Below are 54,540 nucleotides of genomic sequence, written 5' to 3'. Positions count from 1 at the left end.
GCATCAAACTGGCGTCCGCGAGCGGAAGTGGGCATCCCTGTAAAATACTGTTCACCCATCCAGTATATGCCGCGATAGGATGATCGCCAATGTGCTCCCACTACGAAGGGGTCTCGGACCCCAAACGTCTCGCTGAACACTTCGGCGTCATCCTGCCGGCCGGGGTGAAGTTCGACGTCTGGCCAGCCTACGAGTCCATCTTCATTCGCCGGCCGAAAGAGTGGGGCAGCGGTGACGATGCGGTGCCGCCGCGCGAGGCGCAGGCGGGTGCGTTCGGCCTGGTGCCGCACTGGACCAGGGCTGTCGACGTCAAGACGGCGCTGGTCGCGGCGCGCCGCACCTACAACGCGCGGCCGGAAACCGCGCGAGACAAGCCAAGTTTTCGGGACTCATGGCGCAGGGCTCACCACTGTGTGATCCCGGCTGAAGCCATCTACGAACCGGACTGGCGCAGTGGTAAGGCAGTCCCGACGCGCATCGGCCGTGCCGATGGCGGACCGATGGGCATTGCCGGCCTGTGGACTGGGTGGAATTCGCCGGACGGAACGGTGCTGCGCAGCTTCACGATGCTGACCGTGAATGCCGATGACCATGCGCTGATGTCCAACTATCACCGACCCGACGACGAGAAGCGCATGGTCGTGATCCTGCACGAGCACCAGTTCGACACCTGGCTGGACGCGTCGGCAGAGCGCTCGATGGAGTTCATGCAGCAGTTCCCCGCCGACTTGCTCGTCGCGGCTGCGGCGCCTCGGCCCACCCGTCCCAGAGGGGCGTGATGCCGGCCGCCAGAACCTTGCGAGCCATCTCGGCCGCTGGCATGTTTGCAATGCTTGCCATGGTGAGCACGCCGACGCGTGCCGACGTGTACGAATGCCTTGTCGTCGGTGTCGCCGACGGCGACACGCTCACTGCACGCTGCGGATCGCCCGGGCTGTACGAGCAGGTCCGCGTGCGACTTTCAGGCATCGATGCGCCGGAAAAAGGCCAGCCCTTCGGCACCAGAGCGCGCATGGCACTGGGCGCCCTTGTCTTCGGACGGATAGCACGTCTGGAATGCCCGAAATCGGACCGCTACGGCCGCAAAGTGTGCTCGGTGTGGGTGGCCGCCAGTCTCGGCACCGACAGGCCCGCCTACGCTCGATGCGGGCCTGGCAATGGTGAGGCTGGGCATGGCCTGGTGGTACCGGGCCTACGCACGTGAGCAGCGGCCGGAGGCACGGGGTCAGTATGAATCCGCGGAGCATGAAGCGCGGGCCAAGAGGGTAGGGCTGTGGCATGACCCCGATCCAATGACGCCCTGGGACTGGCGGGTAGCAAATCGCCGAGGCGGCGGACACCAGATAGACGGTCCCACGCCAGTGCTGCAGCCCAACACGCGGATGATCCTGCGCTCGAACAGCGCGGTTGACGCCGAATGGTGCCGCCGGATCCTGTGGCACGAGGGCTTCGTCTTTGAGGCCATGAAGGGCCGCAGATCCGCAACGATGTACCTGCGGGTTCTTCTGGGGTACTGACCAGCATGCTAGCCCTGGACATCCGCTATCAAGCGCGTTCTCGACGCGCGCTGCCGGATGGCAACCTGCTGATCATCGCCCCACGAATAGCGACTGCGCCAAGCCCAAGCTGTGCCACTAAGCCAAACAAAACGTACCTCACCCGCCCCACCCACGACTTGCGCAGTCCCGCGCTGACCTTCGAACTCGTAGGTCAATTCGTGACTCCCCGGATTGAGCCGAAGCCTAACCATAGTGTCCGGAAGAGTTTCGATGGCGCTGCCGCCGTCAGCAAATAGTCGAACGACGTTGTTGCCGTCCCCCCAGTTCTGCCGAACGACATACACAGTGAGGTAGCTGGGGTTCGGCTTGAACTCCTTGGCTTCGGCATCCCGCATCAAGCTTGGCACGGGCGCTGAGGTGCACAGACCCTTTCTGTAACGGTCCACTTTGCTGCGATAGCAGTAGATGGACTGAGCGGTCAAATCCGGTGGTGGGAGGGACGCGCACCCCGACATGAAGACGGCAGCGCCAACAAGCCTACCCATGGGCGCAAGCGTGTGGAATTTCACTTCTGATCCTTCCCGAGCGGCATGTAGACGCAGACGGCCGTGGTACGAGTTCCTGTTGACCACCCATCGATGAGGACTTCGCAGCCACCCACCGAACTTTGTCGTGGCTCCGCATTCGGATCGACGGCCACTGATGGGCGATGAGTGTGTTTTGAGTCTGGAAGTCCAAAGCAGTGTTCTGCGAACAGTCTGATTACATTTTTGTCATCTTTGCCAAACGCGAGAGTTGACCGATGGACAGTCTGGTGCCAAGTGGTCGGAAGCTGGACGGCCATTGGTTCGGTCTGGCTGGAAAACAGCGCCGCCACCGTGCCCGCCCGGCACCGATGGCCATTGCAGCTCGACTCGGCGTGGTCAGACCTCGCCGCCCGGGATGCTGCCGCTCCGGACCGCCCGTACGGCTTCGGCGTGCACTTCGGCGCGCGTGCGCTGGCTGCCGACTGCGGGAGCGATGCCTGCATCCACGCCTTCACCCGTGAGGATCGGGCCGGACGCCATCAATGCCTGGCGCACTTGTTCACGTGTCAGTAGGCTGCCGCTTGCGGTCGGCTTCTGCGTGTCGCCGACTTCGCCGAAGACAGGCAGGCGCCCCTGATCGCGCGCCTGGAAGTACTCAGCGCGTACTTGCTCGCGCGTCATGGTTTGGGCGTGGGCCTGACTTGAAAACCCCAAGGCGGCGAAAGTCGTGATCAAGATGGCGTTGAGGCGGTTCATGGTGTTTCCTTTGGTAGTGATCCGCGCAACGGTGCGCGGTGTGACCAATTCTGGGAAACGAATATTCAGGAAGCCGCACAACTGGATGACGTTTGCGTCATGTCGGCCAGCCAAAGGCCGATGCAGGTGCGGCCGGCCTGTGACTGCGCCAGCGTCCCCCCGCCGTGCAGTCGCGCGATGGCCGCGACGATGGCGAGACCCAGGCCGTGGTGGCGATCTGCCTGCGCGCGTGCGGTGTCGGCACGAAAGAACCGATCAAAGATGCGTGGCAGGTGGTCCGGCGCGATCGTGCTTCCAGAGTTCTCTACCGTGATCTGCGTGGTGCACGGTTCGAGAGTCCGGATCCGCAACACCACCTCTGTCCCCGCGCGTGCATGCCGCGTCGCATTGCCCAACAAGTTCGAGACGGCGCGTTGCAGCAGCCCCGCGTCAACCCTCACTGCTGCGTCGCCCTCAATCCGCAGTGTCAGGCGCGCATCTGCGAGTGCCGCTTCATGGAATTCGGCGACATCCGCGACAAGCGCGGCCAAGCTGGGCACTGCGGTCCGGCGCGCGCCCGATCCTCGTTCCGCACGGGACAAAAACAGCATGTCAGCCACGATGTGGGCAAGCCGGTCCAACTCTTCCAGCTGCGAGCCCAACAACTCTTGAAGCTCATCCTTGCTCGCGGCCTGACGCAATGCCAGTTGGCTGCCGCTGATGAGGGTGGCGAGCGGGGTGTTGAGTTCGTGCGCCACGTCGGCATTGAAGGCCTCCATCTGCGTATAGGAAGCAGCCAGCCGGTCCAGCAGGGCGTTGAACTGGACGATCAGCGGCTGTAGCTCCGCTGGTTGAGCTCGTCCGTCCAGGCGGTGCGCCAGTGAGTCTGCGGAGAGTGTGTAAGGTGTTAGCTGTGACGTTTGTGCGACCAGTTGGTGCAGTGGCGCTAAGCTTCGACGAACCAGCAACCGGCCCCCCAGTGCGATGGCTGCTGTGCCTGCCAGTGCAGCCGCAAGAAGGAGCCAGGCGACGCGTTGCAGCAGGGCTTGGTCTGCACTGGGGTCCAACTGCAAAGTCACTTGCACCGGCGCCGGAATGTCTGTTACCGACATCTGGAAATGGTGAACTGGTGCAGTGGCCACTACGGCCTGCGGCAAAAGACGCGAGAAGACGACCTGACCCGCCCCATCGACCAGTCGCAAGCCCAAATCGCCGTGTCCGGCCAACATGTCCTGCAGAAGATGCGGTACATCTTCGGGACGGTGTGCGCCGCGGGTCTGCGCCAACAGATCGCGCACCGCGGTTTCCTTCTGGGCCAGCGTCTCGTCGCGGCGTTGATCCAATGTCCAATCAAAGCCGAAGTACAAAGCCCCGCAGACCAAGCCCAGTCCGATCATCGATTGCAGGGCAAGCCAGAGCGAAAGCCTGGCGCCTAGACCACGCGCGCTCACGCTTGGGCCCTGGTTTCCAGCACGTAGCCCATGCCACGCACCGTGTGCAGCAGCGGTCGCTCGAAGGGCTGGTCCAGCTTGCCCCGCAGGCGCCGCACGGCAACCTCGACCACGTTGGTCTCGCTGTCGAAGTTCATGCCCCAAACCTGCGATGCCAGTTCCGTGCGGGACAGCACCGCGCCCTGGCGACGCAGCAGCAGCGTGAGCAGGCTGAATTCCTTGTTCGTCAAGTCCAGCCGCTGGCCGGCGCGCGTCACGCGGCGACGGATCAGGTCGACCTCCAGATCGGCCAGGCGCAGAACCGTTGCTTCTGCCTGGTCCGGCGAAGCGCGTCGCAACAGCCCCTGGATGCGTGCCACCAGTTCGGGAAACGCGAAGGGCTTGACCAGATAGTCGTCGGCCCCGCTGCGCAGGCCGCGCACCCGGTCTTCCACTTCGCCACGCGCGGTCAGCATCAGCACCGGCGTCTGCTGGCCCTGGCGCAGCGCGGCCAGCACGGCCAAGCCGTCCAGCCCAGGCAGCATGCCGTCCAGCACGATCAGGTCGTAGCGGTGCAGCGAGGCAGCCTCCAGCCCGGTCACGCCGTCGTGCGCCACGTCCACGGCAAAACCTTCTTCGCGTAAACCCTTTTGCAGGTACTGGGCGAGCTTGACCTCGTCCTCCACGATCAACAATTGCATGGCCGGATTGTGGTGTGCACCCTGGCTCCAGCCCGATGACAAATTTGTCATCGGGCTTTCGCACGGGGGATGGATTCGGACCGCTACACTCGCCCCGCTGTTGCGTTGCAGCAAACCCAATCTTCCATGCGCCGCTTTCTCTCCATCGTGCTGATGCTCGTGCTGTCGCTGCAGGCCACCTGGTCTGCAGCGGCGAGCGTGTGCCGACATGATGTGGCGGTCGAGGCGCCGCACTTCGGCCACCACGCGCATGCCGATGAAGCGGCGCCGACCCATGCGGTGCAGTCGGACGATGCCGCTGGCGTGCAGATTCCGCACCTCGATTGCGTGGGCTGCCATGGCGGCCTGTGCGCCGTCCTGCTGCATGCCCCCGTGTCCAGTACGGCAGAAAGCCAACCTGACGCAGCAGTCACGCCCTATCGACGCACCATCACCGACGGCCTTCCCGAACGGCTGATCCGGCCGCCGCATTCCTTCCTCGCCTGACTTCGGCCGTTCGCGGCCTTCGTCGGCCCCCGTCGGGGCCAGTTTCGCGGACCTGCTTCCGCGTTCACGAGGATGTGCATGCATTGGATTTTTTCGAGCAGACCGGCGCCCCGCTGGCTGCATACCGCCGCGTGGGCCTGCGCCGCGCTGCCGGCGTTCGCGATCGCGCAGCCGGTCGCGCCGGCCCCCGCCACCACGCTGAGCGACGCCTTCGCCCAGATCTGGGCGCTCCAGCCCGAGCAGGCCGCCGCCGCCACACGGCGCGAAGCCAGCCAGGCCCGGCGTGAGGCCGCGCAGCGCTGGACGCCCGAGCCGCCGGCGCTGGAGGCCGGCCTCAAGTCCGACCGGCTGACCGGCAACGACGGTGCGCGCGAGATCGAGGCCGGCGTCTCGGTGCCGCTGTGGCTGCCGGGCGAGCGCGGGCTGACCCAGGCCCACGCCGACGCGGAGGGCCAGGCGCAGGAGACGCGGCTGCGCGCCACCCAGTGGCGCCTGGCCGGCCAGTTGCGCGAGGTCTGGTGGGGCTTGCAGGCGGCGTTGCTGGAGCAGCAGGCCGCCCGTGGCCGCGCCGACAGCGCTGCGCAACTCGCGCGCGACGTGGCGCGCCGCGTGGCGGCAGGCGACCTGTCGCGTGCCGACCAGAACCTGGCCGACGGCGCCGTGGCCACGGCCCAGGCCGAGGTGGCCGAAGCCGGTGCCGCCGTGGTCCAGGCGCGCCAGGCCCTGGCCAGCCTGGGCGTGGTGGCGCCCGAAGCCGCGGCCACGGCCGAGCCGCTGCCCGCACCGGGCGCCGACCTATCGCCCGCCGCCGACCACCCCGCGCTGGCCGAGCTGGACGACCGTGCCCGCGTGGCGCGCCAGGCGCAAGACCTGGCCGCCGTGCAGAAGCGCGCCAACCCCGAACTGACGCTGCTGGCTGGCCGCGAGCGCGGTGCGCGGGGCGAGTCCTATGGCCACAGCCTGACCTTCGGCATCCGCGTTCCGCTGGGCTCGTCCTCGGGCTACCGCGTCAAGGTGGCCACCGCCAGCGCCGAGCGCATCGAGGTCGAACAGGCCCGCGTGCTGGAGGCCAACCGCCTGGCGGCCGACATCGCCGGCGCCCGCGCCCGCATGGCCGCCGCCGAGGCCGTGGCCACGGCCGCTGCGCGCCGCCTGGCGCTGGCGCAGCAGACGCGCGGCTTCTTCGACAAGTCGTTCCGCCTGGGCGAGAGCGATCTGCCGACCCGCTTGCGCGTGGAGCTGGAGGCCGCCGAGGCCGAGCGCCAGAGCGCGCGTGCCCGCGTCGGCATGCAGCACGCCATCTCCACCCTGCGTCAGGCCCTGGGCCTATTGCCGCAATGAACTCTTCTCACGAAAGCACCTCCATGCGATCCCTCTGCTTGACACCGCTGCTGCTGGCGCTGTGGCTGGCCGGCCCGGCCCTTGCCGGCGACGGCCACGACCACGGAGAAGCCCCTGCGACGGCGGCCGGCCCGGCCTCGCCGCGCTTCTCCGCCGCATCCGACCTGTTCGAGCTGGTCGGCGTGCTCGAAGGCCACCACCTGCGCGTCTGGCTGGACCACGCGCCCAGCAACGCGCCGGTGGAGAACGCCACGCTGCAGCTGGAGCTGGCCGGCAAGGCCGTCACGCTCAAACCCGTCGCGGCCGGTGCATTCGAGGCCGAACTGGCTGATGTGCCGGGCGAGGGCACGCATCCCGTCACCGCCACCGTCACCGCCGGTGCCGATTCCGACCTGCTGGCCGGCGAGCTGGACATCCATGGTGCTGCAGCACCCACAGAGGCGGCGCATGCGGCCGGCTGGCGTGCGTGGGCGCCGTGGGTGGGTGGCGGCTTGGCGCTGCTGTTGCTCCTGGTGGCCTTGCTCAAGCGCGGCCGTGCCGCACGCAACCAACCGGCCGGAGGTGCCGCATGAATGTCCGCATGAAGACCGCCGCAGCCTTGTTGCTGGCCGCGCTGTTCACCATCACCACGTCGTTAACCTGGGCCGGCGAAGGCCACGACCACGGTGAAGCCCCGGCCGGCGCCAACGCCAACGCGCCGCAGCGCCTGCCCGACGGCGGCGTGTTCCTGCCCAAGCCCGCGCAGCACCAAATCGGCGTGCGCACGCTGGTCGCCGATCAGAAGCAACTGCCGCGCGCTTTCACGCTGGCCGGCAAGGTGGTGATGGACCCGAACGCCGGTGGCCGCGTGCAGCCCACGCAGCCCGGCCGCCTGGAGCCCGGCCCGCGCGGCTTCCCCACGCCCGGCCAGGCCGTGCGCAAGGGCGAGGTGCTGGCCTATGTCGCGCCCGCTGCCGGCAACCTGGAGCGCGCCGGCCAGGCCTCGCAAGTGGCCGAGCTGCGCGCAGCGCGTGCATTGGCCGAGAAGCGCGTTGCCCGCCTGCGCGAGCTGGCCGACACCGTGCCGCGCAAGGAGATCGAGGCGGCCGAGAGCGAGCTGGCCAGCCTGGGCGAACGCGCCAGCGTGATGTCGGCCGGCCTGTCGGGCCGCGAGGCGCTGGTGGCCCCGGTCTCCGGCGTCATCGCCTCGGCCACGGCCGTGGCTGGTGCCGTGGTTGACGCGCGCGAGCTGCTGTTCGAGATCGTCGACCCCACGCGCTTGCGCATCGAGGCGCTGGCCTACGACCCAGCGCTGGTGGCCGACATCGCCGGCGGCGCCTTGGCCGTGGGCAAAGAGCGGGTGCCGCTGCGCTTCGTCGGCGCCGCGCGTTCGCTGCGCGAGCAGGCGCTGCCGCTGCAGTTCGCAGCTGAGGGGCCGGCGCTGCTCGGCCTGGCCGTGGGCCAGCCGGTGCAGGTGGTGGTGCAGACGAAGAGCCAGGTCGCCGGTGTGCCGGTGCCCGCTGCGGCGCTGATGCGCAATCCCTCGAACCAAAGCATCGTCTGGGTCAAGGTCGCGCCCGAGCGCTTCGAGCCCCGTGTGCTGACCACCGAGCCGCTGGATGGCGCCAACGTCGTCGCGACCACCGGCCTCAAAGCTGGCGAGCGCTTCGTGCACCAGGGCGCAAGCCTGGTCAACCAGATCCGGTAACGCACGATGTTCAAGTGGCTTTTGAACAGCAGCCTGGCGAACCGGCTGCTGGTGATCATCGCGGGCGTGGTGCTGGTCGCCTATGGCGCCTTCACGCTGTCCACCATGCCGGTGGATGTATTTCCCGACCTCAACAAGCCGACCGTCACCATCATGACGGAGGCCGGTGGCATGGCGGCCGAGGAGGTAGAGCAGCTCATCACCTTCCCGCTGGAAACCACCATGAACGGCCTGCCGGGCGTGGAGTCGGTGCGTTCCACGTCCAGCGCCGGGTTGTCCTTCCTCTACGTGACCTTCGACTGGTCGACCGAGATCTTCCGCGCGCGCCAGATGGTGTCGGAGCGGCTCTCGGCCATGGAGGAGGGCCTGCCCGGCGGCGTCATTCCGCGCATGGGGCCGATCAGCTCGATCATGGGCGAGATCATGCAGATCGCGATCCCGATCGACGCGAGCAAGCTGGGCGCGATGCCGGTGCGCGAGTACGCGGACTGGGTCTTGCGCCCGCGCCTGCTGGCGATCCCCGGCGTGGCCCAGGTCATCCCCATCGGCGGTGAGGTGCGGCAGTTCCAGGTGCAGCCCGACACGGCGAAGATGGCCTCGCTGGGCATCACGCACGAGCAGCTGGAGGGCGCGCTGAAAGGCTTCGCCTCCAACACCTCGGGCGGCTTCCTGGAGCTGAACGGGCGCGAGTACCTGATCCGCCACCTGGGCCGCACCTCGCGGCTGGACGACTTGCGCCAGCTCGCGCTGACCGCCAAGGACGGCCAGCCCATCGTGCTGCGCCAGATGGCGCAGGTCGAGTTCGCGCCCGCCATCAAGCGCGGCGACGCCGGCTTCGAGGGCCAGCCCGCCGTGATCCTGGGCGTGCAGAAGCAGCCGACGGCCGACACCATCGCGCTCACCCTGGCCATCGAGACCGCGTTGGCGGAGATGAAGACCGCACTGCCCGCCGGCATGCAGGAGCCGCAGGTCACCTTCCGCCAGGCCAGCTTCATCGAGGCATCGATCACCACGCTGCAAGGCAAGCTGATCGGCGCGTCGGTCTTCGTGGCGGTGATCCTGCTGTTGTTCCTCGGCAACCTGCGAACCACCATCATTGCCTTGGTGGCGATCCCGGTGTCCATCTTCGCGACGGCACTGGTGTTCCGCGGCTTCGGGCTGTCGATCAACACCATGACGCTGGGCGGCCTGGCGATCGCCATCGGGGGCCTGGTGGACGACGCCGTGGTCGGCATCGAGAACGTGATGCGCCGGTTGAAGGAGCAACGTGCCATGCACCCCGACAGCTGGAGCCCTTTGCACGTGGTGGGCGCGGCTACGATGGAGGTGCGATCGGCCATCCTGTACGCCACCATCATCATCGTGCTGGTGTTCGTGCCGCTGTTCGCGCTGCCGGGCATGGAGGGCAAGTTGTTCGTGCCGCTGGGCATCGCTTTCATCGTCTCCACCCTGGCCAGCCTGGTGGTGTCGGTCACGGTGACGCCGGTGCTCAGCCTTTACCTTCTGCCGCACATGAAGTCGCTGGACCATGGCGACACCAAGCTGTTGGCCTGGCTCAAGGCACGCTACCGCAACGGCCTGCAGCCGGTGCTGAACCACCCGCGCCAGGCGATTGCCGCCGGTGCGCTGGCCGTGGTGGCTGCTGCGGTGGCGGTGCCGTTCTTCTCCACCACCTTCCTGCCGCCGTTCAACGAAGGCACGCTCTTGATCGGCCTGCGCCTGAACCCCGGCGTGACGCTGGCCGAAAGCTCGGCGCTGGCATCGCAGGCCGAGAAGCTGGTGGCCCAGGTGCCCGAAGTCACGCACGTGGGCCGGCGCAGCGGCCGGGCCGAGCTGGACGAGCATGCCGAGGGCGTGCACGTGAGCGAGCTGGATGTGGGGCTCAAACCCCCCGGCGAGATCACGCGCACCATGGACGCGGTGCAGGCCGACATCCGCGCGCGGCTGCAGAACCTGCCGGCTGCGATTGCCATCGGCCAGCCCATCTCGCACCGCATCGACCACATGCTGTCGGGCGTGCGCTCGCAGATCGCCATCAAGATCTTCGGCGAAGACCTGGACACCTTGCGTGGCCAGGCCGATGCGCTGCGCGCCCGGCTCGCCGCCATCCCCGGCCTGGCCGACCTGGAGGTCGAGAAGCAGGTGCTGGCGCCGCAGATCAAGGTGTCCCTGGACTACGAGGCCGCCGCGCGCTACGGCGTGCCCGCCCCGCAGGTGCTGGCCGTGCTGCAAAGCCTGGTCGAGGGCGAGCGCGTGACGCAGATCGTCGAGGGCAACCGGCGCTTTGCGCTGGTGGTGCGGCTGCCGGAGGAAGCGCGCTCGGTCGAAGGCCTGGCGCAGATCCTGGTGGAGACGCCGACCGGCCGCGTGCCGCTGTCGCTGCTGGCGCGCATCGAAGACGGCGATGGCCCCAACCAGATCAGCCGCGACGATGGCAAGCGCCGCATTGTGCTCTCGGCCAACGCGCAGGGCAGGGCGCTGTCCGACGTGGTGGCCGACATCCGCGCGGCCGTGGCGGCGCACCCGCTGCCCGAGGGGTATTTCGTCACCCTGGGCGGCCAGTTCCAGGCGCAGGAAGAGGCGTCGCGCCTGGTCGGCCTGCTGTCCATCGTCTCGCTGATCTTGATGTTCGTGGTGCTGTTCAGCCGCTACCAGAGCACGCGGCTGGCGCTCTTGATCATGGCCAACATCCCGCTGGCGCTGGTGGGCGCGGTGCTGGGCTTGTGGCTGTCGGGCCAGCCGCTGTCGGTGGCGGCGCTGGTGGGCTTCATCACGCTGGCCGGCATCTCGGTGCGCAACGGCATCCTGAAGGTCAGCCACTACATCAACCTGATGCGATTCGAGGGCGAGAACTTCGACCACAAGATGATCATGCGCGGCTCCATCGAGCGGCTGAGCCCGGTGCTGATGACCGCGCTGGTGACGGCCTTCGCGCTGGCGCCGCTGCTGTTCGAGGCCGAGCGGCCCGGCACCGAGATCCTGCACCCGGTGGCGGTGGTGATCTTCTCGGGCCTGGTCAGCTCCACGCTGCTGGACACCTTCCTCACGCCCGCGATGTTCTGGCTGTTCGGCCGCAAGGATGCCGAACGTCTGGCCGCCAATGGCGCGAACGAGGCCCTGTAATTTTTTCTTGAAAGGCAAACCGAAATGAAAGCAACCGCTCTGTTGGCCGCTCTGGCCCTGTCCCTCGCCACCACCGGCGCCATCGCCGAAGACAAGCACGAGGCCAAGGCCTTGCACGGCGGCTTGGTGATGGAGGCGAACCACCTGGACTACGAACTCGTGGCCAAGGCCGACACCATTGCCCTCTACGTGCGCGACCACGGCAAGCCGGTGGACCTGAAGGGCGCCAGCGGCAAGCTGACGCTGCTGGCCGGCAGCGCCAAGACCGAGGCCGCGCTGGCCCCGGCCGGCGACAAGCTGGAGGCCAAGGGCGCCTTCCCGGCCGCCGCCGGCACCAAGGTGGTCGCCACCGTGCAGCTGGCCGGCAAGAAGGCGGCGAACCTGCGGTTCACGTTGAAATGAGCGCAGGCCACGCCCACACCGAGGGCGATGGGCACGACCACGGCGCCGCGCATGCGCACGGGGCCGGTGGCGAGCCCTCTCTTGAACTGGTCTTCTCTCTGGCCTGTGGTGTGGCGCTGCTGGCCGGCTGGGCCGTGGAGCGCTGGGGCCTGGCCGGCCCCATGGTCGCCCGCGCTTGCTATGTGTTCGCGTACGTGGCGGGCGGCTGGTTCACGCTGCGCGAGGCGTTCGACAACCTGAAGGCCAGGCGCTTCGAGATCGACACGCTGATGCTGGTCGCTGCCGTGGGCGCTGCGGCCATCGGCGCCTGGGCCGAGGGCGCGCTCTTGCTGTTCCTCTTCAGCCTGGGCCATGCGCTGGAGCACTACGCCATGGGCCGCGCGCGGCGTGCCATCGAGGCGCTGGCCGAGTTGGCCCCCGAACGCGCCACGGTGCGGCGCGCTGACACGACCGAAGACGTCGCTGTCGCCAGCCTGGTTGCGGGCGACATCGTCGTGGTCCGGCCCAACGAACGGCTACCGGCTGATGGCTTTGTCGTCGTCGGTCAGACCAGCGTGGACCAGGCCAGCGTGACCGGCGAGAGCGTGCCGGTGGACAAGGAGGCGGTGGCCGACGCGCAGGCAGCGCTGGCCGGCTTCGACAAGCTGGCGGCCCGGCACCGCGTGTTCGCCGGCACGGTCAACGGGTCTGGCGCCGTGGACGTGATGGTCGCGAGGCCCGCCGCTGAATCGACCATGGCGCGCATGGTCAAGCTGGTGATGGCGTCGCAGCAGCAGCGCTCGCCGGCGCAGCAGTTCACCGAGAAGTTCCAGCGCGTGTTCGTGCCCGCCGTCTTGGTGGGCGTGGCGCTGTTGCTGTGTGCCGGCCTGGTGCTGGACGAACCCTTCACCGCCACGTTCTACCGTGCCATGGCGGTGTTGGTGGCGGCCAGTCCCTGCGCGCTGGCGATCTCGGTGCCCAGTGCCGTGCTCAGCGCCGTGGCGCGGGCCGGCCGCAGTGGCGTGTTGGTCAAGGGCGGTGCGCCCTTGCAGCACTTGGCCAAGGTGACAGCCATGGCCTTCGACAAGACCGGCACGCTGACCGAGGGCAAGCCACGGCTGACCGATGCGGTGCCGGTCTCTGGCGTGACCGATACCGAGTTGCTGGCTTTGGCTTTGGCGGTGGAGCAAAGCAGTGACCACCCGTTGGCCGGCGCCGTGGTGCACGGCGCGCGCGAGCGACTGGGCGACCAGACGGTGCTGCCGCAGGTGCAAGGCCTGCGCAGCATCACCGGGATGGGCGTGACGGGCCAGGTCGACGGCAGGCCCGTGCACATCGGCAAGCCCGCCTTGTTTCAGCAAGACGGCGCGCCACCACCCGCCGAGCTGCTGCAAAGCAACGAGGCGCTGGTTGCGGCCGGTCGTACCACCATGCTGGTGCGCCACGGTGAGCGCTACCTCGGGGTGCTGGGTGTGATGGACACGCCGCGCGACTCGGCCCGGGGCGTGGTGGAAGCGCTGCGTGCACAGGGCATCACGCGGCTTCTGATGCTCTCGGGCGACAACCAGCGCGTGGCAGAGGCCGTGGCCGCGAGCGTGGGCCTGACCGAAGCGCGGGGCGACCTGATGCCCGCGGACAAGGTGCAGACGATTGCCGCGCTGCGGGCCGAGGGCGCCGTCGTCGTGATGGTGGGCGACGGCGTCAACGACGCCCCCGCGATGGCGCAGGCCAGCGTGGGCATCGCCATGGGCGGCGCAGGTTCGGATGTGGCACTGGAGACGGCCGATATGGCATTGATGGCCGACGACCTGACGCAACTGCCGTTCGCCGTGGCGCTGGCGCGGCGCACCGACCGCGTGATCCGGCAGAACCTGTGGGTCAGCCTGGGCGTGGTGGCGGTGCTGATTCCCTCCACGATCTTTGGCCTGCCCATCGGCTCGGCGATCGTGTTCCACGAGGGCTCCACGTTGCTGGTGGTCGCGAATGCGCTCAGGCTGTTGCGGTTTCGAGGGCCGGCGTAGTCAGGCGTTGCACGCGCTTCAATCCGTTTGTTGTGCGCTGAACCATCGAGCACGCTGCGTGTGGTGGCCTAAGACTGCGCGCTGCCGCCCTGCCGTCCATGCCCATCGCAGCTGGTGGATTGACCGTTCGAGCAATCAAGGGCAGCGCCCCCGGTATATCTGGCTGAGGGAGACGCTTGGGTTGTACCGGCATCGGCCCACAGCAATGCGCTCATGGAGCTCCGTTCCGCATCGGTGGGCCACGCCGGGTTCTCGCATGTGTCTCCCTGCGCGTTACCTGAGGTGCGTGCTGGCGCCAGACCAGCGCGCCCTTGCGCGTCGAAATGCACCAGGCTGTAGGTCTCGTTGACGACGACGTCCGGCATGTCGCCTTTCAGGCGCACATACCAGTCGGCCAGACGCAAGGTCTGCCCCGCCATGGCCTCCAGCGTGGCCTCGCCGCGCGCCATGGCCACGTACAAGGCGTGGGGGACCGGGTGGACACCGCTGCTGTCGTCGAGCAGGAAGACGTAGGAAGCATGCGCAGCGTCTTCAGGGCCGACGTTGCCAGTGCAGGCCTGCACGGTTCGACCTGATGCATCGGCCGCGCTGTACACCGGCGCGAAGCCACCACCCGGTGTGCGGAAGTTGGTGGTCTGCCCCTGGTACATCCGAGCGGCTACCCACTGCATCGCGCCATCGTAGGTGTAGGCGCGCAGGTCGAACTTCATTGCCTTGGTGGCCTGCTCGGGTGCTGCCCCGTCCGGGTCGTCGATCACCCGCTCGCCGGGCGCGACGATGGCCTGGGCCACATAGTCCCCTGCCAGGATGTCTTGCCAGACCCGCTTGGTCAGTTTGTCTCCCCGATAGGCCGCACGGCCGCCAAAGCCTGCGACGGGCTTGAAGAACAAGCTGCGGCGCGCATCCCACAAACGCTGTGCCTGCGCAGGCTCGACCAACTCGGTGCGCGGTACGTGCTCGAGCAGCGTGTGCTGCATGGCGTGGGGAACGCCCAGCGCTTGCAGCCGCGCAGCGTCGCTGAACAGCGCCAGGTTCCGCTTGTCGGCGTACAGCGCATGGGCCCGCGGGTGCGGTGTGAGCACCACGGCGCGCTGCAGGTACGCTTCACGCAGTGCGGCGCTGGAAGGCTCGTCAAGGTAGAAATCGGTCAAGCGGTTGTAGACCAGATCGATGGCCAGGTCGCCGTGCCACAACATGCCATCGCGCCACTCCAACGCAGCTGGATCGGCGATCACCGCGCGCAGGCCATGCCGCTCGAACAACTGCTGGAACAGCAGAAACTCGGGGTAGAGGTACTGGCCCTCGGGCGCCACGTCGACGATGGCGATGCTGGCGAGCGGCCGCGTGCTTGCAGACGCGCCCGTCGCTTGAGCCAACATCCATTCGTGCCGAAACATCGCGACGATCTGCCGTTCGAAGTCCACCACGCTGGCAAGCGTGGGCACCATCGAATGAACCGCTGCGCAGCAGGCATGCTGCGCGCGTGCCAGCACCGCGTTGAGCATCGCCCCGCCGGCGTTGGTGTTGATCTCGATCAGACCAAGATGTCCTTCGCTCAGATGAAAGTCGTAGCCGAAGAAGGCACCGAGCGGCCCGGGCGTGCCCAGCCGCGCGATCGCTGGCGCAGCGCCCAGCACCTGCTCCCGATAGGCCGGCAAGGCCACGACCGACTCAACGGCCTGCATCACCTGCACCATGCGTTGCAAGTGAGGCGTCGCCACGAACACGGGCAGTGCTGCGAATATGTACGGACAGCGCTGCCGAAGCAATGCTGAAAGGCCCGGCGTGCCCAGTTCTGAGTCAAGGGCATGCGCCAGGGCCTTCTCATCGAGGCTAAAGCAGAAGCACGCGCTGTTGAGCATGCCGATGGCGGTACGGGACGTCTCGGGCGACGGTGGTTGCAGTATGGTGGTCACGGCTGGTTGGTGATCGTGGGATGGGGAAGACAAGTTCGGCAACCGACCGTCGGGGGTGGGCACCGCATTGCAATTCGCGAGGGTATCAGCGGCAGGCTCTTCTGTCCGTTCGCGCACCTTCCAGGAGGGCGAGTAGTCAAAAAAAATGCACATCGTCATGTGCGGCAGCGTACAGACGTCTTGAGTCAGCAGCCACAGCATCTGTACTCAACAGCTTTCTTCCGTGCCTTGCGGCCTGCTTGATGTAGAGCAAGGTTCTTTTTGTCCAACTGCATAGCATGAGCCATCACTAGCTCGCACTCACCATGAAGTTCTTCGGCAACACTCACACCAAGCGCAGCAAGGCATTCCTGCTGCTGTTGGTGTGGCTGTTCGCGCAGGCTTCATCGTTCGCAAATGCCTGCTTGCTCGAGACACATGAACCGCACGCCACTGAGGCCAAGGTTTCGCTGGTTGCGAGCGGCCCAGCACCTGCCGAGCTACTCGGCAAGGTGCGCGTGGATCCTGGCCACCATGACGAGGCAGACGGCACCAAGGCCTCGTGCCTAAAGGCTTGTGACGACGGGACGCGCACCTTGCCTAAGACGTACCCGGGCGTTGACCACAACGACCCCGGTCCGGCACCGCTGGTCGCCACACTGTGGACCGGATCATCAAATGTCCTGCCGCCCCCCCGCCAGCCGGATGACCTCGCCCTACCCACCGTCGGGCCACCTTTGAGGGTTCGCTACTCGCGACTTGCGCTGTAGCCAGCTTGATGACGCTTGATCCGGAGCGACCGTGCTCCGCATCAGCGTCCATCTTCGTCCGGGCCTGGCCCGCACTCGCGTGCCGATAGCGCGACGAATCAGCGCAACGACTGCGCCCGGTGCTTTGCACCACACATCCCATCTCGGTCGACGCACGACCTGTCTTTTCTCCAATGAACCAGGAGTCCCCCATGAAGTTCGTTCGTCTCTTTTCTCTCGCCCTTGCCCTCTCAGCAGTCGGTGCTCCCAGCTGGGCCACGCAGCACGACCAGCACAAGGCACACCATCCAGCGGGGTCGGCCTCGGCTCCCGCTGCCAGGTCCATGCCCGGCAAGACCACGCCAGAGATGGCCAGGATGTCCAACCACATGAAAGCCATGCAGGAGATCCACAACAAGATGATGGCTGCCAAGACACCCGAAGAACGCAATGCATTGATGGGCGAGCACATGAAGACCATGCAGGAGGGCATGAGCATGATGAAGGGGATGGGTGGCATGGGTGGCATGGGTGGCCCCAAGAGCCCGCCGACCAGCATGGCCGAGCGCCAGACCATGATGGAGCAGCGCATGGACATGATGCAGACCATGATGGAGATGATGGCCGATCGTCTCCCGCAGACGCCGGCCAAGCCGTGAGGGAGATGCCATGACCGCCTCGCACGACAGCGCATTTTTCGGAGGCTTCAGATGACTCACGACCATGCCCATCCACCACAAACGGCTCAACGGCCCGACCAGCACAGTGCGGCGCCGTTCTGGCGCTCCCGATATGCACTCGGCCTGCTTGTATTCGGAGCTGTCGCCGCGTACTTTCTGCTGAGCGAGCACCGTGCCCATTTCTTTGGGGCACTGCCATTCTTGTTGCTGCTGGCCTGTCCGTTGATGCACATGTTCATGCATGGCGGGCATGGTGGACATGGGGGCGGGAACGGTCCCCAAGCAGGCGAGCGAGCTGGGGATTCATCCGAACCCAGTCCCGTGCCCAAGAAAGGAGCGCAGCCATGACCCACGATGCTTCGGGCTACGGCCTGTGGACGCTGGTCGTCCTCAATTCGGCTCTGTTCCTGATGTTCGCACTCAGCTTCTTCAAGCCACAGACCGGGCGCGACTGGCGCACCTTCGGGGCCTTCGCTGCCTTCATCGTCGCCCTCTTCGTCGAGATGTACGGCTTCCCGCTCAGCATCTACCTCATGTCGGGCTGGCTGCAGACGAAGTACCCGAACCTCGACTTGCTGTCCCACAACAGCGGGCACTTGTGGTCGACGTTGCTCGGCGAAAAGGGTGACCCGCACTTTGGCCCGCTGCACATCGCGAGTTATGTGTTCCTCGGCTTCGGCTTTTACTTGCTGTCCAGCGCCTGGAACGTGCTCTATCACGCGCAGCGCCGAAACGAACTGGCCAAGACTGGGCCGTATGCGCGGATTCGGCATCCGCAGTACGTGGCCTTCGTGCTCATCCTGCTCGGCTTCCTGCTGCAGTGGCCAACGCTGCTCACGTTGGTGATGTTCCCCATATTGCTGGTCATGTACGGGCGTCTCGCGATCACCGAAGAAGCAGAGATGCGCAAGCGTTTCGGTGGCGAGTTTGAAACGTATGCGGTCCACACGCCACGCTTCGTTCCCTCGTTCAAGACTGACGCGCCGCAGTCGTCGTAGAACCCTGATCCCTCGCCGTAAAGCCAAAGGAAAACTCACCATGCAAACCCTCAGTTTCGACGTCAGCGGCATGACCTGCGGCGGCTGCACTGGCAGCGTGCAGCGCACGCTGAGCAAGATCGATGGCGTCAGCCATGCCGATGTCACCTTGAGTCCGGGCGTCGCCTCGGTGGTGGCTGATCCCGAACGCGTCACGTCTGCCCAGATCGAAGCGGCGATCATCGGGCTCGGCTACCTGGCCAAGGCGCGCCCGGCGGCGCATAGCGGACTGGCGCCGTCATGAAAACCAGCACGATCGAAGTCGGCGAACTGGTTTCCACCCTGAGCGCAGCGGGTGTTCATCGGCAGCTTTCGACGCTGCCAGGCGTGCATCATGCCGACGTGAACTATGTGGCCGGCAGCGCGACCGTTCACTACGACGAAGCGCGGATCACCGTTGAAGCCATCCGGCAACGCGTCGTCGATTGCGGTTACCACTGCCGCGGTGAACTCGTCCCGGCCCACGTCTGCGATGCGGCGGACCACAAGGCGTTCGGGGATGCTCATGCAGGCCACGCCGGGCACGTGATGCCTGCCGCCCCGGGCAGGCTAAACACTGGAGTCGGCGCGATTGCCAAGGCGCCAAAGAAGCCGACGACACCCGTGCAGGATGCTCATGCAAGCCACGCCGATCACGTGGGCCATGCGCGGGAAGGCGGCTCCTCCTCCAACCAGAATGCCGACAACAAGGCCGACATGATGCATGACATGGGTCATGCGCCCGGCATGTCGATGCAGAGCATGGCCGACGACATGCGCAACCGTTTCCTGGTGGCCCTGGTGTTTGCCGTGCCGGTGTTCGTCTACTCGCCGATGGGCGAGATGTTCGGCAACTTTTCCGTGCCGTTCGGGATGGACCGCAAGCTCTTTCTCTTCTTCGCGGCCACCGGGGCCATTGCCTATCCGGTCTGGCCGTTTCTGGTCGCGGCCGTGCGCGCGGCGCGTAACAAGGTCGCCAACATGGCGACGCTGATCGTGCTGTCCGTCGGCACGGGCTACCTGTTCAGCGTGGGCGCCACGTTCTTCTACGAGAGCGAGGTGTTCTTCGAGGCCTCTGCGGTGCTGCTGGTCTTCATCCTGCTCGGTCACTGGCTGGAGATGCGTGCCCGCGCCGGCGCGTCGGACGCGATCCGCGCGCTGATGGATCTGGCACCGCCTATGGCCACCGTCGTGCGCGGCGGCGTTGAGACGCAGGTGCCCACGGCGCAGGTGCTGGCTGGCGAGACCGTCGTCATCAAGCCGGGCGACAAGATCCCGGTCGATGGTGAAGTCACCGAGGGCAGCTCGCAGGTCGACGAGTCCATGCTCACGGGTGAATCGATGCCAGTGAAGAAGGTGGTAGGCAACCCTGTCATCGGCGCCACGATCAACAAGAGCGGCAGCTTTCGGTACAAGGCCTCCAAGGTCGGCGCCGACACAGCGCTGGCGCAGATCGTCAAGCTGGTGCAGGAAGCGCAGAACTCCAAGGCGCCTGGGCAATTGCTGGCCGATAGAGCGTCGCAATGGTTGGTGCTGGCTGCCATCGCGGTCGGGCTGCTCACCTTCGCAGTCTGGTTCTGGGTGCTGGGCCAGCCGCTGCTGTTCGCGCTGACGCTGACGATCACGGTGTTCGTGATCGCCTGCCCTGACGCACTGGGCTTGGCAACGCCGATGGCCATCATGGTGGGTACGGGCCTGGGAGCGATGAACGGCATCCTGTTCAAGAACGCCTCGGCCCTGGAGAACGCCACCAAGTTGACTGTCGTCGTCTTCGATAAGACCGGCACGCTCACCGTCGGTCAGCCCGACGTGGTGGAGATGGTCGCCGCGTCCGGCATCACCGATGCGCAACTGCTCGCCGTCGCAGCCGGGGTGGAAAAGTTCTCCGAACACCCGCTGGCGCAAGCAGTGCTCAAGCATGCTGGCGCCGCACCGGTCGAGGTCGCCACGGGTTTCGCCAACATCGACGGGCAGGGAGCCCGTGCCACCATCGGCGCGGACGCCGTACTGCTGGGCAACCGCAAGCTGATGCAGGCGGAGAACGTCAGCCCGGCGTCGATGACGGCACTGGCGGCAGATGCCACGCGGCTCGAGGGTGCTGGGCGTACGGTGGTGCACGTGGCCCGCGCAGGCCAGCTCATCGGCCTGATTGCCATTGCCGACGCAGTGCGCCCCACCTCGAAGGCGACGATCGCCAAGCTGCAGGAACGCGGTGTCAAGGTCGCGATGATGACCGGCGACAACCAGGCCACCGCCGAGCGCATCGGCAAGGAGCTGGGCATCGACATCGTGCTGGCTGAAGTGCTGCCCGGCCAGAAGGCCGCGAAGATCAAGGAACTGCAGGACCAGGGCAACAAGGTCGGCATGGTTGGCGACGGCATCAACGATGCGCCGGCCCTGACCCAGGCCGACGTGGGCTTCGCCATCGGCGCCGGCACCGACGTGGCGATGGAAAGCGCCCAGGTGGTGCTGATGAAGAGCGACCCCTACGACGTGGTCGGTGCCATCGAACTGTCGCGCGCCACGTTACGCAAGATGCACCAGAACCTGTTGTGGGCGGTAGGCTACAACGTGATCGCCTTCCCGGTTGCTGCAGGCGTGTTCTACCCTTTTACGCTGTCGCCGGAGATCGCCGCACTGTCGATGTCGGGCAGCTCGGCAGTGGTGGCCATCAACGCCTTGATGCTCAAGCGCACAAAGCTTGCCGGCATCAAGCGCGCGGGATCGCCAGGCGGGCAACCGACCGCCGAGAAGCTTGCCGCAGGAGCGCCTGCATGAGCGATCCGATGCGCAATGCGGGGGTGACGGCACGGCCGTCTCCGCAGGCAGCCGGCAACAGCCACCGGGTTTCAGCGTGGATGCTCACGGCCTGCGGCGTCTGGCTCGTCGGTCTTGGTTTTTACTTCATCGTTCTGCGGCCGCCCCTGTTGCCAGAAGACCCGCGCTTCATGGGAACGACCCTCGAACAGATTCGGACCTCGGTGCCCGGACTCGAAGCTTGGCTGCAAAAAGTGTTTACCGTCATGGGCGGGTTCATGGCGGGGGCAGGTGTGCTCACGGTGTTCGTCGCAACCGTTGCCATGCCACTGCGGTTAAAGGGCGTGCCCTGGGCCGTCGGCTTTTCTGGCGTACTGACCGTCCTGCTGATGAGCGCTACCAACTTTGCGCTCCAGTCAGATTTCAGATGGCTCCTGTTGCTACCGGCTTTGGTCTGGTTCGCGGGGCTCGTCGTCTATCTCGCGAATCACGGAGCAACCTCCGTCGGTCACGACCGAGGCCACGGTGGAGTGGACTGAATGTGCTTCTCGGCTACCGCAAGTTTCTCCGCAGGTGCGCTTCTGCTCGGGATCGGTGCGCTGACGTTGAGGTCGGCGCTGGCGACGCGTCAGCGTCGCGCCCTGCCGTTCGCAGCGATCCCCACGTTGTTTGCGATGCAGCAGCTGATCGAAGGTGTGATCTGGCTGACCTTTCCACAAGAGGCCACGCGGCTGAACGCGGTGTTGACCCACGTGTACTCTTTTTTCTCGCATGTGCTATGGCCGGTCTACGTTCCCGTGGCTGTTGTGCTGATGGAGCCCGAGGGTTGGCGGCGCCGAGCGTTGGCCGCATTGGTTGCGGCCGGAGCCGCGCTCGGCGCGTATCTGCTGTACGTGCTGGTCGCGCTACCGGTCGTCTCAAAGCCGACAGGCCAGCACATCGAATACGTTTCACCGCACTTCTTCGCCGCAGCGACGATGACTTTGTACCTGCTGTCGACCACCGCGAGCCCGCTGTTTTCCTCGCACCGATGGGTCAAGGCCTTCGGGGCTCTGGCGATGTTGGCCTTCGGCGCCGCGTACTACTTCTACGCGCAGTGGTTCATCTCGGTGTGGTGCCTGTTCGCGGCGCTCCTGAGCACGGTGATCTATCTGCACTTTTCGCTTCGGCGCAGCCATGCCTTCGGTTCGCCGCGCGTTGCAAGCCGGCCCTCGACACGAATTTCCAATTGACCTCGATATCTGGAGAACTCCATGCGTAAACCAATGGCCATTCTGGTCGCCGTGACGGCCTTGAGCCTCAGCGGCTGCGGCTACAACACCTTTCAAACCACGGACGAGCAGGTCAAGGCGGGCTGGGCTGAGGTCGTCAACCAGTACCAGCGCCGTGCCGACCTGATCCCCAACCTCGTCAGCACCGTGAAGGGGGAGGCGAAGTTCGAGCAGGACACGCTGACCAAGGTCATCGAGGCCCGCTCGAAAGCGACATCCATCCAGGCCACCCCGGAGCTGATCAACGATCCCGCAGCGTTTCAAAAATTTCAACAGGCGCAAGGCGAGTTGACCGGTGCGCTGTCCAGGCTGATGGCGGTCTCGGAACAGTATCCGAACCTCAAGGCCAACCAGGGGTTTCGCGACCTGTCAGCGCAATTGGAGGGCACCGAGAACCGGATCACCGTGGCGCGCAACCGGTACATCAAGTCCGTACAGGACTACAACGTGACGGTGCGGTCCTTCCCGTCCAACCTGACGGCTAAGGTGTTCGGCTACAAGGAAAAACCGACCTTTGCGGGTGAGAACGAGAAAGACATCGCGAAGCCGCCCAGCGTCGGATTCGACACTGCGCCGTCCAAGCCCGCTGGCCCAGGTCCAGGAGCGTCCAAATGACGGCAGTCGGCGGCTTGGGCAGGGCTTTCGAGGTCGGCAGATCGCTACTGTCTGCAGGCTTGTTGGCTTGTGCGTTGGGGTGGTCCGCGCATAGCGCAGCGCTCCTGGCCGTGCCGCTACTCACAGGGCACGTGATCGACCAGACCGGCACGCTGACCGCGGAGCAGAAGGCCGCGTTGGAACAAACGCTCGCCGCGTTCGAGGCCCGTAAAGGCAGCCAGCTGGCCGTGCTGATGGTCGCCTCGTCAGCGCCGGAAGAGGTCGAACAATATGCGCTGCGCGTGGCCGAGCAATGGAAGCTCGGCCGCAAGAAGGTGGACGATGGCGCGATCCTCGTGGTCGCCAAGAACGATCGCGCGATGCGCATCGAGGTGGGTTATGGGCTGGAGGGAGCGCTCAACGACCTCACCAGCCAACGCATCATCAGCGAGACGATCCTCCCGCGATTCAAGAGCCAGGATTTCTACGGCGGCATCACGGCCGGTGTCGAACAAGTCATCCGCGTGATCGACGGCGAACCTTTGCCCGCGCCGAGCGTCCGGTCCAGCCAGGGCATTGGCGAGGTGCAGCAATACGCGCCCACACTGTTCGTTCTGGCGCTGGCGATCGGCGGCGTGCTGCGCGCCAAGCTGGGCAAAGTGCCCGGCTCGTTGGTCACTGGCGGTGTGGTCGCGGTGATCGCCTGGTTCGTGGTGGGCGCCCTTTCGATGGCATTGGTCGCGGGCGTGGTGGCGCTGCTCTTGACCCTGGTGGGGGGTGGCATGCTGGGCCACGGCATGGGTGGCTATTACGGCGGCGGTGGCCGTGGCGGTTATCGCGGTGGCGGTGGCGGCGGCTTCAGCGGTGGCGGTGGCGGCTTCGGTGGCGGCGGTGGGTCGGGAAGGTGGTAGCCATGAACATCAAACGCATCGCGCGCCACCTGCTGACGACCGACGGCCAGGTCAGTCGAAGCTTCGGCCCCGGCATCTTGACGAAGATCGAAGCGGCCATCCAGGTCAGCGAGGCCGAGCACGCCGGAGAGATCCGTTTCGTGGTCGAAGGGGGACTGGACGGAGCACTGTTGTTCAAGGGCCAGTCGGCCCGAGAGCGTGCGATCGATCTGTTCTCGCACCTGCGTCTCTGGGACACACAGCAGAGGACGGGCGTGCTGATTTACCTGTTGCTCGCGGACCGGGCCGTGGAGATCGTTGCGGACCGGGGGATCAACGCTCAGGTGGATTCGCAGGAATGGGCCACGGTCTGCCGCCAGATGGAGGCGGCCTTCAGGCAGTCGAACTTCGAGAGTGGGGTGGTGGCTGGCGTGCAGGCGGTGACGCGACAACTGAAGGCGCACTTCCCCTTGGACATTCGCGACAGAAATGAGCTGCCGGACAAGCCGGTGGTGCTGTAGGGCACCCGCGCCGAACCCCACATGATGTCTTGCAGTCAACGCGGGCGCCGTTGCGCCTGCCCAATGTCTTTTCCAGGAGTTCGCACATGATCACCAGCCACATCAAAAGCTTGCTTGTTGCCACCCAGTTCGCCGTGCTCGCCATTGCCGGGTCTGCATCTGCAACGACGGGCAAGGTCTACGTTGCCGATGAAGGGGCGAACACGGTCAGCGTCATCGACGCGGCAGGCTTCAAGCAGACTGGCAGCATCCCGGTCGGGCTGGGTCCGCACAACGTGCAGGTCTCCCCCGACGGCAAATGGGTGTGGGTTACCAACAATGGTGAGCCCGCCAAGGCGGCCGAGATGCCGGCCAAGTCAATGCCAAAGGCCGAGCACGGGGCGATGGCGGGTGCCGGCGCGGTGTGGGTCATCGATGCCAGCACCGATGCGGTCGTCGCCAAGGTGCCCGTGGGCAAGCATCCGGCCCATGTGGTGGTGGCAGACGATGGGCGAACCGCCTACATCACCAATGGCGGCGACAACACCGTCAGCGTCGTGGACACCGCGGCTCGGCGCGTCGTCGGGGTCATCGCTGTTGGTGCATCGCCCCACGGCCTTCGAATCACGCCTGATGGCAAACAGGTCTGGGTTGCCAATCTCAAGGACGGCACGGTGTCGGTCATCGATGCAGAGGGACAAAAGCCTGTCGCTCACATCGCGGCAGGGAAAGGCCCGGCGCAGGTAGGTTTCACGCCGGACGGCCGTTGGGGCTTTGTATCGTTGTCTGGCGAAAACAAGGTCGCGGTGATCGATCCGGTCAGCCGCAAGGTGATCCGCAAAATTGCAGTCGGACCTGTGCCGATCCAGGTGCACGCAACGCCTGACAGCAAGCTTGTACTGGTCGCCAACCAAGGCACGCCGAAGAAGCCGGGCACGACCGTCAGCGTGATCGACGTGGGGAGCATGAAGGTGGCCGGGACGATCACGACCGGCGCCGGGGCACATGGGGTGGCAGTGGATCAGGAAGGGCGGTACGCCTTCGTGACCAACACGTACACCAACACCGTGTCGGTCATCGACATTGCCAATCGCAAGATGGTCGCGACGGTGCCCGTCGGCAGAGGCCCGAACGGCATCAGCGTGGGACCATGAAGGCGGCGCGACCCCGCACAAGCGAGCTGGGACCTGTACAGCTGGGGTGGCTGGCGGGCTCGGTCTTCATCGTGTCCGCCGGCTATGGGGCACTGTTGCCAGTGTTGCCGGGGTGGCTGATGTCAGTGGTGCCGAATGCGAGCGCCGCTGAAGTCGCCCGACACGTGGGATTTCTCAGCAGTGTTTACGCGGCGGGCGTTCTGCTCGGGGCACCACTGTGGGGGATCGTCTCGGATCATCTGGGGCGCGACCGCATCCTGATCATCGGGTTTGTCGGGTACGTCACCAGTTCGCTGTTGCTGTTGGCCCCCTTGATCGCCGTTGAGTCGGGTCTCGCGGGCCTGTATGTCCAGCGGGGCGCCACGGGCTTCTTCGTCGCGGCCATCGTGCCTGTGGTGGCTGCGCTGGTGGCCGAACACACGCCCCCGGGCAAGCGGGCGCGGCGCTTCGCATGGTTGGGAGCCATGTCGCTCCTAGGATTCCTGTTCGGCCCCGCACTCAGCGCGGTGGCCAATGCAGTCGGGCCGTGGGTCGCTGGCGCACCGGTCTCCGCGGCGCTGTCGGCCCAGGTTGTCCTGGCGCTATCGGCTTTGCTTGGCGGGGTGATGATGGCGGGGCTGCTGACCAGCTTGCCGGCAGCACCTGTGCATGACGCACCGGCGCAAGCCGAAACGACGAGTCCCTTCCTGGGGCACCCGGTCGCGTTGCTGTGGCTGAGCGCGACGGTGATGTTCGTGCTGGCGGGCTTTGAGTTGGGCATCGTGCTGCAAGGTCAGCATCAGGCCGGCCAGTCTTCGCGACAGGCCGCGATCATGCTCGCCGAGTGCAGTCTCGTCATGTTGGGCATCAACGCACTGCTCTTCGTCACGTCGCTGCTCGAGAAGATTGCTGCACGCGTCTTGATCAGTGCGGGCCTTCTGTTCGCTGTCGCAGGGTTGGCCATCCTGGCTGCCAGTCAAGCAGATGCCTGGATGTACATCGGTGTCAGTTTGACCTCTGCAGGTACTGGTCTGGTGCTGCCAGTGATTGCTTATTCGGCCGCCAAGTCTTCACCGCGAAGGCTGGGCGTCGTGATGGGCGCCCTGACCGCAGCAGCCGGGCTCGGCCAGGCGCTGGGCTCTGCCGCAGGGGGCTGGCTTTTCGGCGTGGTTGACCATCTCAGCTACGGATTGCTGGCGCTGCCGTTGCTTGTTGTGTTAGGACTGCTGCTGGCCCGACCGGACCAGTGGTCATCGCCACCGACGCCGTCACTGATCGCCGACAGCGACGCGACTTCCATGTGGCGAACTGAGCGCCTCGGTATCAAAGCCAGACAAGTTGGCGATGCGGTCATTGGCATGCCGGAGTTCCACGTGGCGATTTTCGCGCTGCTGCTCAATTTCGCATGGGAGATCTTGCAAGCGCCCTTGTATGCCGGCATGGCCGACATGCCGCACGCGCAGGCGACACGGGCGTGCTTGCAGGCTTCCGTCGGCGACGCGGTGATCATGCTGCTTGTGTACGGCGTCGTCGCTGTTGCCGCGCGCTGCCGCAGCTGGATCGTGGCGGCGACTCGCTGGCAGCTGGCCTTGTTCATCGCGGTCGCCGTTTCGATCACCGCCGTCATCGAATGGCTGGCGACGCACGGCCATTGGATCGGGAGCTGGAGTTACATGCCGACGATGCCGCTGGTGCCCGGCACCCGCATCGGCCTGGTGCCTCTGCTGCAATGGGTGGTGGTGCCGCTGCTGACCGCGTGGTTCGTGCGGCGGCAACTCGCCCGTCGTCCGGAAACTGTCGCTCAGGAAGCGATCGCCTCGTGACCGGATAGCCCTTCGAGAATGGGGCAGTCTGGGCGGTGGTCACCTTGGCAGCAATCGGCCAAGTGCTTCAGAGAGTCGCGCATTTCAGCCATGGCCGCCATGCGGCGCTCCAGGTCAGCCACATGACGCAGGGCAATGCGTTTCACGTCGGCACTGGCGCGGCCGCTGTTCTGCCAAAGCTTCAACAACTCGGCGATCTCGGCCATGCTGAACCCCAGATCGCGCGCGCGGCGTATGAAGCGCAGCGTGTGCACTTCCTTGTCGCCGTAAAGACGGTACCCAGCCTCGGTGCGCGCCACCGTCGGCAGCAGACCGAGCGACTCGTAGTGCCGCACCATCTTGGCGGAGACACCCGAACGCGCAGCGGCCTCGCCGATGTTGAATTGCGCGGCGTTGTTCATCGCGGTGCTCCCTTCCAGCGCCGCAGCAGCAGCGCGTTGCCGACCACACTGACACTGCTGAAAGCCATCGCCGCACCCGCGATCACCGGGCTCAGCAAGCCGAACGCGGCCAACGGAATGCCCACCACGTTGTAGATGAAGGCCCAGAAAAGGTTCTGCCGGATCTTGGCGTAAGTGCGGCGCGAGATGTCGATGGCATCGGCCACCAACGCCGGGTCGCCGCGCATCAGCGTGATGCCCGCCGTGTGCATCGCAACGTCGGTTCCCGTGGACATGGCGATGCCGACGTCGGCAATGGCCAGCGCGGGCGCGTCGTTGATGCCGTCCCCGACCATCGCGACGCGTTCGCCACCGGCTTTCAGCTTCGCCACGATGTCGGCCTTGTGCTCGGGCAACACGTCGGCATGCACATCGGTGATGCCCAGCGCCTGCGCCACGCCTTTTGCGCTGCCCGCGTTGTCGCCCGTGATGAGCGCCGAGCGGATGCCCAACTGCTGCAATGCACGGACGGCCGCTGCCGCACTGGCCTTCGGGGCGTCGCCAAACGCCAGCAGGCCCAGCAGACGTGGTAGGGACGGTGGCAAGGCGGGTGTCTGTTCCGATGCGCTTGCTGGTGGACTGGATGGCAACCCGGAAGACGGCACCTCGGCCAGCCAAGACACCGTGCAGCCACGCGCCTGCCATTCGGCCGCCGCGTCGGCGAGCGTCGTCGTGTCCACCTTCAGCTCCTGCATGAAGCGGCTGCTGCCCAGCCGCAGCTCGCGCCCCTCCACGACGGCCGCGACACCACGGCCCGACACGGCGCGCACGGCTGTTGCGGGCGCCATGGCCAGCCCTTCGCTTCTTGCCGTGTTCAGCACGGCCGAAGCCAGCGGATGCTCGCTGCCGGCCTGCACCGCAGCGCTGGCAGACAGGAGCGCGGCCCGGTCGGTCCACGCGGCTGGCACCGCTGCCGTCAGCTCCGGCTTGCCGACGGTCAACGTGCCGGTCTTGTCGAAGGCCACCACCGTCACGCCATGCGCCACTTCCAGAGCCTCGGCATCCTTGATGAGGATGCCCACCTTGGCGGCGGCGCCGGTTCCCACCATGATGGCCGTCGGCGTGGCCAGGCCCAGTGCGCAGGGGCAGGCGATCACCAGGACCGCCACGGCGTTCAGGATGGCCGCTTCCCAGTCGCCCGTGGTCAAGCCCCAGCCCAGCACGGTGACCAGCGCGATGCCGATCACCACCGGCACGAAGACCGCGCTCACCCGATCCACGAGCCGCTGGATAGGCGCTTTCTTGGCCTGTGCCGATTCGACCAGGCGCACGATGCGCGCCAGCGTCGACTCAGCACCCACTGCCGTCGTTTCCACGATCAGGAGGCCTTCACCGTTCACCGCGCCGCCGGTGACCCTGTCGCCGCCGTGCTTGGCTACCGGCAGGCTCTCACCCGTGATCAGCGATTCATCGACGTCGCTGCTGCCCTCGACCACCTGGCCATCCACCGGCAGGCGCTCGCCAGGGCGGACAACCACGAGGTCGCCGACGCGCACCTGCGCCACGGGCACCTCGGTATCGGCGCCGTCCCTGCGCACGCGGGCGGTCTCGGGGCGCAAGGCATTCAGCGCCCGGATGGCTTCGGTGGTCTGGCGCTTGGCGCGCGTTTCCATCCATTTGCCCAGTAGCACCAGCGTGATCACCACGGCCGAGGCCTCGAAGTACAACTGCATGCTCTGGTTGCCATAGCGCAGCAGTTGCACCACGCTCAGACCGTAGCCGGCACTCGTGCCCAGGGCGACCAGCAAGTCCATGTTGCCGCTTCCCGCCTTGAGCGCCTTCCAGCCCGCACGGTAGAAGCGGGCGCCCAACCAGAATTGCACTGGCGTGGCCAGTGCGAGCTGGATCCAGCCGGGGAGCATCCAATGCTGGCCAAACAGCAGGCCGACCATCGGCAACACCAGCGGTGCCGAGAGGGCCGCAGCGACCGCCACGGGCCACCATTCCGACGTTCGCCCGGTGGCTGCGCCGGCCCCGGCGTCCCCCCCGGACTCGGCATGCCGTGGCCGCGCCACGTAGCCCGCGCGCTCCACTGCAGCAATGAGCGCTGCCTCGTCGATCTGGCGCGTGGCCAGCGTGACGGACGCCGACTCGGTGGCCAGGTTCACTTCGGCCCGCAACACGCCCGGAACGCGCAGCAGGGCCTTCTCGACACGCGACACACACGACGCGCAGGTCATCCCGTCGATGGCCAGCGTCACGCTGCTTTCGCCGACCGTGTAGCCCGCCTTCTCGACGGCAGCGCGAAGGTCCGCGAGGTCGAGGTCCGGGGCCGTCCGGACGCTGGCCGTCTCGGTCGCCAGATTCACACTGGCTTCGACCACGCCGGGCAGTTTCTGCAAGGCGCGCTCGACGCGTCCCACGCATGAAGCGCAGGTCATGCCTTCGATGGGCAGGCTCCAGTCGAGCAGAGCGCCTGGCTGAAGGGGTGCGATGGCAGAGTTCATGGTGGAGAGCCCGAGGTTGCGTATGGTGGCCAAGTTTCAGGCTTCCCATCATGGGAATGTCAAAACATGCCGCGCCAGAAACCCTTCATGGAACAGGGACTGCCACAAATCGCTTGACCCTACCACCGTGGCAAGGTCGAACATTCCTGCTTTCACCACCTGAAGGTCCACCATGCTCGAACTGACGCTCCCCACCATGACATGCGGCCATTGCGTCAGCGTCGTCACCAAGGCCATCAAGCAGACCGACCCGCAGGCTGTGGTCGAGATCGACCTCGCCCGCCACAGCGTGCGCGTCGAGACCACTGAAGACCGTGAGACGATCGAGGCGGCGATTGTCGAGGCGGGATACGTGCCAGGGTGACGACCAAAGACCATCGGCCAGGGTGCTTCCTTACATTGCGCTGTATCGCGCTCCTACGCGGTCGCGAGCGGCGAGATGTAGATTGAGGCGGGATAGTGCTGCGACTAGCTTCCGACGATGGGAGAGCACTTTTGCAGTTAAGTCAGCCAGGCCGCCATGGTGCACGTCGTACACAACCCGTTATTTGGAGAGCTTGATGAAACACAAGATGTGTACCCTAAAGGCCACGTGCCTTGTCCCGTTGATGGCCCTTTGGGTTGCAGCAGCTCAGGCCCAAACAGCTCCTGCAACGGCGCCGTCCGCTAGCATGCCCATGGGACAGATGCACAAGGGCGCGGCCGGTCCGCATGACATGAAGGCGTCCATGATGATGGGCATGGACGCCATGCAGAAGATGCCGATGACGGGTGATACCGACAAAGACTTCGCCATGATGATGAAGATCCACCACCAGCAAGCGTTGAACATGGCAGAGATGGAACTTGCCAGCGGAAAGTCGCCCGAAATGAAGGCCATGGCCAAGCAGATCATCGTCGCTCAGAAGAAAGAGATGGCGCAGTTCGACAAGTGGCTCGCCAAGCAAAAGTAGATTGGCGTAGGAGCACCAGATCGCGCTGTACGGCCAGAAACTGGTGCGGGTTGTGGCGAACACCGGATGACAAATTTGTCATCTGCCTTGCGCCGCTAGGTCAACCTTGGACTGATACAGTTGCGCTGATGTTGAGTTGTAGTGACCTCTTCGCCAGCCCTTCGCGATTTCCTTTTTGAAGTTCCGCTCGGTAAGTTGCCACCTGCTCTTCGCACTTGTCCCCTGTGAACCAACTCCGTTTTTGGCTGCTGATCCTTCTGTGCGCGCTCCTCCCATTGAGGGGCGTGATGGCGGCTGCTATGCTGTGCCCGCCTGGAGTTGACGGCGCGCCGAGTGCTCAGATGATGGTGGTCAAAGAGGCGCCAGCAGGCCTTGGGCACGGAGGGGCATCGACGCACGCACACGACCAGGCGACACCAGATGCACCCCATGCCGTGCACGATCACTCCGATTCCACATCGGCTCAAGATAAGTGCACCATGTGTGCAGCGTTCTGCTCGCTGACCCCGGCGCCTCTGGGACATTCCATCGTCGTAGCGTCTGCGAACATGGCGACGGAGCCTGCTCCATTCCTTCGCGTCCAACCCCCGAGCTTCGTTCCGGGTGGTCTTGAGCGCCCACCACGAACCATCTGACCCTGCGAGGCCTCCGATAGAGGCCTGATGGGGCTCGCGCGTGCACCGCGCGGGCACGTGCCGACCTGACCGTCGGCGTTCAAGATGTCTTCGAACCATGAAAAACTTTCTTCCGTGGCTGGCGCCTACCGTGGCGCTGAGCCTGCCGTTGGGCGTTCTTGCCCAACCAAGTTCTGACGCCCAAACGGCCACTCCTTCGCCACAGCTGTCCTACCAGTCCGCTTTCTCCGACTACAAGCCGTGGACGGACATCAAGGCGGGCGACTGGCGCCGGCTGAACGACGATGTGGGCAAGGCACCCGGCGGATCTGGCCACGGCAGTGGTGCCGCCCCCGCCTCGCATGTGCCAGGCCAGATGCCTGGTCACGCTATGCCGATGCACCAGGGCCATCAGGGCCATCCGATGCCAGGAGCCAAACCATGATGCGCCTCACCGTGGCAGCCAGCGCTGTCCTGGTCCTGGCAGGCTGCGCTTCCTACTCGCCCGACGGCGGCATGGGCCGCGTGTCCGATCTCACCAAGGAGAGGACCGGGCAGTCGGTCGCCCTGCAGCGAACCGATCAGGATTCGAGTGCAGCCAGGCTGCGCGTCGCAGACCTCCTGAAGCAGCCCTTGAGCGCAGACACCGCTGTCGAACTGGCGCTGCTCAACAACCGTGGGCTGCAGGCCAACCTCCAGCAGCTCGGCATCGCCGAGGCCAGTCTGGTGCAGGCGGGCCGGCTCCCCAATCCCTTGCTGAGTTTCGGACGGATGTCGGGTTCCGGTGTCGTCGAGATCGAGCGCGCGGTGATGTTCAACATCCTGAGCATCATCACCATGCCGAGAGCGACGCAGATGCAGCAGCGCAACTTCGAGCAGGCGCAATTCCAGGCCGCCTACGAAGCCGTTGGCGTCGCGTCGGAGACGCGTCGAGCTTACTTCGGCGCCGTGGCGGCACAGGAGCTGGTGCGCTACTACAGCCAGGTGAAGGAAGCAGCCGATGCTTCGAACGAGCTGGCCCGGCGCATGGTGTTGGCCGGCAATTTCAACAAGTTGGCGCAGATGCGCGAGCAGGCGTTCTATGCCGACGCGACGGCGAGCCTGGCCAGAGCGCAGCAGCAAGCCCAAGCCGAGCGCGAGCGATTGATCAGGCTGCTCGGCTTGTCGGGAGAGCAACTCGGCTTCAAGCTGCCTGACCGGCTGCCCGATCTGCCGAAAGCACCAACGCAGCCGGTGGATGCCGAGCGGACAGCTCTGGAAAAACGGCTGGACGTGTTGATGGCCAAGCGCGCGGCGGCCTCTACTGCAAGCGCCTATGGACTCACCAAGGCCACCCGCTTCATCAACGTGCTGGAGGTGGGCTACACCAACAAGAGCGAGAGCGGTAGCCCGCGGGCGAACGGGTTCGAGATCGAACTGGAGCTTCCCTTGTTCGACTTCGGATCGGTGCGGACCAACCGGGCCGAAGCGGTGTACATGCAGGCGGTGCATCGCACAGCGGAAGTGGCCGTCAATGCCCAGTCCGAGGTGCGCGAATCCTACGGAGCCTACCGCACGGCCTTCGACCTGGCCAGGCACTACCGCGACGAGGTCGTGCCGCTGCGCAAGCGCATCTCCGAAGAAAACCTGCTGCGCTACAACGGCATGCTGATCAGCGTTTTCGAGCTGCTGTCCGACTCGCGCGAACAGGTGCGTGGGGTTGCGGATTACGTGCAAGCCCTGCGCGACTTCTGGGTCGCCGAAACCAATCTGCAGAGCGCATTGACGGGCCGCTCACCGGGCGGCAGTGCGTTGGGTGCTGCGCCCGGCGGTGCCTCCGAAGCGGCCGCTGGCCATTGAAAGAAATCCACATGTCGAACCGCAGAAACTTCTTCAAGACGGCCGGTGCCGTCGCCCTGGGCGCCGCGGCTGTCAGCCGCGTCGGTGCCGCATCCCTGCCGGAGGCGATCTACCAGACGTCGCCGGCCATGCAACCCTTGCTGATGCCCAGCACGGGCCGGCCCTACAACCCGGTGGCCACGCTCAATGGGTGGAGTCTTCCCTGGCGCATGAACAATGGCGTGAAGGAATTTCATCTGGTGGCCGAACCGGTCGTGCGAGAGTTCGCACCGGGCATGAAGGCCAACCTGTGGGGCTACAACGGCTCCAGCCCAGGCCCGACCATCGAAGCGGTCGAAGGCGACCGCGTGCGCATCTTCGTCACCAACAAGCTGCCCGAGCACACCACGGTGCACTGGCACGGCATCATGCTGCCAAGCGGCATGGATGGCGTCGGCGGCCTCACGCAACCGCACATCCCCGTGGGCAAGACCTTCGTCTACGAGTTCACGCTGCTGCGCGCCGGCACGCACATGTACCACCCGCATGCGGACGAGATGACGCAGATGGCCATGGGCATGATGGGCATGTTCGTCATCCATCCCAAGGACCAGCGGCAGATGCGCGTGGACCGGGACTTCGTCTTCCTGCTTGCGTCCTACGACATCGAGCCCGGGGCCGCCACGCCGAAGACCGCCGAGATGACGAATTTCAACATGTGGACCTGGAACAGCCGCGTGTTCCCGGGCATCGACAGCCTGGTGTGCCGCACCGGCGACCGGGTGCGCGTGCGCGTTGGCAACCTGACGATGACCAACCACCCGATCCACATGCACGGGCCGCACTTCTATGTGACCGGCACGGACGGCGGCTGGGTGCCGCCCTCGGCCCGGTGGCCGGAGGTGACGACCGACATCGCGGTAGGCCAGATGCGGGCTTTCGAGTTCGATGCTGCCGCAGGCGATTGGGCAATCCACTGTCACAAGTCGCACCACACGATGAATGCCATGGGGCACGACGTGCCCAACATGATTGGCGTCGACCACAAGGGCGTGGCCGAGCGCATCACCAAGCTGGTACCCGACTACATGGTGATGGGCGACAAGGGCATGGCCGACATGGGCTCCATGGAAATGCCACTGCCCGACAACACCTTGCCCATGATGACGGGCACCGGGCCTTTCGGTCCCATTGAGATGGGGGGCATGTTCAGCGTCGTGAAGGTGCGCGATGACGTGAGGCCTGGCGACTACAAGGAGCCTGCACCTTACAAGCACCCGGCCGGCACCGTGTCCTATGAGTTCAACGGCGAAGTCCAACAACCTGCCCGCGCACCCTCGCCCGCAGCGGACGCCAACACGCTCAACGTGCGCAAGCCTTCCGGCGCGCACACCGGTCACTAATTAACTCCCACCTGAAAGGAATCACACCATGCCATTCGCAACCAAGAACCTTCTCGTCGTCATCGCAACCGTCGGCGCACTTTCTGCCACCTCGTTGTCGTTCGCCCACGGCGACGAAACACACAGCGCGCGCAAGTTCGATGCGTCCAAGGTCGAGGCGACGGCCTTTGGCCAGGAAGGCGATCCCAAGAAGGCAACGCGCACCATCACGGTCGACATGGCCGACACGATGCGATTCAGCCCGGCGGACATCACCGTCAAGCGCGGCGAGATCGTCAAGATCGTGCCCAGGAACAAGGGCCAGGTGCTGCACGAGATGGTGCTCGGCACCCCTGCGGAACTCAAGAAGCACGCCGAGCAGATGAAGAAGAACCCCGGCATGGAGCACGACGAGGCCTACATGGCCCACGTCAAGCCCGGCCAGAGCGGCGAGATCGTGTGGCAGTTCACCCAGGCGGGCGAGTTTCAATTCGCCTGCTTGCTGCCCGGGCATTTTGAAGCCGGCATGGTCGGCAAGGTGACCGTCAAGTGAAGCGCCGCAACGTCGTCCTTGCGCTGGCTGTGGGTGCGGCGGCGCATGGCCTGCCGGCCCTTGCCGCCACGTCCCTTCCGCCGATGGAGGTGTTCAAGAGCCCGACTTGCGGTTGCTGTGGCGCTTGGGTGGATCACCTGAAGGCGGCTGGCTTTGTAGTGAAGGTCACAGAGGTGCAGGACCCTTCGAACACGCGCCGCAAGTACGGCTTGCCGGACAAGTTCGGCAGTTGTCACACCGGCATCGTCAACGGATACGTGGTCGAAGGCCACGTACCTGCGGCCGAGGTCAAGCGCCTGCTTGCCATGAAGCCGCCCGCCATCGGGCTCACCGTACCGGACATGCCGGTCGGGTCGCCCGGGATGGAGATGGGGGATACCCGAGACCCCTACGTCGTTCTGCTGATCGACAAGCGTGGGCGCGAGACCGTCTTTGCCCGCTATCCGCAATCTTGAAGGAAACCACCATGAAGCTCTCTCACATCCTCGCCGCTGCCGTTCTCGCCACCACCCTTGGCGCACAGGCGCAAACCCAAACCGCACCAGCATCGGCAGCCGCTCCCCTGGTCGAGGGTGAGGTCCGGAAAATCGACAAGGAGCAGGGCAAGATCTCCCTGCGCCACGGGCCGATTCCGAACCTCGACATGGGCGCCATGAGCATGGTGTTTCGCGTCGCGGACCCCAAGATGCTCGACACAGTGAAGGACGGCGACAAGGTGAAGTTCACGGCTGACAAGATCAACGGTGCGTTCACGGTCATGTCCATCCAGACCACCAACTGAGGCCGAGGCTGAGCCACCGGCGCTAGACTGCGCACCTCCATGAACCGACGCTTGTTCCGCCGCCTGACCACCACGTTCTGCGTGGTGCTCTCGCTGCTGTTCGCGCAGCTGGCGTTGGCGAACTATGTGTGCCCGACCCAGCAGACTGCAGCCGCCATGGCCGAGAGGATGGCCGCAGGCGAGCCTTGCGAGGGCATGGACGCGGAGCAGCCGGCCCTGTGCGCGCAGTTTTCTGCTGGTGCGCCGCAGTCGCTGGACACCGTGAAGGTCCCGGCGGTGGCGGCGCCGCTGCTGCTGCAGCTGTTCGTGCTGCCATTCACGCTGCAGCCCGCAGACGCGCAGGCCATCCGCTGGACGGCCGCACCGTTGGCGCGGCCACCGCCGGCCGCCGTCTTCCTCGCCACGCTGCGACTCCGGGTTTGAATCTCTCCGTTGACTGACAGGCGCCGGTGCGGCACGACCGCATCCGGCATCGCTGCCATTCGTTCACGGAGTTTTCATGCCCATACTTTTTTTCATGCGCACAGCCGCCATGGCTGTCTCGTTGTTGCCCGCTTTTGCAGGGGCGGAATCTTTCACGCTCGACGAAGCCCTGCGCCAGGCCGTTCAACGGTCTGAAGCCGCCAGGGCCGCGCGCGCCGGCGTGCTCGGCGCCACCGAGGCCGCACGCGCCGCGGGCCAACTGCCCGACCCGGTGCTGCGCGCCGGCATCGACAACCTGCCCGTCTCCGGCGGCGACCGGTTCAGCACGCGCGATGTGATGACGATGAAGCGCATCGGCGTGGGCCAGGAATGGCTGTCTGCCGAGAAGCGCGCGGCGCGGCAAGCGGCCGCCGATGCGATGGTGGGCCTGGAGGCCGCCTCGCTGCGGACCACCGCAGCCGAGGTCCGCCTGCAGACCGGCCTGGCCTATCTGGATGCCTACTTTGCCGGACAGGCCATGCAGTGGACCGCGCTGAACGAGCGCCACGCCCGGGAGGACCTGGCGGCGGCGCGCGCACGCCAGTCGTCCGCAGCAGGCAGCGCCCACGAGGCGTTGGGATGGGCCGCGGCCTTGGGCATGGTCGAGGACGAATCAGCTGAGTTGCGCCAACAGCAGGCGGCTGCCCACGCGGCGCTGGAACGGTGGGTCGGCGCGCGCGTGGACGTGCTGGCGGCGCCGGCGGCCTTCGACGACGTGACGGAGGCACGCTATGTCGAGCGCCATCCGGCCGTAGTAGCCGCGCAGCGCGGGGTCGTGCTGGCCAGCGATGAAGCGGGTCTCGCCCGCGCGAACCGCAGCCCGAACTGGACCTGGGAGCTGAGCTACGGGCAGCGCGCCGGCTACCCGGACATGGTGTCGGTCGGCGTCAGCATCCCGCTCGCCATCGCCCCCGCCCAGCGGCAGGACCGCGATGTCGCATCGAAGCTCGCGCTGGCCGACAAGGCCGAAGCCAGCAGGGCGGAGGCCGAACGCATGGCCCGTGGCGAGTACCGCGCGCTCGCCAGCGATGCCGTGCGCCTGGCGGGCCGCGTCGACAGTTACCGCGCTGCGGTGCTGGCCCCGGCCCAGCAGCGCACGCAGCTGGTGATGGCGGCGTACCGCTCCAACCAGACTGCGCTGACGGCGCTGTTCGAGTCCCGGCATGCCGAGGTGCAGGCACAGCGCAAGCTACTGACGCTGCAGCGCGATCTGGCCAAGGCGCAGGCCCAACTCGCCCTGAAGCCCATCGTCGACGGGGTCGCACCATGAAGCGCGCAGCACGTATCGCCGCCATGGCGGCAGCCGCCATCTTGCTGGCGGCCGGTGGCTTCTTCGCCGGTCGATCCACCCAGCCTGCAGCGCCCAGCACCGGCATGGGGCCGGCGGCCGCAGCGTCGGCCGATGATCGCACGCCACTGTACTGGCATGACCCCATGGTGCCGGGGCCGCGCTTCGACAAGCCGGGCAAGTCCCCGTTCATGGACATGCAACTGGTGCCCGTCTACGCCGACGCGGCGGGCGATGCCGGCGTGAAGATCAGCCCTGGCGTGCAGCAGAACCTGGGAATGCGCACCGCCATGGTGAAACGCACCGAGGTGACCTCGTCCTTCGAAGCGGTCGGTGCAGTGCAGTTCGATGAACGCTTGAGCGTCGCCGTGCAGAGCCGCGTGTCGGGCTACGTGGAGCGGCTCGCCGTGCGCGCCCCGATGGAGCAGGTCCGCAAGGGCCAGGCGCTCGCCACCCTCTTCGCGCCCGAGTGGTTGGCGCCGCAGAACGAGCTGCTGGCGCTGCAGCGGGCGGGCGCCGCGCCGGATCTCGTCGCCGCGGCCCGCGACCGCATGCGTGCCATGTCGATTCCGGACGCGTTGGTGCAGCAGAGCGAGGCGACAGGCACCGCCCAGGCACGGTTCACCCTGAGCGCCCCCAGCAGCGGCGTAGTGGCAGAGTTGGGCGTGCGCGAGGGTGTGGCGGTGTCGCCCGGTATGACGCTGTTTCGCATCGCGGGCCTGGCGAAGGTCTGGGCGGTGGCAGAAGTGCCGGAGGCCCAGGCCGTGCGGCTCGTGCGCGGCCAGAAGGTGCGGGCCGCGCTGCAAGCCGACCCGTCGCAGGCGTTCGAGGGGCAGCTCAAGGAAATACTGCCCCAGATCAGCGCGAGCACCCGCACGCTGCAGGCGCGCTTCGAGGTAGACAACACGGCGGGCAGGCTGGTCCCGGGCATGCTGCTCAAACTGCAGGTGGCAGGTGCCACGGCCTCGCGCCTGGTCGTGCCGGCCGAAGCCGTCATCCGCACGGGTATGCGCGCCGTGGTCATCGTGCGGCAGGAGGGGGGCGCCTTCGCGCCGCGTGAGGTCACGCTCGGCGCCGATCTGGGCGAGCAGCTCGAAGTGCTGCAAGGCCTGCGCGAGGGTGACGAAGTGGTGACCAGCGGCCAGTTCCTCATCGACTCCGAGGCGCGGCTCAAGTCGGTGCTGGGCGCCATGGGTGCTGCGTCGCCCATGCCCGCAGCGGCTGCTGCGTCGGCGCCGGTCGGTGTCTACCGCGCCAGCGGCAAGGTGGAGAGTGCCGATGCCGGCGGCATCACCATCTCGCATGGCCCGGTGCCCGCGCTGCAATGGCCGGCGATGACCATGGGGTTCGGCAAGGCGGATGCGGGTGCTTTCGCGGGCATCAAGCCAGGCGACACCGTCGACTTCACATTCAAGGGGGGTGGCCCCATGGATTGGGAGCTGGTGAGCGTGCAGAAAGCCGGAGCTGCGAAGTGATTGCCGCACTCATCCGATGGTCCATCGGCAACCGCTTTCTTGTGCTGCTCGCGACCGTCGCGCTGGTAGCTGCGGGCCTGTGGTCCGTTGCGCGCACCCCGGTGGATGCACTTCCCGACCTCTCGGACACCCAGGTCATCGTGCGCACCACCTACCCCGGCAAGCCGCCGCAGGTGGTGGAAGACCTGGTCACCTACCCGCTGACCACGACGATGCTGAGCGTGCCAGGGGCCAAGACGGTGCGCGGCTACAGCTTCTTCGGCGACTCGTTCGTCTACATCCTGTTCGACGACAAGACCGATCCGTACTGGGCGCGCTCGCGCGTTGTCGAATACCTGAACCAGGTGCAGGGCAGGTTGCCGCCGGGGGCCACGGCGGCGCTCGGGCCCGATGCGACGGGTGTGGGCTGGGTCTACATGTACGCGCTGGTCGACCGCACCGGCAAGAACGACCTGGGGCAGCTGCGTGCGCTGAACGACTGGTTCCTGAAGTTCGAGTTGAAGACCGTGCCGGACGTGGCCGAGGTTGCCAGCGTGGGCGGCATGGTGCGCCAGTACCAGGTGGTGCTGGATGCGGACAGGATGCGCGCGCTCGGGGTGACGCAGCGCATGGTCGTCGAGGCTCTGAAGAATGCGAATCAAGCCTCGGGCGGCTCCGTCGTCGAGATGGCCGAGACCGAGTACATGGTGCGCTCGCAGGGCTTTCTGAAGTCGCTGGACGACTTCCGCTCCATCCCGCTGTCTGCCAGCGGCGCCACGCCCGTGCTGCTGCGTGATGTGGCCTTCGTGCAGCTGGGGCCGGAGATGCGGCGCGGCGTTGCCGAGCTGGACGGGGAGGGCGAGGTTGCCGGTGGTGTGGTGGTCATGCGCTCGGGCAAGAACGCGCGCTCGACCATCGAGGCCGTCAAGGCCAAACTGGCCGGGTTGAAGGCCAGCCTGCCGCCCGGCGTGGAGGTGGTGGAGACCTACGACCGGTCCAGGCTGATCGACCGGGCCGTGACCACGCTGCGCGAGAAGCTGGTGGAAGAGTTCGTCGTGGTGGCGCTGGTGTGCGCAGTGTTCCTGTTCCACCTGCGCTCCGCGCTGGTCGCGGTGGTGACGCTGCCGGTGGGGGTGCTGACCGCCTTCACCGTGATGCACTGGCAGGGCATCAGCGCCAACATCCTCAGCCTGGGTGGCATCGCCATCGCCCTGGGCGCCATGGTCGATGCCAGCGTCGTGCTGGTCGAGGCGGCGCACAAGCACCTGGAGCATTTCGAGGCCCTGCACGGCAGGCCGCCAAACGTGATCGAACGCTGGACGCTCATCACGCAGGCCTCGGTCGAAGTGGGGCCGGCGCTGTTCTTCTCGCTGTTGGTCATCACCTTGTCGTTCCTTCCCGTGTTCACGCTGGAGGCGCAGGAGGGCCGGCTGTTCGCTCCCCTGGCGTTCACCAAGACCTATGCCATGGCCGCAGCGGCCGGCTTGTCGGTCACATTGGTGCCAGTGCTGATGGGCTACCTCATCCGAGGGCACATTCCGAAGGAGAGCGCCAACCCGGTGAACCGGGGCCTCATGGCTCTGTACCGGCCGGCGCTCGAAGCGGTGCTGCGCTGGCCCAAGGCGACGCTGGTGGTAGCGACGCTGGTCCTGGCCGTGACGGTTATTCCGTTGTCGCGCCTGGGCGGCGAGTTCATGCCACCGCTGGACGAAGGCGACCTGCTGTACATGCCGTCGGCGCTGCCGGGCCTCTCGATCTCCAAGGCATCGGCATTGCTGCAACAAACCGACCGGTTGATCAAGACCGTGCCGGAGGTGGCACGCGTCTTCGGCAAGGCCGGCCGCGCCGACACGGCGACCGACCCGGCACCGCTAGAAATGTTTGAGACGACTGTGCAGTTCAAGCCGCGCGACCAATGGCGACCGGGCATGACGCCGGACAGGCTGGTCGAGGAGCTGGACCGTGTTGTCCAGGTGCCAGGCCTGTCCAACGTGTGGGTGCCGCCGATCCGCAACCGCATCGACATGCTGGCGACCGGCATCAAGAGCCCTGTCGGCATCAAGGTGGCGGGTGCGGACCTGGTCACCATCGACCGGCTCGCGGCGCAGATCGAATCAGCGGTCAAGGGCGTGCCCGGGGTCTCGTCCGCGCTGGCCGAGCGCCTCACCGGTGGGCGCTACATCGACGTGGATGTCGACCGCGCCGCGGCGGCCCGTTTGGGCCTGTCGGTGGCCGACGTGCAAGCCGTGGTGTCGACCGCCATCGGCGGAGACAACGTCGGCGAAGTCGTGGCCGGCCGCGAGCGCTTCCCCATCAGCGTGCGCTACCCGAGGGAGGTGCGCGACTCGCTCGAACGTCTGCGCCAGCTGCCGTTCGTGACCGAGAAGGGGGCCACGGTACTGTTGCAGGATGTCGCGCGCATTTCCATCCAGGATGGGCCGCCGATGCTGCGCAGCGAGAACGCCCGGCTGTCGGGCTGGGTCTATGTCGATGTGCGCGGGCGCGACCTGCGCTCGGTGGTGCACGGCATGCAGGCCGTCGTCGCCCGCGAGGTGGCGATGCCGGCGGGCTACGCGGTGTCGTGGTCCGGCCAGTTCGAATATCTGGAGCGCGCCACCGAGCGGATGCGCGTCGTCGTGCCGGCCACGCTGGTGCTCATCTTCGCGCTGCTGTACTTACTGTTCCGCTCGGCCGGCGATGCGCTGCTGGTAATGGCGGCCGTACCGTTCTCGCTGGTCGGCGGCTTCTGGCTGGTCTGGGCGCTGGGCCATGCGGTCTCCGTCGCGACGGCGGTGGGCTTCATCGCGCTGGCGGGTCTGGCGGCCGAGTTCGGCGTGGTGATGCTGGTTTATCTGAAGAACGCCCACGCGCACCGGTTGGCGGCCGGCGAGCGCGACGACGAGCAGACCTTGCTGGCTGCCATTCGCGAAGGTGCGGTGCTGCGTGTGCGGCCCAAGGCCATGACGGTCGCCGTGGTCATGGCCGGCTTGCTGCCCATCCTGCTGGGGAAGGGCACGGGGTCGGAGGTGATGACGCGGATCGCCGCGCCGATGGTAGGCGGCATGGTGAGCGCCCCCTTGCTGAGCATGCTGGTGGTGCCGGCGGCGTGGTATCTGGTACACCGGCGCCGTGTGCGGGCCATGGCGTGAGAGGGGTGACAGCTTGCATGGCTGGATCGGGCGCTGTGGCTAGCTGCCGTACCGGTGTAGCGCAGCGTGGCGCTGCCTGTGCGGGTGCTACCGGCGCACGCCAGCCACCGCCGCGTTGACCTGTTCGGCCAGCACGCGCGGATCGACCTCGCGCAGTGGTGCGCCATTGACGAAGAAGGTCGGCGTGGCGCGCACGCCGACCGCCTGCACATCGGCCATGTCCTTCTGCAGCAGCGCGTCGGCCGCCCCCGTGGCGACATGGGCGCGCGCGCGTTCGAGGTCCAGCCCGGCTGCGCGCGCGAACTCCCAGGCGCGGTCGGGGTCGGGGGTGCCGTGGTTCGCCCAGACGGGCTGGCCGTCCATCAGCGCCTGCAGGACCGGCTCGAAGCGGCCCTGCGCGCGCGCTGCCTCCAGGATGCGCACGCCGACGACCGAGGCTTGCTGGTGGAACGGCGTGTAGCGCACCACCAGGCGCACGTCGCGCGGGTGCGCGGCCAGGATCTGCTTGACGTAGGGGTGGAAGGCGCGGCAGGCCTCGCAGGCGGGGTCGAAAAACTCCACGATGGTGACCGGCGCGTTGGCCGGCCCCAGCACCGGCGAATGGGCGCGCACCATAACGCTCTGCTGAGCACCGGCCTGCTCGGCCGCCTGCTGGCGCGTGTGGCGTTGGTAGAGCAGCACGGCGGCGGCGAAGGCGATCAGCGCGACGATCGCGGTGATCAGGACGGTGGTGGTGCGTCGGGTCATGGGGTGGTCTTGGGGCGTGAAAAGAACAGCAGCACGGCGATGGCGGCGAAGGTGGCCAGTGACAGCACGGGCAGCGGCAGGGCGCCCAGGATGGTCATGTCGGCGCCGCTGCAGGGCACGCCCTGGCTGCACGGCGTGATGCGCTCGGGGATCAGCCCGGCGACCAGCAGGCTGTGAAAGCCCGCGACCGCCAGGCCGCCCAGCGCCAGCGGCAGGGCGTAGGCCCAGGCGGCCGCATCCTGGCGCAGGCAGGCCACGCCCAGCACGATGGCCAGCGGGAACATGAACGCGCGCTGGAACCAGCACAGGTTGCAGGGCACCTGCCCCATCACCTCGCCGACGAACAGCACGGCCAGCGTGGCGACGAGCGCCAGCAGCCAGGCGGCGAACAGGGGCCCCCAGCGGGCGCGGGAGGCAGAGGGGTGTGCTGCGGTCATGGTCAGTCTGGCGGGATGATCGGCAACGTTATCCCCAGCGGCGCACGCGCGATGCATAGGCGTCGAATTCGGCGCCGAAGCGCGCGCGCAGCGCGGCCTCCTCGGGCCTGATCTGGTAGCGGTTCAAGTACAGCACGAATAGCGGCAGCACCAGCAGCGCCGACAGCTTGGCCAGCACCACGGCCCAGCCCAGCAGGGCGAGCGCGAAACCCAGGTACATGGGGTTGCGCGTGCGGTGGTAGACGCCGCGCACCACCAGGCTGCTGGCGGTGGCCGGGTGCATCGGGTCCACCGTCGTGCGGGCACGGCGAAAGGCCAGCACGCCGGCCACGCACACCAGCGCGCCGGCCAGGGCCAGCAGAGTGCCGATTGCGATGCGCCAAGGGTCGGCCAGCGGCAGCTGCACAAAGGCCGGCAGCACCCACATGAGCGTGCAAGCGATCACGACGAGCGCGACCGGGGGCAACTTCAATGCCAGCCAGGGCTGGGTGGGGGGTGGTGGCTGGGGGGCGGAATGGGCCATGGTGTCGCGGTGCTTGTGTGGAGGCGCATGCGTGCGCCGGATGCGTGGAGCGCGACGATAAACCTTGAAGTGGCTGCAGAGTCAAACCGGTTCGGCGCCGCTCAGCCATGCCCATGCTGGTGGTGCGCATCCGGCACATGCGGGTGGGAGTGGGTGCGCGGCGTGTGGACGTGAGGGTGGCTGTGCGGGCCGGCGAGCATGGGCGTGTGGTTGTGGTCGTGGTCGTGGTGACCATCGTCGTGCCGGTGGGCGTGCTCGTGGTCCAGCGCCTCGTGCGTGTGCGGGTGGCCGTGCGTTTCTGCCAGGTGCAGCAGCACGCCGGCGACCATCAGCCCACCGCCCAGCAGCAGCACCCATGAGGCATCGCGCTCGCCCAGTGCGAACGCGGCGACGGCACCGATAAAGGGCGCGAACGCGAACACCGAGCCGGTGCGCGCGGCACCGAAGGCGCGTTGCGCCAGCAGGTACAGCCGCAGGCTCAGGCCGTAGCCGGTGGCGCCAAGGGCCAGCAGTGCCAGCGCGGCCGTGGCGCCGGGTTGGGGTTCGCCGAAGGTCCAGGCCAGCGCCCCGGTGGCGGCGCTGCCGAGCAGGGCCTTGGCCAGCACCACCTGGCCCGGATCGCGCTCGGCCAGCGGGCGCGAGAGCGTGTTGTCGGCGCCCCAGGCCAGCGTGGCCAGCAGCACCGCCAACAGCCCCCACAGCTGCGGCGCGCCGGCACGGCTCTGGTCGAGAACGACGGCCGCGCCACCGGCCAGCAGCAGCGCCATCGCCAGCCAGACACGCCGGTCCATGGTTTCGCCATACAGGGCACGTGCCAGCAGGGCGGTGCACACGGCCTCCAGCGTCAGCATCAGCGAGGCGCTGGTGCCGCTGGTGTGCTGCAGGCCCCAGGCCAGCGCCACCGGGCCGATGCCGGCGCCCAGCGCAGCCATGGCCGCCAGGCGGGGCAGGTCGGCACGGGCAAGCCGTGCCTCGCGCCCGTGCGGCTGGCGCGACCACAGGCCGACCAGCGCGGCACCGGCGTACAGCAATGCTGCGGCAGTCAGCGGACCCAGGCCGGCGCCCAGACGTTGCAGCAGCGGGGTGGACAAGCCAAACAACACGGCGGCCAACAACGCCAGCAGGCCGCCGCGCAGGGCGGGGTGGGTGGTCATGGCGGCAATTGTCGTGCGCCCTCGGCTCGCCACGCTGGCGGGGCCGCCGGGCCAGGGCGCCGCCCCGGACCATGTGCAGTGCGCAATGGCAGAGCGGCGCTGCGGTGCTTGCGCGCGTCAGCGCGCCATGGCCTTGGCGGGCAGTGGCAGGTTGCGCTGCATGAGTTCGAGCGTGCCATCGCGGCGCGCAGCCAGCACTTCGGCCTCGACCTCGGCCCGCGTCTTGCCGGGGCCGGCGTTCTTGCCGGCCATCGGCAGCGAGCGCTGCAGCAGGACCAACGAGCCGTCTTTGCTCGCACTGTCGAGCTCTGCCAAGACGGTCGCACGCGACTGCGTGGCCTGCACATGACCGGCGTGGTACACGGCGCCGACCTCGCCCCCCATGTCGTGGTACTCAGAGCCCGCCTGCGACAGCGTCGGGGCGGCGAGGGCGAGCGTGGCGGTGGCGATGAGGACGAAGCGGGAATTGCGCATGGGGGTCTCCAGTCGGATGGGGGATGTCTCGGCGGTGCGCCGAGGGCAAGCCTTTCGGCTGCGCCCACTGTAGGAACCGGGTACGCCGAGAAGCGATCAGTCGGATGACAACTTCGTCATGCACTGAATCTGAGGTGCGGCGCGGTCACGGTGTTGTACCCGCGATGGACGGGCCAACTGCAGGGTCTGGTTGTGATCCAACGGTGGGAGCCGAAGACGGCTGTCGTCACAGGCCCGCTTTGGCCAATTGCGGAGTGGTGACGGCCGGAAATTCGAATGCTTGTGCCGCAGCATTCAGTTGCAATGCAAAGCTTCGCTCATCGCGCTCATCGCGCTCATCGCGCTCATCGCGCTCATCGCGCGCATCGCGTCAGCGCTTACACCGTGGTCGGCCATTGCCTGCATCAGCGAAGCGCCGGCGCAATGTGTCGCCTCCGATCTGAAATCCCGGCTGGCCGTGGCCAGGTTCCCCAGCAGTGGCCAGAGGTCCGCCAGCTTGTGTTCGTTGAGGTTCATCACGTCGCCTTCGCGGTGCCACATCCCGTAGGCCGCCAGCAGCCGTGAACGCAAAACCTCGGGCCGTTGCTTCTCCTACAGCGATGGCCAGCCAAGCGCCAAGACAGCGAACGTCGAGGCTTTCAGGATGTCAACTGAGTTTGACGAGAGCGCTGCGCTGCGGTAGCTTTATCACGTGACCGCCGCAAGGCACACGAAGCGTCTCAGCTCTCGAACGACGCCCGGTTCCCTCCCAAGGGTGAACCCAGAGCATTTCCACCACTGCAACCCGGACGGGGCGATCAGCTACCCCGTCCAGGCCTCGCGGTCCTGAATGGGCGCGCCGATCTCCTGTCCTTTTGGAGAACGCGATGTCCCTCAGTTTCGATGACCCGTCGATAGCCTCCAGTTACCGTGACGTGCGCGCGCTGGCAGACGGTCTCGCCACACCAGTGCTGCAGACCAACAAGCGGATCATCCTGCGCTCGAACAGCGCGGTTGACGCCGAATGGTGCCGACGGATCCTGCGCCATGAAGGCTACCTGTGTGAGGCTAGGAAAGGGCGGAGATCGACAACGATCTACCTGCAGGTTCATCTGGGGTATTGACTACTACGGCGACCTTCGGGGCGCCATTTTTCTAGGGCACGCAGGTCAACCAGTGCGTCCCGTGTCAACTCCATTTGACCCGGGTTGCCGACGGCGCTAGATTGCGGCCCGTGAACAGCCGAAAGGCAACACAGAGGCGCTTCGGTTCTTGAAAAGCGCACGGTCCGGCTCCCAAGGCCAGACCTAGAACAGTCCTCTACCACTGCAACCCGGACGGGGTGATTTGCCACCCTGTCCAGACCTTGCGGTCTTGGCTTGGGCGCGCCGATCTCCTGTCCATTTTTTGGAGATCATCATGGCTACCCAGTCTCAAGAACAGCAATTTTTCAACCTCCATACCAGCGGTATCGGCTATCTCAGCCGCGTCCGTTGGGTCGACGCGAGCAGGAGAAATGGTGGACGACGCGCCGAACCGTTCCTGAGCTGCGCCATCAACGCGCTCCGGGGCAGTTCCGACGATGTGCAGTACACCTACTTCGACATGAAAGTAGTCGGCGAAGAAGCGATCCAGGTCATCGCAGATCTGGAGGCTGCGGCGAACAGCCAGAGCAAGGTGCTGGTCGCTTTCAAGGCGGCGGACATCTACGTCCATTCGTACGAACGCCGCAAGCGCGATCAGAGCGGACGCCAGACGGATCAGACTGAATTGGCGACCCTCATCAAGGGCCGACTGATCCAGATCACGATGGCGAAAGTGAATGGCGAACTGGTGTATCAGCGCGAGGAACTGCCGGAAGGCGGGGACAGCGTTGACGCTGGTGAAGATGGCGCGCAAGCCGCCTCTCTGCCGCAAGATGATCAGGCTCCCGCGCCTGCATCCCGTCAGGACGATGCCGAGCACCGGCCAGGTCCCCAGCAGCCAGCTGCTGTTCGTCCGCAAGGTCGGCAGCAGGACGGTGAGCAGGCTGACGCGCCTGAGCACCGCCGGAACTTTGTCGCGCAGCGGCAGCGCTCCCAGCAGCAACCTGCAGTGCGACCGCAAGGCCGCCCGCAACGCGATGACGCTCCTGCTGATGCGCGAACCTCCCGGTACGCGCGCAACTGACGTCATGCCATGAACCACCCCCGGGCTGCACCAGCAGTTCGGGGGCTGTTCATCCCCACACATTCCGACGGTGCGACATGCTCAGTTCATGCAATGCGGTCTGAAACTGAGCGATTGATGGTCGGCACTGTCCACACAGATCGAGCGAAATCCGGTATTCTTCATCCGTGTTTGTCCGGCTCGACCCGGCATTTTCAACAGGTATCCTTCGCACGTTCTCCGAGTGTTTGCTGGTATCACTTTCAAACCAGTAGCCGGTTCGCCGGTTCAAGCACGTCAGCCCTTGAAACGTGAACGCCGCAAGGTTGGGGCATAGGTAGCGGGCACCACTCCGCTGATGCACACTTCGATTTGGTGCCTTAGCTCTGACGAGTCGGAAACTCGTCAGTCCATCAGAGCCGATTGCGTCCGACCAGCTCCGGCTGGTTGGCGCAACTTATTCCGCAGCGACGGTCACGCCGGCGCCGCATTCTTCCCACGGGATCACGCATCCCGTCGCGGAACGTGCTCCCACCAACTTGGAGCACGACATGATCAAAATCGAGAACACCACGTTGCGGGTCCGCAAAATCCGCCAAAGCAGGAACGGCCCTTTCACGGTCGCCGATCTGAGCACCGACATTGGCGAGTTTCGGGTGAAGGACCAACTGCTCGATGCTTTCGATGAAGGCGAGTACCAGGCCACCGTCTGGATTTCAGAGATTTACCTGAAGCAGTACGTGGCCTACGGCCGCGGCGTGACAGAACTGCGCGCGCAGCTGCACGAAGTTCAGATCGAGGCAGCGGCCGAACTGGAGGGCGAACCTGAGCCCATCGAGCCGGACCCGATCGACGAGACCATCCCCGAGCGGGTGGGCTACAACCAGACGGCGCAGGCCGAGGAGCGGGAGAGCGCTGCAGCTGTCGATATCTCGGCCCTCAAGGCCAAGCTGAAGGGTGTAGGCCGTCGCAAATCGAAGGCCGTTGCATCTGTCGAATCGGCCGCGCCCGCGAACGCACTCGTCGACTTGTTCGGCGAGGAAGTGTGGTCCAGGATTCAGGGTCGTGAGCCCGTGAAGCTGGATTCCACCGTTGATCGTGCCCGGTTCCGCGAGCAGATCAGAACGCTCAGCACGCTCGACTACCAGTTCAACCCGATGGAGCAGACCTTCATGCCCGTCGACCTCGTCTCTTGAACGAGCATCCACAACCCGCGCGCGGGTTGTTCGATGCGGCCGGGCCGGCCGCATCGAACAGCCCGCAGCGCGGCTACCTCTCAGCCTGGGTGGCGGCAACCTGATGTGCCGCGGCCGTTGCGATCGAGGGTGCCAGGGCGAAAGCCAAGCCCCACCACACCTCCCGCGCCTTTCCTTGGCCACCTAGACCCCGCGCCGGTGGCCGGCATGCAGCCCTCGCGGGCCTGTAGCCAGGGGTAGCGTCAAATTGCCTTTCCAAACCGGGAACCCGATGGGTTCCCACGCGGCCTTGCCTGCAGGGCTGCGTGGGAAATCATCCACCATGCACGATGGTTTCAGGCGCGTTCAGCCTTGAGAGCGCGCCCGACCGGACCTCCGGTCGAGGCATTTTTCGTCAACCCGCGCGGGATCACAGATCCCGCAAGGGCCTGGGTGACCGCGCATCAAATGGAGTAGATTCATGAACATGCCCGCGTACACCGTGCACCACATCTACGAAGCGCTCACCGAGATCGGCGTCAAACCCGAATCCGCGCGCAACGTGGAACGCGAGTTCGAAGCAGCGCTTCGCGACTCGCACAGCCATGTCGAGTCATCTGTACTCGACAAGGTGATGACGAAGGCCGACGGTGCGAAGCTGGATACAGCCATCGTGCATGTCGAGCAGCGCCTGAAGTCTGACATCGCGCAGGTCGAACTGCGCATCAAGGCAGACATCGGGATGCTCAAGGCCGATATGCACAAAGCCATGGCGGACCAGACGCGCTGGTTTGTGGGCTCGCTCGTGGCGATCGCCGGCATCTCCATCGCAGCGCTGAAGCTGCTCTGATCGCAATAGCCCAGTAGCGCCAGGCCCGGCGATTGAGGGTGCGGGAGCCAGCCAGCTCCTGCACCACGCAGACACCCAACGTCATCACATCGCGCCAACGCGCGCGTCATCCACCCGGACGGGAACACACCCGTCGTGGTGTCTCCTGTCCATCACATAGGAGAACACCATGGAAGCCACAATCTTCTCTCACAAGGCGCGTTCCACGCCGTCACAACTGTTGAGCAGCCTGCTGCCCGGCGACCACCAACTGGTGGTGCGGGACACCGAAGGCCGCTACCAATCTGCCGGGCCCGACGCGATCCTGCATGCTGCTCAAGCGGTGCTTGAAAGCAAGGTACGCGGCACCGATGCCCTGGATCAAATCCGACTTGTGAAGGACTACATCCGCGTCAGGATCGGCCATCTGGAACATGAAGTCTTTGGCGTGATCCACCTCGACTTCCAACACCGCGTGCTCAAGGTCGAAGAGTTGTTTCGGGGCACGGTAACCCAGACGTCGGTGTACCCACGCGAGGTCGTGAAAGAGGCATTGCTCAGCAACAGCAGTTCAGTGATCCTGTACCACAACCATCCGAGCGGCTTGGTGGAGCCGTCAAGGGCTGACGAGCTGATCACCAGCACGTTGCGCGCGGCGCTGAACCTGGTTGACGTCCGGGTGCTAGATCACGTGATCGTGTCCCACCTCGAAACGCTGAGCTTTGCTGAGCGTGGCCTGATCTGAGGAGGCGGACATGGCACTGTTTCACATGCGCATGGCCGACGGATCGACGGTTGAGACCACCTGCAGGCGCATCCGCGCGGAGATCGATGGCCAGCCGTTTTGGTTCGCGGTGCACGAGGTGCAGGGCAGGGTGGCCAAGACCATCTCGCACTTCGCCAGTGGCATCCGCGTCTGCGACCTTCCCTACGAAGCCGCCTTCGCCATGCACGCGCGCCGCGACGAACGGGTGATCGCGCTGGAAGCCCTGGCGCACCTCGCCAAGCAAGTTGGCCCTGATCGCATGCGCCAGAAGCTGTCAGAGGCCGAACGCAAGTACAGCCCTGATGCGCTCGCGCACCCGGTGCAACAGCCGCAAGGCTGAGCACCCAGGAACCCGATGGGTTCCTCCAGCCCCAGTGCCACAGGGGGCTGCAGGAAACCATTGAGCCAATCAAGATGGTTTCAGGCGCGTTCAGCCTTGAGAGCGCGCCCGACGGTCCCATCGTCGAGGCATTCATCGTCATCAACCCGGACAGGTCGTCGCCTGTCCAGGTGGCCTCCTGTCCATCTATGCAGGAGAGCATCATGTCTTTCTATCGTTTGCAGGCTTTGCCTGCCTATTCAACGGACCGGTCACGCAAGGATGTGCCGATCTGGTCAGGCCTCGACCCGGTGCCAGCCGTAGGTGACGAGGTGCATGTCCGGATCAACCGGGTCGGTCGCTCCAAGGTCATGGGCTACGGCGTCCAAGACGGTTATCTGGGCGTCATGGTGTACCCGCTGGATCCTCCAGACTGGTGGATCAAGCAGAACGGCCAGCCGTCCGCTGAGAAGCCCGCTCTGGCCTTCGGCGCAGAGATTCGCTCCTTGACCAAGCAGGTGTGACATGGCCCTCATGTTCGCGCGCCTGGCGCGCAACTTCATCAAGAACGGGTACTTCCCGACCGACGAGGAAACGCTGCGGCGCGTCATCCAGATGGTGCGCTGTAGCGGTCCTGGTCCACATCGCTTCCTCGACCCATGCTGCGGTGAGGGCACGGCACTGGCGGACCTCCGCCAAGGACTGCTCGATGCCGCGGCCGAAGAAGATCCGCCTGGCCGGGCGCCCGACATCGAGGCCTTGGGCATCGAGTTCGATCAGGAACGCGCATGGCATGCCAAGCGCTATTTCAGTCGTGTCATCCACTCGGACTTCCATGATGTGGTGGTCAAAGCCCGTTCCATCGGGCTGATGTTCCTGAACCCGCCCTACGGCTACGGTGTCTCTGACCACGCCAACGGCAACGCCGGCAGCGTCGATGCGGGAAAAGCGGAGCGGCTGGAGCGCACCTTCCTGTTTAAGTGCACGCCGCTGATCGCGCAGGGCGGCGTCCTGGTCTTCATCGTTCCGCACTACGCGCTGGACGACGAGATCAGGATCCACCTGGCGCGCAACTACCAGGACCTGCAGGTGTTCATGGCACCCGAGCAGCAGTTCAAGCAATGCGTGGTCGTGGCGCGGCGCCGCAAGGCCGGCAACGCCAGCAAACAGGTCCAGGACGTGCTCGCACGTGCCCAGGCCAACGACGCAGTGCCGGTGCTGCCGGAGGAGTGGGTGGCCAGCCCTTATGTGGTGCCGGCGTCGACGGACCAGGAGTTCAACTTTCACGCTGTGCGCATCGACGCCCCCCAACTCGGCGACGAGCTGGAGCGGTATCGGGCGCAGTTGCTGTGGTCGAACTTCGGCACGCACTTTCGTCGATCCACGGCGGCCTGCAGGCCGCCGCTACGTGAGCTGACCCCATGGCACTTGGCGCTGTCCCTTGCGGCTGGCCAGGTCACTGGACGGTTCCGCTCGGCCGAAGGACGCGAGTTCCTGCTCAAGGGTGACACCTACAAGCAGAAGCAGCGCACGGTGACGATGGACGTGAACGAGAAGGGCGAGGCGAGCGAGGTCATCACCATGCTGGACCGCTTCGTGCCCGTCATCAATGCGATCGAGTTCACGCCGGACCACCGGCTCGGCCAGATCGTGAAGATCGCCTGATCGCAAGACCAGGTGCAGTGCTTGCGGCCACCGCTGCCGGCAATTTCAACCCCGTGGGGATGTCCATCCCCGCAGGGTGGCGTTCCGACTTCAATGAAGGAGCATGTTCATGCATGACGATCCCCATGACGCGCCACCCCCTGATGACGACGATGCCGACCCTTTGGCGACCTATCAACGCTATGCATTGACCACCCGTCCGGACGGCTCGTTCGAGGGCTATACGGAGACGAACGACCCCACCGACTCGGGCTACCCGAATGGCTATGACTGGTGGAGGGTGCGATGCAATTCACGCGCCGATCTGGAATGCATGGTCGGTAAGAGCCGCATCGGCGTAGCCGGATGCGTGGTGACGGTCACCATTGACGGCGTTCGCGTCTGACATGGATCAATGCGATTGAGTTAACGCCGGACCACCGGCTGGGCCAGATCGTGAAGGTCGCCTGATCGCAAGACCAGGCCTGTGTGGCGGCAGCTCCCGCCGCCGATTCTTTCAACCCTTGGGGATGTTCATCCCGAGGGGGATGACGCTCCACACCGGAGATGTTCATGAGCGAACTCGCCAACCCGCTGGAAAGCCATATTGACACCGTGTCGTTCCTGCCGGACCTCAAGTTCGAGCTGGGTCACGTGGTGGTGACCGAAGGCGTGCACGCGCTGGTCCAGGCCGGCAACGTCGATCCGTTGTTGTGCCTGACCAGGCATGCCTCGGGCGACTGGGGAGACATCCCCGACGTCGACAAGGCTAACAACGATCACGCGCTGAGGGGCGGCTCGCGCATATTCTCGATGTACCAGCTCGGCCCGATCTTGAAGGTCTACGTGATCACCGAATGGGACCGCAGCGTGACGACGTTGCTGTTGCCTTCCGAGTACTGAACGAACCATGGGGAGCGACGGCTTCCCGCTGCGCCTGGTCATCGGACGTAGCGGGAAACCGTCAACCAATCCAACGGTTTCCAGGGCGCGCTCAGCCCTTAGAGCGCGCCGGCCACTAGCGTGGCTGGGCAAGTCGGCACCTCGGTGCCTTTTAACCACCCGCGCGGGGCATGTCCCCGTAGGGGGCACCTCGTGCATTTCAGGAGTAGATCCATGAACGAGTTCACCACCACTGTCTGCCAATCCAATGGTCGCTGGGAGGCCACCTCCAGCACGATGGTCGACGGCAGCAACCGCGAGCTGACGACCCGCACAGCGCGCAATGCCAACGGCGTGGTCCGCACCTCGGCCATCGTCAGTCGCGTCGAGGGCGGCTTCAAGTCGCACGCCATGGGCTTCGGCTCGTCTGGTGGCGATTTTTCGGCGACGGTGCTGTCGATGCGGCATCCACGTGCGACGGAGAAAGCCATCCGACTGCAACACGAGACGGCCATGGCACAGGCTGAGAGCATCCTGCATCTGGTGCGTCAGCACTATGCGGCGCGCGATTCGGCGGTCGAGGCCGGCCACGAGGCCGTTGCTGCAGCGATCCCGGCGAATGCCGAGGTGGCTGCATGAGCACTGCCACACGTTTGACCAACGAGGAGTTCGTCTCGGACCTGATGAACTTCAGCAGCTTCGGCGGGTTGTGCCAAGTGTTCGTCATCGAGGCGATCCGTCGCTACGCGGATCAAGTTGCCGCCGCAGCTCCTGCGGACGTCGACACGGAGTTCCTCAGCGGGGCTGTGTGGGTCGGCTTGGCGCAGGAGATCAAGGCCAAGGTGTACGAACAGTACGACGTCGATGACGACATGGTCGTGCA

At 66.1% G+C, this 54,540-nt stretch carries 60 protein-coding genes (2 of these 60 cut by a window edge); 47 read left to right on the top strand and 13 right to left on the bottom strand.

Annotated elements, in window-relative coordinates; all coding sequences use genetic code 11:
* Positions 1-4, bottom strand: partial view of a LexA family transcriptional regulator gene (locus tag ASF43_RS17885; protein ID WP_056183881.1) — the beginning only. Its footprint begins 380 nt before the window's first position; 4 of the gene's 384 nt are visible here — the first part of the coding sequence; its start codon is at positions 2-4; its stop codon lies off the left edge, out of view.
* 85 nt (positions 5-89) lie between these two features.
* Between ASF43_RS17885 and ASF43_RS17880 the strand changes: the two genes are divergently transcribed.
* The 3 genes from ASF43_RS17880 to ASF43_RS32320 are packed head-to-tail and all read left to right on the top strand — an operon-like array spanning position 90 to position 1,517.
* A complete protein-coding gene (locus ASF43_RS17880; RefSeq protein WP_056183878.1) occupies positions 90-779 on the top strand; it encodes an SOS response-associated peptidase in 690 nt (229 codons plus the stop codon).
* Positions 779-1,204: a thermonuclease family protein gene (locus ASF43_RS29955; RefSeq protein ID WP_369803291.1), complete on the top strand. Its 426-nt coding sequence runs from the start codon at positions 779-781 to the stop codon at positions 1,202-1,204. The genes ASF43_RS17880 and ASF43_RS29955 overlap by 1 nt, the downstream gene beginning before the upstream one ends.
* Positions 1,158-1,517, top strand: coding sequence for a thermonuclease family protein (locus tag ASF43_RS32320; RefSeq protein WP_369803290.1), 360 nt, complete (start codon positions 1,158-1,160; stop codon positions 1,515-1,517). Before ASF43_RS29955 ends, ASF43_RS32320 begins: the two co-directional genes overlap by 47 nt.
* 905 nt (positions 1,518-2,422) lie before the next feature.
* Here ASF43_RS32320 and ASF43_RS17875 read toward each other — a convergent pair.
* The 3 genes from ASF43_RS17875 to ASF43_RS17865 form a co-directional block, all read right to left on the bottom strand.
* Positions 2,423-2,782, bottom strand: a complete 360-nt coding sequence (locus tag ASF43_RS17875) for a DUF4148 domain-containing protein (RefSeq protein WP_056183876.1) — start codon at positions 2,780-2,782, stop codon at positions 2,423-2,425.
* 65 nt (positions 2,783-2,847) lie between these two features.
* On the bottom strand, positions 2,848-4,212 hold the full coding sequence (locus tag ASF43_RS17870) for a heavy metal sensor histidine kinase (RefSeq protein WP_056183874.1): 1,365 nt from the start codon (positions 4,210-4,212) through the stop codon (positions 2,848-2,850).
* Entirely contained in the window at positions 4,209-4,892 is a 684-nt protein-coding gene (locus tag ASF43_RS17865; RefSeq protein WP_056183872.1) for a heavy metal response regulator transcription factor, read from the bottom strand. Before ASF43_RS17865 ends, ASF43_RS17870 begins: the two co-directional genes overlap by 4 nt.
* 126 nt (positions 4,893-5,018) lie before the next feature.
* Here ASF43_RS17865 and ASF43_RS17860 point away from each other — a divergent pair, with 126 nt between their 5' ends.
* The 7 genes from ASF43_RS17860 to ASF43_RS17830 all read left to right on the top strand — a co-directional run bounded on the left by ASF43_RS17860 (position 5,019) and on the right by ASF43_RS17830 (position 13,931).
* Complete coding sequence (locus ASF43_RS17860) at positions 5,019-5,378, top strand: hypothetical protein (RefSeq protein WP_056183869.1); 360 nt, start codon at positions 5,019-5,021, stop codon at positions 5,376-5,378.
* A 78-nt stretch (positions 5,379-5,456) separates the two neighbouring features.
* Positions 5,457-6,719 (top strand): TolC family protein, encoded by a 1,263-nt coding sequence (locus ASF43_RS17855; RefSeq protein ID WP_156373391.1) that lies wholly within the window; start codon positions 5,457-5,459, stop codon positions 6,717-6,719.
* Between the two features lie 23 nt (positions 6,720-6,742).
* Entirely contained in the window at positions 6,743-7,291 is a 549-nt protein-coding gene (locus ASF43_RS17850; protein WP_156373390.1) for a hypothetical protein, read from the top strand.
* 8 nt (positions 7,292-7,299) lie between these two features.
* Positions 7,300-8,406, top strand: coding sequence for an efflux RND transporter periplasmic adaptor subunit (locus ASF43_RS17845; protein ID WP_056183863.1), 1,107 nt, complete (start codon positions 7,300-7,302; stop codon positions 8,404-8,406).
* 6 nt (positions 8,407-8,412) lie between these two features.
* Positions 8,413-11,529 carry an efflux RND transporter permease subunit gene (locus ASF43_RS17840; RefSeq protein WP_056183861.1) on the top strand — a complete coding sequence of 1,039 codons (3,117 nt, stop codon included), beginning with the start codon at positions 8,413-8,415 and terminating at the stop codon, positions 11,527-11,529.
* A 24-nt stretch (positions 11,530-11,553) separates the two neighbouring features.
* Positions 11,554-11,931, top strand: a complete 378-nt coding sequence (locus ASF43_RS17835; protein WP_056183859.1) for a hypothetical protein — start codon at positions 11,554-11,556, stop codon at positions 11,929-11,931.
* A complete protein-coding gene (locus ASF43_RS17830) occupies positions 11,928-13,931 on the top strand; it encodes a heavy metal translocating P-type ATPase (protein WP_056183858.1) in 2,004 nt (667 codons plus the stop codon). Before ASF43_RS17835 ends, ASF43_RS17830 begins: the two co-directional genes overlap by 4 nt.
* A 68-nt stretch (positions 13,932-13,999) precedes the next feature.
* Here the strand turns inward: ASF43_RS17830 and ASF43_RS17825 are convergent, their stop codons facing one another.
* On the bottom strand, positions 14,000-16,048 hold the full coding sequence (locus ASF43_RS17825; protein ID WP_235578292.1) for a hypothetical protein: 2,049 nt from the start codon (positions 16,046-16,048) through the stop codon (positions 14,000-14,002).
* Between the two features lie 104 nt (positions 16,049-16,152).
* On the opposite strand from ASF43_RS17825, the gene ASF43_RS29945 reads away from it, so the two are divergent.
* The 13 genes from ASF43_RS29945 to ASF43_RS17770 all read left to right on the top strand — a co-directional run bounded on the left by ASF43_RS29945 (position 16,153) and on the right by ASF43_RS17770 (position 27,239).
* A complete protein-coding gene (locus ASF43_RS29945) occupies positions 16,153-16,596 on the top strand; it encodes a hypothetical protein (RefSeq protein ID WP_156373389.1) in 444 nt (147 codons plus the stop codon).
* Between the two features lie 191 nt (positions 16,597-16,787).
* Positions 16,788-17,234, top strand: coding sequence for a hypothetical protein (locus ASF43_RS17820; RefSeq protein WP_056184559.1), 447 nt, complete (start codon positions 16,788-16,790; stop codon positions 17,232-17,234).
* Positions 17,235-17,285: 51 nt separating this feature from the next.
* Complete coding sequence (locus ASF43_RS29940; protein ID WP_082497949.1) at positions 17,286-17,603, top strand: DUF2933 domain-containing protein; 318 nt, start codon at positions 17,286-17,288, stop codon at positions 17,601-17,603.
* Complete coding sequence (locus tag ASF43_RS17815; protein WP_056183856.1) at positions 17,600-18,253, top strand: isoprenylcysteine carboxylmethyltransferase family protein; 654 nt, start codon at positions 17,600-17,602, stop codon at positions 18,251-18,253. The genes ASF43_RS29940 and ASF43_RS17815 overlap by 4 nt, the downstream gene beginning before the upstream one ends.
* Positions 18,254-18,293: 40 nt before the next feature.
* A complete protein-coding gene (locus tag ASF43_RS17810) occupies positions 18,294-18,536 on the top strand; it encodes a heavy-metal-associated domain-containing protein (protein WP_056183855.1) in 243 nt (80 codons plus the stop codon).
* Positions 18,533-21,049, top strand: coding sequence for a cation-translocating P-type ATPase (locus ASF43_RS17805; RefSeq protein WP_056183853.1), 2,517 nt, complete (start codon positions 18,533-18,535; stop codon positions 21,047-21,049). Before ASF43_RS17810 ends, ASF43_RS17805 begins: the two co-directional genes overlap by 4 nt.
* Positions 21,046-21,567: a hypothetical protein gene (locus ASF43_RS17800; protein ID WP_235578291.1), complete on the top strand. Its 522-nt coding sequence runs from the start codon at positions 21,046-21,048 to the stop codon at positions 21,565-21,567. Before ASF43_RS17805 ends, ASF43_RS17800 begins: the two co-directional genes overlap by 4 nt.
* Positions 21,568-22,260 (top strand): DUF6629 family protein, encoded by a 693-nt coding sequence (locus ASF43_RS17795; RefSeq protein WP_056183850.1) that lies wholly within the window; start codon positions 21,568-21,570, stop codon positions 22,258-22,260.
* Between the two features lie 21 nt (positions 22,261-22,281).
* A complete protein-coding gene (locus ASF43_RS17790; protein WP_056183848.1) occupies positions 22,282-22,914 on the top strand; it encodes a LemA family protein in 633 nt (210 codons plus the stop codon).
* Positions 22,911-23,804, top strand: a complete 894-nt coding sequence (locus ASF43_RS17785; protein ID WP_056183845.1) for a YgcG family protein — start codon at positions 22,911-22,913, stop codon at positions 23,802-23,804. Before ASF43_RS17790 ends, ASF43_RS17785 begins: the two co-directional genes overlap by 4 nt.
* A gap of 2 nt (positions 23,805-23,806) precedes the next feature.
* On the top strand, positions 23,807-24,304 hold the full coding sequence (locus ASF43_RS17780) for a TPM domain-containing protein (protein WP_056183843.1): 498 nt from the start codon (positions 23,807-23,809) through the stop codon (positions 24,302-24,304).
* Positions 24,305-24,390: 86 nt separating this feature from the next.
* Positions 24,391-25,437, top strand: coding sequence for a cytochrome D1 domain-containing protein (locus tag ASF43_RS17775; RefSeq protein WP_056183841.1), 1,047 nt, complete (start codon positions 24,391-24,393; stop codon positions 25,435-25,437).
* Entirely contained in the window at positions 25,434-27,239 is a 1,806-nt protein-coding gene (locus ASF43_RS17770) for an MFS transporter (RefSeq protein WP_082497948.1), read from the top strand. The genes ASF43_RS17775 and ASF43_RS17770 overlap by 4 nt, the downstream gene beginning before the upstream one ends.
* On the opposite strand, the gene cueR is transcribed toward ASF43_RS17770, so the two are convergent.
* Positions 27,218-27,640 (bottom strand): Cu(I)-responsive transcriptional regulator, encoded by a 423-nt coding sequence (gene cueR / locus ASF43_RS17765; RefSeq protein ID WP_056183839.1) that lies wholly within the window; start codon positions 27,638-27,640, stop codon positions 27,218-27,220. The two genes, ASF43_RS17770 and cueR, sit on opposite strands and share 22 nt — an antisense overlap.
* The gene (locus tag ASF43_RS17760; protein WP_056183837.1) at positions 27,637-30,126 is read right to left on the bottom strand and encodes a heavy metal translocating P-type ATPase; all 2,490 of its coding nucleotides are present in this window, start codon (positions 30,124-30,126) and stop codon (positions 27,637-27,639) included. The genes cueR and ASF43_RS17760 overlap by 4 nt, the downstream gene beginning before the upstream one ends.
* A 172-nt stretch (positions 30,127-30,298) precedes the next feature.
* Here ASF43_RS17760 and ASF43_RS17755 point away from each other — a divergent pair, with 172 nt between their 5' ends.
* The 12 genes from ASF43_RS17755 to ASF43_RS17705 all read left to right on the top strand — a co-directional run bounded on the left by ASF43_RS17755 (position 30,299) and on the right by ASF43_RS17705 (position 42,580).
* The gene (locus tag ASF43_RS17755; RefSeq protein ID WP_056183836.1) at positions 30,299-30,490 is read left to right on the top strand and encodes a heavy-metal-associated domain-containing protein; all 192 of its coding nucleotides are present in this window, start codon (positions 30,299-30,301) and stop codon (positions 30,488-30,490) included.
* Positions 30,491-30,686: 196 nt separating this feature from the next.
* Positions 30,687-31,079, top strand: coding sequence for a DUF305 domain-containing protein (locus ASF43_RS17750; protein WP_235578290.1), 393 nt, complete (start codon positions 30,687-30,689; stop codon positions 31,077-31,079).
* 732 nt (positions 31,080-31,811) lie between these two features.
* Positions 31,812-32,138, top strand: coding sequence for a hypothetical protein (locus ASF43_RS30805; protein WP_156373388.1), 327 nt, complete (start codon positions 31,812-31,814; stop codon positions 32,136-32,138).
* Positions 32,135-33,532 carry a TolC family protein gene (locus ASF43_RS17745; RefSeq protein WP_200932566.1) on the top strand — a complete coding sequence of 466 codons (1,398 nt, stop codon included), beginning with the start codon at positions 32,135-32,137 and terminating at the stop codon, positions 33,530-33,532. The genes ASF43_RS30805 and ASF43_RS17745 overlap by 4 nt, the downstream gene beginning before the upstream one ends.
* 11 nt (positions 33,533-33,543) lie before the next feature.
* Positions 33,544-34,914 carry a multicopper oxidase family protein gene (locus tag ASF43_RS17740; protein WP_056183832.1) on the top strand — a complete coding sequence of 457 codons (1,371 nt, stop codon included), beginning with the start codon at positions 33,544-33,546 and terminating at the stop codon, positions 34,912-34,914.
* Positions 34,915-34,942: 28 nt separating this feature from the next.
* Entirely contained in the window at positions 34,943-35,446 is a 504-nt protein-coding gene (locus ASF43_RS17735; RefSeq protein ID WP_056183830.1) for a plastocyanin/azurin family copper-binding protein, read from the top strand.
* A complete protein-coding gene (locus tag ASF43_RS17730) occupies positions 35,443-35,901 on the top strand; it encodes a DUF411 domain-containing protein (protein WP_056183828.1) in 459 nt (152 codons plus the stop codon). The genes ASF43_RS17735 and ASF43_RS17730 overlap by 4 nt, the downstream gene beginning before the upstream one ends.
* 11 nt (positions 35,902-35,912) lie before the next feature.
* The gene (locus tag ASF43_RS17725; protein ID WP_082497946.1) at positions 35,913-36,227 is read left to right on the top strand and encodes a copper-binding protein; all 315 of its coding nucleotides are present in this window, start codon (positions 35,913-35,915) and stop codon (positions 36,225-36,227) included.
* Between the two features lie 39 nt (positions 36,228-36,266).
* Positions 36,267-36,650 (top strand): hypothetical protein, encoded by a 384-nt coding sequence (locus ASF43_RS17720; RefSeq protein ID WP_156373387.1) that lies wholly within the window; start codon positions 36,267-36,269, stop codon positions 36,648-36,650.
* A 76-nt stretch (positions 36,651-36,726) separates the two neighbouring features.
* A complete protein-coding gene (locus ASF43_RS17715) occupies positions 36,727-37,959 on the top strand; it encodes a TolC family protein (RefSeq protein ID WP_056183824.1) in 1,233 nt (410 codons plus the stop codon).
* Entirely contained in the window at positions 37,956-39,452 is a 1,497-nt protein-coding gene (locus ASF43_RS17710) for an efflux RND transporter periplasmic adaptor subunit (RefSeq protein ID WP_056183822.1), read from the top strand. The genes ASF43_RS17715 and ASF43_RS17710 overlap by 4 nt, the downstream gene beginning before the upstream one ends.
* Complete coding sequence (locus tag ASF43_RS17705; RefSeq protein ID WP_056183820.1) at positions 39,449-42,580, top strand: efflux RND transporter permease subunit; 3,132 nt, start codon at positions 39,449-39,451, stop codon at positions 42,578-42,580. The genes ASF43_RS17710 and ASF43_RS17705 overlap by 4 nt, the downstream gene beginning before the upstream one ends.
* Before the next feature lie 87 nt (positions 42,581-42,667).
* On the opposite strand, the gene ASF43_RS17700 is transcribed toward ASF43_RS17705, so the two are convergent.
* From ASF43_RS17700 to ASF43_RS17675, 6 genes are all read right to left on the bottom strand, one after another.
* Complete coding sequence (locus ASF43_RS17700) at positions 42,668-43,327, bottom strand: thioredoxin domain-containing protein (RefSeq protein WP_056183819.1); 660 nt, start codon at positions 43,325-43,327, stop codon at positions 42,668-42,670.
* A complete protein-coding gene (locus ASF43_RS17695) occupies positions 43,324-43,764 on the bottom strand; it encodes a disulfide bond formation protein B (protein ID WP_056183816.1) in 441 nt (146 codons plus the stop codon). The genes ASF43_RS17700 and ASF43_RS17695 overlap by 4 nt, the downstream gene beginning before the upstream one ends.
* Positions 43,765-43,792: 28 nt before the next feature.
* Positions 43,793-44,287 carry an isoprenylcysteine carboxylmethyltransferase family protein gene (locus ASF43_RS17690; RefSeq protein WP_056183814.1) on the bottom strand — a complete coding sequence of 165 codons (495 nt, stop codon included), beginning with the start codon at positions 44,285-44,287 and terminating at the stop codon, positions 43,793-43,795.
* A gap of 101 nt (positions 44,288-44,388) precedes the next feature.
* Positions 44,389-45,441 carry a DMT family transporter gene (locus ASF43_RS17685; RefSeq protein ID WP_056183812.1) on the bottom strand — a complete coding sequence of 351 codons (1,053 nt, stop codon included), beginning with the start codon at positions 45,439-45,441 and terminating at the stop codon, positions 44,389-44,391.
* A 117-nt stretch (positions 45,442-45,558) separates the two neighbouring features.
* Entirely contained in the window at positions 45,559-45,915 is a 357-nt protein-coding gene (locus ASF43_RS17680; protein ID WP_200932565.1) for a DUF4148 domain-containing protein, read from the bottom strand.
* Between the two features lie 294 nt (positions 45,916-46,209).
* Positions 46,210-46,431 (bottom strand): hypothetical protein, encoded by a 222-nt coding sequence (locus ASF43_RS17675; protein ID WP_156373386.1) that lies wholly within the window; start codon positions 46,429-46,431, stop codon positions 46,210-46,212.
* Between the two features lie 350 nt (positions 46,432-46,781).
* Between ASF43_RS17675 and ASF43_RS30800 the strand changes: the two genes are divergently transcribed.
* The 12 genes from ASF43_RS30800 to ASF43_RS17620 form a co-directional block, all read left to right on the top strand.
* Entirely contained in the window at positions 46,782-47,018 is a 237-nt protein-coding gene (locus ASF43_RS30800) for a hypothetical protein (RefSeq protein ID WP_156373385.1), read from the top strand.
* 295 nt (positions 47,019-47,313) lie between these two features.
* Positions 47,314-48,063, top strand: a complete 750-nt coding sequence (locus ASF43_RS29935; RefSeq protein ID WP_082498001.1) for a DUF3577 domain-containing protein — start codon at positions 47,314-47,316, stop codon at positions 48,061-48,063.
* A 530-nt stretch (positions 48,064-48,593) separates the two neighbouring features.
* A complete protein-coding gene (locus ASF43_RS17665; protein WP_156373384.1) occupies positions 48,594-49,238 on the top strand; it encodes a DUF3275 family protein in 645 nt (214 codons plus the stop codon).
* Positions 49,239-49,698: 460 nt separating this feature from the next.
* Positions 49,699-50,067: a hypothetical protein gene (locus ASF43_RS17660; protein ID WP_056183805.1), complete on the top strand. Its 369-nt coding sequence runs from the start codon at positions 49,699-49,701 to the stop codon at positions 50,065-50,067.
* Positions 50,068-50,236: 169 nt separating this feature from the next.
* Positions 50,237-50,791, top strand: coding sequence for a JAB domain-containing protein (locus tag ASF43_RS17655; RefSeq protein ID WP_082497945.1), 555 nt, complete (start codon positions 50,237-50,239; stop codon positions 50,789-50,791).
* A 25-nt stretch (positions 50,792-50,816) separates the two neighbouring features.
* Positions 50,817-51,152 (top strand): hypothetical protein, encoded by a 336-nt coding sequence (locus ASF43_RS17650; RefSeq protein WP_056183803.1) that lies wholly within the window; start codon positions 50,817-50,819, stop codon positions 51,150-51,152.
* A 203-nt stretch (positions 51,153-51,355) separates the two neighbouring features.
* On the top strand, positions 51,356-51,655 hold the full coding sequence (locus tag ASF43_RS17645) for a hypothetical protein (RefSeq protein WP_056184551.1): 300 nt from the start codon (positions 51,356-51,358) through the stop codon (positions 51,653-51,655).
* 10 nt (positions 51,656-51,665) lie between these two features.
* Positions 51,666-52,796: a DUF6094 domain-containing protein gene (locus tag ASF43_RS17640; RefSeq protein WP_235578289.1), complete on the top strand. Its 1,131-nt coding sequence runs from the start codon at positions 51,666-51,668 to the stop codon at positions 52,794-52,796.
* A 109-nt stretch (positions 52,797-52,905) separates the two neighbouring features.
* The gene (locus tag ASF43_RS17635; protein ID WP_156373383.1) at positions 52,906-53,181 is read left to right on the top strand and encodes a hypothetical protein; all 276 of its coding nucleotides are present in this window, start codon (positions 52,906-52,908) and stop codon (positions 53,179-53,181) included.
* Positions 53,182-53,348: 167 nt separating this feature from the next.
* Positions 53,349-53,678, top strand: a complete 330-nt coding sequence (locus ASF43_RS17630; RefSeq protein WP_056184549.1) for a hypothetical protein — start codon at positions 53,349-53,351, stop codon at positions 53,676-53,678.
* Between the two features lie 213 nt (positions 53,679-53,891).
* Positions 53,892-54,296, top strand: coding sequence for a hypothetical protein (locus tag ASF43_RS17625; RefSeq protein ID WP_056183798.1), 405 nt, complete (start codon positions 53,892-53,894; stop codon positions 54,294-54,296).
* Positions 54,293-54,540: the 5' portion of a hypothetical protein gene (locus ASF43_RS17620; protein WP_056183796.1), read on the top strand. It continues 19 nt past the right edge of the window; only the first 248 of its 267 coding nucleotides appear in the window; it begins with the start codon at positions 54,293-54,295; its stop codon lies off the right edge, out of view. The genes ASF43_RS17625 and ASF43_RS17620 overlap by 4 nt, the downstream gene beginning before the upstream one ends.

The sequence above is a fragment of the Pseudorhodoferax sp. Leaf267 genome (assembly GCF_001422405.1).
Classification (GTDB): domain Bacteria; phylum Pseudomonadota; class Gammaproteobacteria; order Burkholderiales; family Burkholderiaceae_C; genus Pseudorhodoferax.
Note: the sequence above shows the minus strand (reverse complement) of the source record. Positions and strands in the feature narration are given on the sequence as shown.

What these genes read in the sequence shown, in the direction of transcription:
- ASF43_RS17860 (WP_056183869.1), top strand. Translation starts at nt 5,019, where the DNA reads ATGCGCCGCTTTCTCTCCATCGTGCTGATGCTCGTGCTGTCGCTGCAG.
- ASF43_RS17755 (WP_056183836.1), top strand. Translation starts at nt 30,299, where the DNA reads ATGCTCGAACTGACGCTCCCCACCATGACATGCGGCCATTGCGTCAGC.
- ASF43_RS17735 (WP_056183830.1), top strand. Translation starts at nt 34,943, where the DNA reads ATGCCATTCGCAACCAAGAACCTTCTCGTCGTCATCGCAACCGTCGGC.
- ASF43_RS17650 (WP_056183803.1), top strand. Translation starts at nt 50,817, where the DNA reads ATGCGCATGGCCGACGGATCGACGGTTGAGACCACCTGCAGGCGCATC.
- ASF43_RS17805 (WP_056183853.1), top strand. Translation starts at nt 18,533, where the DNA reads ATGAAAACCAGCACGATCGAAGTCGGCGAACTGGTTTCCACCCTGAGC.
- ASF43_RS17660 (WP_056183805.1), top strand. Translation starts at nt 49,699, where the DNA reads ATGAACATGCCCGCGTACACCGTGCACCACATCTACGAAGCGCTCACC.
- ASF43_RS17625 (WP_056183798.1), top strand. Translation starts at nt 53,892, where the DNA reads ATGAACGAGTTCACCACCACTGTCTGCCAATCCAATGGTCGCTGGGAG.
- ASF43_RS17830 (WP_056183858.1), top strand. Translation starts at nt 11,928, where the DNA reads ATGAGCGCAGGCCACGCCCACACCGAGGGCGATGGGCACGACCACGGC.
- ASF43_RS29935 (WP_082498001.1), top strand. Translation starts at nt 47,314, where the DNA reads ATGGCTACCCAGTCTCAAGAACAGCAATTTTTCAACCTCCATACCAGC.
- ASF43_RS17710 (WP_056183822.1), top strand. Translation starts at nt 37,956, where the DNA reads ATGAAGCGCGCAGCACGTATCGCCGCCATGGCGGCAGCCGCCATCTTG.
- ASF43_RS29945 (WP_156373389.1), top strand. Translation starts at nt 16,153, where the DNA reads ATGAAGTTCTTCGGCAACACTCACACCAAGCGCAGCAAGGCATTCCTG.
- ASF43_RS17635 (WP_156373383.1), top strand. Translation starts at nt 52,906, where the DNA reads ATGCATGACGATCCCCATGACGCGCCACCCCCTGATGACGACGATGCC.
- ASF43_RS17790 (WP_056183848.1), top strand. Translation starts at nt 22,282, where the DNA reads ATGCGTAAACCAATGGCCATTCTGGTCGCCGTGACGGCCTTGAGCCTC.
- ASF43_RS17700 (WP_056183819.1), bottom strand. Translation starts at nt 43,327, where the DNA reads ATGACCCGACGCACCACCACCGTCCTGATCACCGCGATCGTCGCGCTG.
- ASF43_RS17725 (WP_082497946.1), top strand. Translation starts at nt 35,913, where the DNA reads ATGAAGCTCTCTCACATCCTCGCCGCTGCCGTTCTCGCCACCACCCTT.
- ASF43_RS17850 (WP_156373390.1), top strand. Translation starts at nt 6,743, where the DNA reads ATGCGATCCCTCTGCTTGACACCGCTGCTGCTGGCGCTGTGGCTGGCC.
- ASF43_RS17690 (WP_056183814.1), bottom strand. Translation starts at nt 44,287, where the DNA reads ATGGCCCATTCCGCCCCCCAGCCACCACCCCCCACCCAGCCCTGGCTG.
- ASF43_RS17665 (WP_156373384.1), top strand. Translation starts at nt 48,594, where the DNA reads ATGATCAAAATCGAGAACACCACGTTGCGGGTCCGCAAAATCCGCCAA.
- ASF43_RS30805 (WP_156373388.1), top strand. Translation starts at nt 31,812, where the DNA reads ATGAAAAACTTTCTTCCGTGGCTGGCGCCTACCGTGGCGCTGAGCCTG.
- ASF43_RS17825 (WP_235578292.1), bottom strand. Translation starts at nt 16,048, where the DNA reads ATGCTGTGGCTGCTGACTCAAGACGTCTGTACGCTGCCGCACATGACG.
- ASF43_RS17745 (WP_200932566.1), top strand. Translation starts at nt 32,135, where the DNA reads ATGATGCGCCTCACCGTGGCAGCCAGCGCTGTCCTGGTCCTGGCAGGC.
- ASF43_RS29955 (WP_369803291.1), top strand. Translation starts at nt 779, where the DNA reads ATGCCGGCCGCCAGAACCTTGCGAGCCATCTCGGCCGCTGGCATGTTT.
- ASF43_RS17800 (WP_235578291.1), top strand. Translation starts at nt 21,046, where the DNA reads ATGAGCGATCCGATGCGCAATGCGGGGGTGACGGCACGGCCGTCTCCG.
- ASF43_RS17835 (WP_056183859.1), top strand. Translation starts at nt 11,554, where the DNA reads ATGAAAGCAACCGCTCTGTTGGCCGCTCTGGCCCTGTCCCTCGCCACC.
- ASF43_RS17785 (WP_056183845.1), top strand. Translation starts at nt 22,911, where the DNA reads ATGACGGCAGTCGGCGGCTTGGGCAGGGCTTTCGAGGTCGGCAGATCG.
- ASF43_RS17795 (WP_056183850.1), top strand. Translation starts at nt 21,568, where the DNA reads ATGTGCTTCTCGGCTACCGCAAGTTTCTCCGCAGGTGCGCTTCTGCTC.
- ASF43_RS17630 (WP_056184549.1), top strand. Translation starts at nt 53,349, where the DNA reads ATGAGCGAACTCGCCAACCCGCTGGAAAGCCATATTGACACCGTGTCG.
- ASF43_RS17865 (WP_056183872.1), bottom strand. Translation starts at nt 4,892, where the DNA reads ATGCAATTGTTGATCGTGGAGGACGAGGTCAAGCTCGCCCAGTACCTG.
- ASF43_RS17655 (WP_082497945.1), top strand. Translation starts at nt 50,237, where the DNA reads ATGGAAGCCACAATCTTCTCTCACAAGGCGCGTTCCACGCCGTCACAA.
- ASF43_RS17770 (WP_082497948.1), top strand. Translation starts at nt 25,434, where the DNA reads ATGAAGGCGGCGCGACCCCGCACAAGCGAGCTGGGACCTGTACAGCTG.
- ASF43_RS17880 (WP_056183878.1), top strand. Translation starts at nt 90, where the DNA reads ATGTGCTCCCACTACGAAGGGGTCTCGGACCCCAAACGTCTCGCTGAA.
- cueR (WP_056183839.1), bottom strand. Translation starts at nt 27,640, where the DNA reads ATGAACAACGCCGCGCAATTCAACATCGGCGAGGCCGCTGCGCGTTCG.
- ASF43_RS17845 (WP_056183863.1), top strand. Translation starts at nt 7,300, where the DNA reads ATGAAGACCGCCGCAGCCTTGTTGCTGGCCGCGCTGTTCACCATCACC.
- ASF43_RS17720 (WP_156373387.1), top strand. Translation starts at nt 36,267, where the DNA reads ATGAACCGACGCTTGTTCCGCCGCCTGACCACCACGTTCTGCGTGGTG.
- ASF43_RS17815 (WP_056183856.1), top strand. Translation starts at nt 17,600, where the DNA reads ATGACCCACGATGCTTCGGGCTACGGCCTGTGGACGCTGGTCGTCCTC.
- ASF43_RS30800 (WP_156373385.1), top strand. Translation starts at nt 46,782, where the DNA reads ATGTCCCTCAGTTTCGATGACCCGTCGATAGCCTCCAGTTACCGTGAC.
- ASF43_RS17840 (WP_056183861.1), top strand. Translation starts at nt 8,413, where the DNA reads ATGTTCAAGTGGCTTTTGAACAGCAGCCTGGCGAACCGGCTGCTGGTG.
- ASF43_RS29940 (WP_082497949.1), top strand. Translation starts at nt 17,286, where the DNA reads ATGACTCACGACCATGCCCATCCACCACAAACGGCTCAACGGCCCGAC.
- ASF43_RS17640 (WP_235578289.1), top strand. Translation starts at nt 51,666, where the DNA reads ATGTTCGCGCGCCTGGCGCGCAACTTCATCAAGAACGGGTACTTCCCG.
- ASF43_RS32320 (WP_369803290.1), top strand. Translation starts at nt 1,158, where the DNA reads ATGGTGAGGCTGGGCATGGCCTGGTGGTACCGGGCCTACGCACGTGAG.
- ASF43_RS17740 (WP_056183832.1), top strand. Translation starts at nt 33,544, where the DNA reads ATGTCGAACCGCAGAAACTTCTTCAAGACGGCCGGTGCCGTCGCCCTG.
- ASF43_RS17645 (WP_056184551.1), top strand. Translation starts at nt 51,356, where the DNA reads ATGTCTTTCTATCGTTTGCAGGCTTTGCCTGCCTATTCAACGGACCGG.
- ASF43_RS17810 (WP_056183855.1), top strand. Translation starts at nt 18,294, where the DNA reads ATGCAAACCCTCAGTTTCGACGTCAGCGGCATGACCTGCGGCGGCTGC.
- ASF43_RS17875 (WP_056183876.1), bottom strand. Translation starts at nt 2,782, where the DNA reads ATGAACCGCCTCAACGCCATCTTGATCACGACTTTCGCCGCCTTGGGG.
- ASF43_RS17820 (WP_056184559.1), top strand. Translation starts at nt 16,788, where the DNA reads ATGAAGTTCGTTCGTCTCTTTTCTCTCGCCCTTGCCCTCTCAGCAGTC.
- ASF43_RS17750 (WP_235578290.1), top strand. Translation starts at nt 30,687, where the DNA reads ATGAAACACAAGATGTGTACCCTAAAGGCCACGTGCCTTGTCCCGTTG.
- ASF43_RS17855 (WP_156373391.1), top strand. Translation starts at nt 5,457, where the DNA reads ATGCATTGGATTTTTTCGAGCAGACCGGCGCCCCGCTGGCTGCATACC.
- ASF43_RS17775 (WP_056183841.1), top strand. Translation starts at nt 24,391, where the DNA reads ATGATCACCAGCCACATCAAAAGCTTGCTTGTTGCCACCCAGTTCGCC.
- ASF43_RS17695 (WP_056183816.1), bottom strand. Translation starts at nt 43,764, where the DNA reads ATGACCGCAGCACACCCCTCTGCCTCCCGCGCCCGCTGGGGGCCCCTG.
- ASF43_RS17680 (WP_200932565.1), bottom strand. Translation starts at nt 45,915, where the DNA reads ATGCGCAATTCCCGCTTCGTCCTCATCGCCACCGCCACGCTCGCCCTC.
- ASF43_RS17715 (WP_056183824.1), top strand. Translation starts at nt 36,727, where the DNA reads ATGCCCATACTTTTTTTCATGCGCACAGCCGCCATGGCTGTCTCGTTG.
- ASF43_RS17760 (WP_056183837.1), bottom strand. Translation starts at nt 30,126, where the DNA reads ATGAACTCTGCCATCGCACCCCTTCAGCCAGGCGCTCTGCTCGACTGG.
- ASF43_RS17780 (WP_056183843.1), top strand. Translation starts at nt 23,807, where the DNA reads ATGAACATCAAACGCATCGCGCGCCACCTGCTGACGACCGACGGCCAG.
- ASF43_RS17685 (WP_056183812.1), bottom strand. Translation starts at nt 45,441, where the DNA reads ATGACCACCCACCCCGCCCTGCGCGGCGGCCTGCTGGCGTTGTTGGCC.
- ASF43_RS17675 (WP_156373386.1), bottom strand. Translation starts at nt 46,431, where the DNA reads ATGAACCTCAACGAACACAAGCTGGCGGACCTCTGGCCACTGCTGGGG.